The organism is Dongia sp. P2_B8, from assembly GCF_056404715.1.
The window spans coordinates 230,687-287,681 of record NZ_JBFUDM010000009.1; the positions used below are offsets into that span (position 1 = coordinate 230,687).

The window sequence follows — 56,995 nt, forward strand, 5'->3', positions numbered from 1 at the left end:
GCCAAACTCTCAGAAGCCACAGGGCTGGAAGCGCGCCTGCAGAACGATGCCAGTGCCGCCGCCATTGCGGAAAAGATGTACGGCGTCGCCAGCGGGCTCGACAATTTCGTTTATCTTTTCCTCGGCTATGGCTTGGGTGCAGGGATCGTCATTCAGGGCGAGGTCTATGCCGGGATGGCAGGCAATGCTGGCGAGATCGGCCAGCTGCCGGCCTTCGGCGGGACGGATGCGTCTGATGCGCCACGGTCGCTTGAGCAATATGTTTCAATTCTATCGCTCTGCCGCTCCCTGTCTCTCGATCCGGCCCGGGAGGATCTGTTTGAGCAGTTGCAGGCATTGAGCGACCGTGCCGACAAAGGCCTGCAACAATGGGCACGGCAGGCCGGCAGGCATCTGCGGCAGGCAATGCAGATCGCCGAGGCCCTGTTCGACCCGCAGACGATTGTGCTGGGCGGGCAGGTGCCAGCGGCCTTGCTGCGCGATATCGCGAGCCATATCGAACCGTTCCTGCCATCCGTCTCGGCGCGACGTGATCGCGAGCGACCCCGCCTAACCCTGGGTAGTGCTGATCTCTGGGCAGTGGCGCAGGGTGCCGCCATGGAACCCATCGCGCGGACGTTCGATCCGCAGTTCCGGGCGATCTTCAAATCCACGGTCTAAGGAAAATGGCCAGGAACGGGCACTGCTCCTGGCCTTCTTCTTGGAAGCACCTACTGCTTCAGCGCTTTCACCTCTTCCCACAGCTTGACGTATTTGGCATTCCGCTTGCTCTCGACGGGTTGGAAAAGGATGCCATTGTCTAGGTGCTTGACGGGATCAGTAATGCCCAAGGCCTCGACCTGCTTCGGATCGGCGATCTCGAAGGACTTCCGGTTGCTGTGCCCGTAGCCATAGGATTCGATCATGTATTTGCCGGTCTCCGGTGAGAGCCAGGCATCAAGGAAGTCATAGGCTGCTGCCTCATCGGCCTTGCCCTTGTTGAGCAGCGTGAGACCACACAGCCAGGTGAAGATGCCTTCCTTCGGTTCGGCATATTTGACGGGGATGCCTTGTTCCTTGAGGCTCTTCACCGTCTCGTTCCAGGCATAGGCGGCAACAATCTCGCCAGAGGCCAACGCCTGGTTGATTTCGGTATTGTCCTTCCACAGGAAGCGGCTATTGCGGACGATCTTTTCCAGCATCGGCCGTGTAGCTTCCAGTTCTTCGTCCGACATTTCGAAGATTTTCTTTTTGTCGTAACCCAGCAACAGCCCGACGATTTCGGCCGCGGCTTCGGTATCCGACATCGACAATTTTCCGGCATAGCGGTCGTCGGTAAAGATGCTCCAGGATTCATTGGCGGCGTAATCGGGCTCGACGAGATCGGTCCGGTAGGCGATACCGGAATTCCCCCAATCGGCCGGAATCATCACGACATCACCATTGACCACGACGCCATTGCCAACCTTCAGGGGTTCGAACACGTCGTTCCAGTTGCTGAGGCGCCCGGTGTCGATCGGTTTGGTCAAGCCAGCTTCCACAAAGTAGCCAACCGAATAGGTGCAGGGGTGCATGATGTCGGCATTGAAGCCGGAGATGACTTTCTGCCGCGCTTCGTCTTCATTGGCGAAGATCGAGAAGGCTGGCGGCGTGCTGTGCTTCGCGAGATAGGGTTTGTAGAAATCCGGCTGGTCATAGCCACTCCACTCCATCACGGTCAGCTGCTCCTCGGCGCGCGAGCTCCTCGGCATCAAGGTCATGCCGACCCCAAATGCCGCTGCCGAACGCATGACGTCGCGGCGCGATATGCGCCCTTGTGACATTCGGTCGATAAATTTGACGCGATTCATTCCCTTAGCCCCCTATCTGATTGTCTCGTTATTTGATTTTAGGGTGTTCCAGACGATCAAATTTGACGACCACCTGTGTACGGCTGTCAAACACTCTTTCCGACACGGCGCGATAAGTCACGAGAGGCTGATTGCAAACGCGATGTTAGCTGCTGCAAACATGAATCCAGGTCGTGGATTCATGAATTGCCTTGCGCTTGACAGTGCTGCGGCCAGCGTCTGACACTTGGGTTTAATGCATGGCGATCAAGACCGTGCTTTAGGGGTGGTGTCGTGACTGGGAACTTCTCGGAATGAGTGACGCTGCAAAGGGCAGTTTCGTCGCAGATGATGTGCGCGTAACGTCTAATAAAGGCAGCCCATTTCAAAGATATCCGTGGCTGCGCGGCTATCTTCTGATGTCACCAACCTTGTTGGTGATGCTGGCGATGCTGGTGGCGCCGATTGTCGCACTGGTTGTGCGCAGCTTCTGGACACAGAACGTTTTCGAGATCGATACGACCTTCACACTGCGCAATTACGCCCAGATATTTGAACTGTCGGACAAAGTTACCTACTGGGTCGGCATCCCATTTCCCTTCGCCAATCCCGTCTATGCGATCCTCCTCGTCAAATCGATCCTGATGTCGTTGGCGGTGACGGTCTTCGTGATGCTGCTCTCTTATCCGATGGCCTATTTCATGGCCTTCCGCGTGCGGCGCCACAAGTTTCTATGGCTAATCCTCATCACGGTGCCGATCTGGACCAGCTATTTGCTGCGGGTTTTTGCCTGGAAGATCATGCTGGGATTCAACGGCGTCATCAACTCGACCCTGATCAAGATCGGCCTCATCGACAAACCGCTCGAGTTCCTGCTCTACAGTCCAACGGCGGTGATGCTGACCCTGGCCCATGCCTGGGTGGCCTTCGCCATCCTGCCGATCTATGTCAGCCTGGAGAAGATTGATCGATCGCTGCTGGAGGCGGCGACCGATCTTGGCGACAAGCCATGGGAACGTTTCTGGCACATCACCTTGCCGCTCTCGGCGCCAGGATCGATCGCCACCGCACTGATGGTGTTCATTCCGACGGTGGGTGATTATGTGACGCCGATGCTGGTCGGCGGTTCTGGTGGCAGCATGATCGGCAGCAATATCCAGATCCTGTTCGGCCGCCAGAATGATGCGCCGCTGGGCTCTGCCGTCTCGGTCGTCATGATGGCGCTGATCACGGCCATCGTCTGCCTGTTCCTGTGGGCGGTCGGCTACCGCAAGATCCGCGCGCGGGAGGCGATCTGAGCATGCGCAGACATATCGACTTCCTGCCGATCTATGCTGCGCTGTTCCTGATCTTTCTCTATGCGCCCGTCCTGCTGCTGCCGCTCTTCTCATTCAACGATGCGATTTACGCCGTCTTTCCGCTGAAAGGCTTCACGCTCAAGGCCTATCAGCAGATGATCCACGATCCGTCATTGATCAATTCACTGAAGAATAGTTTGCTGGTTGCGACCGGCGTCTCCCTTGTCAGCACGGCCTTTGGCCTCCTGGCGGCAATGGGTGTCACGCGCTACAAGATGCCGGGACGCGGCCCCATCATGGGTGGCATCATGTTGCCGCTGGTGGTGCCCAGCATCATCCTTTCCGTGGCGCTGCTGGTGATCGTGCGCCAGGTCTTCGATATTCCCCTGACGCTGTGGACGGTGGGTGCCGGCCATGTGCTCCTTTGCGTACCCTTCTCGATGATGGTGCTGATGGCGCGCCTCGAAGGTTTCGACAAGAGCCTCGAAGAGGCGTCCGGTGATCTCGGCGAGAATGGCTGGATGACCTTCTGGCGCATCACCTTTCCCCTCGCTTTGCCCGGCGTCGTCTCCAGCCTGCTGATGTCCTTCACCATCTCGCTCGACGAATATGTCATGGCCTTCTTCCTGAGCGGCCTCGATCAGACCCTGCCGATCTTCCTCTACAGCCAGCTGCGTTTCCCGCAGCGCCTGCCGATGACCCTGGCGCTTGGCAGTACCATTCTGCTGGTCTCGACCATCATCGTCATCTTCTCGGAAATCCTGCGCCGTCGTGGCGTCCAGACAACCAAACCAAGCGGACTTTAATGCCATGGCTGCCGCCGATAGCATCATCTCGCTCAACAATGTCTCCAAGCTGTTCGGGCCGGTCCGCGCCGTGGACAATGTCAGCTTCGAGATCAAGCGGGGCGAATTCTTCTCGCTCCTCGGGCCATCCGGCTGCGGCAAGACCACTTTGCTGCGCATGTTGGCCGGCTTCGAGGTGCCGACATCCGGCGCTATCCTGATCGATGGCCAGGATGTCTCGACCGTGCCCCCCTATGCGCGGCCGACCAATATGGTCTTCCAGAATTACGCCATCTTTCCGCATCTCAATGTGCGCGAGAACATCGCCTATGGCCTGCGCAAGAAGGGGCTGAGCAAAACGGACCTTGCCAACGTGGTCGGCGAAGCCTTGGAACTGATCAAGATGGCGGGTTATGGCGAGCGTGCCAGTCATCAACTGTCCGGCGGCCAGCGGCAGCGCGTGGCGCTGGCCCGCGCTCTTGTGTGCAAGCCCAAGGTGCTGCTGCTTGATGAGCCCTTAGGCGCGCTCGACAAGAAGCTGCGCGAGGAGATGCAGATCGAGTTGCGGCAGATTCAGCGTTCGGTCGGCGTCACCTTTGTGTTCGTGACCCATGACCAGGAAGAGGCACTGGCGCTCTCCGACAGAATTGCCGTCATGTCGCGCGGCAAGGCGCTGCAGATCGATTCAGCGACCAGGCTTTACGAGGCGCCGACCTGCCGCGAAGTGGCGGAATTCATCGGTTCCATGAACTTCTTTCCGGGAACGTTGAAGAATGTCGGCAATGGCGTGGCCACCGTCGATGCCGGCGCACTTGGCGCACTCTCCGTGGCGATCGGTGGATCGGCACCGGCGATCGGATCATCGGTCGCCATCGCCGTGCGGCCGGAAAAGATGCGCCTTGCCTGGGCGCAACCCCTGGCGACCAGCAACGCTGTCGCCGGCAAGGTGAATGCCGAAGCCTATTTCGGCGACCGCAGCCATTATCACATCACGATCGACGGGTTGACGCAGCCGGTTGCTGTCGCACATCAGAAGATCGATCGCAGCCTCGACGATTCAAGTTCGATCGGCCGGCCCGTCTGGCTGAGCTGGCCGGACAGCGCCGGCGTCCTCCTCAGCGAATAGCCTGGCTCAGCGAATAGCCTGGCTCAGCGAATAGGGCGGCGGTCAGCCGAACTGCGCGGTGATGGCTCGGAACGCGGCCAGGATATGCGCATCCATGCCGTGATCAACCGGCAGTGGCTGTGACGATACTTTGACGATCACGGTTTCGGCCTTGCGGTCGATGAAGATCCACTGCCCGTGAATGCCCACGGCGCAGAAGGCTTCGCGCGAATCGTCGACGATGTACCATTTGCTCCGATACTTGCCGCCGACAATGAAGGTCGACATGTCGCCGCGCGCCCAGGCGCCCTTGTCGCCATTCTTCAGGATGTCATCGACCCAGATGCGCGGCACGACCGTCTTGCCGGCAACCGTGCCGTGGTGGCGCATCATCTCGCCGAATCGCGCGAGATCGCGCAGCGTGGCACTCATGCCGCCGGCCGTCCGCGCAGCACCCAGCCGGTCGACGGTGATATAGGCCGGCATTTCGGCGCCGATATGCTGCCAGATGCCCTCGCTCAACTGGTCGGAAAGCTTGCGGCCCGCAGCACGTTCCAGCAGCCAGCCCAAGAGATCGGAATTGGGCGAGACATAGTGGAAGGTCTGGCCATGATCGCCGGCCGCGCGCCGTGTCGAAGCAAGGAAGCTGCGCAGGTCGCCAGCGCTCTCCGGATCGTCCACCGGGTTCCAGCCGCTTGCCCGGCGGTAGCGCATGAAATCACCTTCGGGGTCGAGATAATCCTCGGTGAAGTCGATGGCGACAGTCATGTCCAGCACATGCCGCACGGTGGCATCGCCATAGGCCGACCCCTTGGTCTCTGGCAGGTAGTGCGAGACGAGGGCGCTGGGATCAAGTTGTCCGCGCTCGACCAGCAGCCCGGCCAAGGTACCGGTGAGGGATTTACTGACCGAAAAGATGATGTGCGGGCGAAGCGGCGTGAGGGCTGCCGCGTAATGTTCGGTCACCATGCGGCCTTGTCGCAGGACCAGGAAGCCGTCGGTGAAGGTCTCGGCGATCATGCTGCCGACGGTGCCGTTTTGTCCGGCGGCGGTGCGGTAGGTAATCTGGCTGAGATCCGCCGTTGTCGCGCTGAGTGGAATCACATGTACGGGATCATGGGCGATGATGTCGCTGGGAATGATCTCAGACACATGGCTAAAGGCCCAGCGATTGAACGGCGGCAGACGCCAATTGGCCAGGGTCACCTGATTTTCGGGCGCCGCTGGCGACCCTTGCATCAACCCGGTTTCGAAAGGCATCCCATCCATCGCAGTACCCCATTCCCCAAGACGTGACGCAATCTAGCCCCGCCGGACCATCCGCGCCAAGGGCCAGCAGTGCGATGCATAGGTGACAGCCGGTCAAGGCATGGCTGGATCGACGTCGGCAAAGCTGGACCCGCGCGCCAGATTGTCGAGAAATACCGTGGTTGCGAAGGAGGCCGGGTCGCGATAGGGGCCAAACTTGAAATATTGCGGTTGGCCAACCGCGCCACCATGCCCGACATGACCCGTGGCGCGTGCGATCTTGGTCCCATTGGCCCAGATTTCGACGATGCCATCGGCACCGCCTTTTACGCGAAAGACCAGATCGGTCCAGTGATTATAGGGTGGTGGCAGATAGGCAAAGCGTTCGATCGCGATGGCATGGGCTGGTGTCAGGGGGATCTCTGGTCCGCCTTGTTTGGCTTCGCAACGCGATGGCAGGCCGAGTGCTTTCGCGGGTGCAACGTCGTCAAGGGGCATATCGGCTTCAAAGGCCAGCAGCAATTTGCAGCCATAGGGTTTGCCGGTTGCTGGATCATGTTCCGCTGCATCGACATCCAGCGTCAGATGATAATAGCCGCCAGTGAAACGCTGTGCCACGAACGGACTGTCGTCGATTGGCGCCTTCCATTGACCGATCACCAGGCGGGTGCCGTCATCGAGCGGCGCACTCGCCCGGTCGATCCACATCGAGAAACCATAATAGAGATCGTCGCCGAATTTCGGACCAAGATCGAAGCTCTCCCAGATCTCGGCGCGTTCCTTTTCGTCTGGCGTATATTCGGCATAGCGCCCCTCGACCAGGCATGAGGTCGGCTTCGGAACCCAGGTAGCGGTGCCGAAGACCGGCTCGCGAATACGCAGCTTCAGGGATTTTTCACCAGCCCGCGCATGCTCGCGGCTGAGCGATATTTGACCTTCAGGCCGCTCGCAGGGCACGAAAGCAGACGCAAAGGCGACGGCCTCGAAGCCTTCGCGCAATGCCGGCGCATCGGCACCATCTGCCGCGGCGATCGGCCCGGCAAGCAACCCTGCCGCCAGCGCCCATCGCATAATGCCAAGACATTTTGCGACGGGCATGAGGCGGCGCCTTACACGAGTTGCAGGATGATAAGGACGAGGCCCACCATCGAGACAGTCCAGGCGCCGGTCCTGATCCAGGGCACGCCGATGAGATAAACGATGGCATGGGCAAGGCGCGCCCAGAAAAAGAGCTGTGCTCCCAAAGCGGTCATGGCATTGGCATGGCCGGTCACTTGCGCCACCAGCACCAGCGACGCGAACAGGACCAGGTTTTCCAGCATGTTGCGATGTGCCCGGGTCGCCCTGCCGGCGAGGCCGATGATATCCGGCATATTCTCCCGGTTACCGGCCAGGGCCGGCAAACCCACCTGCAGCTGCGTGGCAATGACGGCAATCAACATCTGCGCGATGCACAGGATCACGGACCAGACGAGCAAACCGAGTTCGACAGAGATTTCCCCTGGCACATTGACCTCCCATGAGACCGGCCGGCAATCGACCTTAGTCGCCGCCATCATAACTCTGGTTCAAGCGAGTGGGTAGCGCAGCAATCGTCTGTAACTCCAACTCGTTACGCCCGGGCCGACCTTTGAATCAAGGTTGGCCGGGCATCCACACGATCAGAAAAATCAGTGGACCCTGGGTCTCCCTGTTTCAAGATCGGGACCGGGGATAACGAAAAAGCTGAGTAGGTGAGGGCGTGCTGGGTAAAGAAACCCCCAGAACCATGTCTGCTAGGAGTTGGCCGTTAATGTGGGAAACAGGACTGGTTCTGCGAGTTGAGCCATTAGCCTAATTTGTGGAATCTAACCAAGACGGCGCGCGGAACTCGCCAGACGTTTTCTTTTCATGATGAAGAACAGCGCCGGTCGCCTACCGCTATTGCTGCAAAATTCCCCGAATCTCACGAGATTCATCGCTGGTACTCGAAAACATAAAGGGAATGGCGCAAGGCGCCTGCAGTACCGTCAAGATGCTGGGCTCAGGATTGGGGAGGATCGTGGCGCTGGGCCCACGGAGCGGAAGCTGCCCGGATCTTGGATCGCGCAAGGCAATCAAGAATGGTTCGGAGGCCATGCTCTTCGGTTCTTCATACGTTGAGTTGTCCCATGTCACGGTAAGTTTCTGGGAGACCTTCCCAACCAGAACTTCATCAACCAAAATGTCGAACCTAGCATAGCTAGCTAGGAAGCCAGGATCGTCAACGATCTCGTAATTGGCAATACGGCCAATCACCACGACTTCCGCATACTTGACGTCAGCAAGATCGATTGGTGCCTGCATCATGCACGCATAGGCAGGAGCACCGACCGACGTCAGGGCAATGGCCAAGGTCACCAGAAAAATTCGGAAAACTCGCATTCGGATTACTCCATAATTGGACGCCATAAATCCGATTGGCATCGTACCGGCGGCACGACTGGTGTCACCACTATCTTAGCGACTTCGGCCGATGATCCGATAGAGATCGGTTGGCAGGGAAGTGCCATCATGAGGGCCGCGCCTCACCGAACCCTAAAAAGGGCTCGACGTCAGAATTTGAACAGGCAGCGCAGCGGCATGTATTGGCCAGAATACCGTCCACGGGCGGTGGGACCCGCGGCCGATCCGCGGCGCCGACTATCCGTTTTGAGAGTGAGGCTCGAACCTTTCACGAAGATATTTTCAGCAAGAACGGTCCCGGAAATGCGTTGAATAAAAAATCAAGGGGATCCCGGGGCAGATTCCCACATCAAAGAAAAACCCCCGGACCATCTCTGATCCGGGGGCCAATCTTCTACGCTATGGACCGTCTAGCCGAGTTTGCCAACCGCGGCTGCCACGTCGCACATGCGGTTCGAGAAACCCCATTCGTTGTCGTACCAGGTCAGGATGCGCACGAAGGTGCCATCGATGACCTTGGTCTGCGACAGATCGAAGGTCGAGCTGTGTGGGTTGTGGTTGAAGTCGATCGAGACCAGCGGCTGGTCGTTGGTACCGAGGATGCCTTTGAGCGGGCCATTGGCAGCCTTGATAATCGCGGCGTTGACCTTTTCTGCGGTCGTCGCCTTCTTGGAGACGAACTTGAAATCGACCACAGACACGTTCGGCGTCGGCACACGGATGGAGGTGCCGTCAAGCTTGCCGGCGAGTTCCGGCATGACGAGACCCACAGCCTTCGCAGCACCCGTCGTGGTCGGGATCATGCTCAGCGCCGCCGCACGGCCGCGATAGAGATCCTTGTGCATGGTGTCGAGCGTCGGCTGGTCACCGGTATAGGAATGGATCGTCGTCATGAAGCCGTGCTCGATGCCCAGCGCCTTGTGCAGCACATAGGCAACCGGCGTCAGGCAGTTGGTGGTGCAGGACGCGTTGGAGATGACGGTGTGCGACTTCTTCAGCTTGGTGTGGTTGACACCATAGACGACGGTGATGTCGGCATTGGTGGCGGGTGCCGAGATCAGCACGCGCTTGGCGCCGGCCGCGAGATGCAGCTTGGCCTTTTCCTTATCCGTGAACAGGCCGGTGCATTCGGCGACCACGTCGACCTTGAGGTCTTTCCACGGCAGCTTGGCAGGGTCGCGCTCGGCGCTGACATTGATCCAGCCGCGGCCGACATCCATGGCGCCTTCCTTGGTCTTCACAGTGCCGTTGAAGGTGCCATGTACGGAATCATAGCGGAAGAGATGGGCATTGGTTTCAACCGGACCCAGATCATTGATGCCGACCACCTCGATGTCCTTGCGGCCCGATTCCATCATCGCGCGGAGGACGAGACGGCCAATGCGGCCGAACCCGTTGATCGCAACCCGAACTGCCATGTGATTACCTTTCCTGAAATTCGACGCGGATTAAATCTTAGAGCTTCGCGGTGACGGCGTCGACGATTGCCGCCGGCGTGATGCCAAAGTGATTATAGAGATCGTTGATCGGTGCCGAAGCGCCGAAGCCCTTCATGCCAATGAAAATGCCATCAGTCCCGATAAAGCGCTCCCAGCCGAAGCCGATTGCCGCCTCGATGGCGACCTTCAGGCCCGTGCCCAGAACTTCCTTCTTATAAGCGGCCGATTGCTCATTGAACAGTTCGCAGCTCGGCATCGAGACGACGGCGGTGCCGATGCCCTTTTCCTCGAGCAGCTTCTGCGCTTCGACGGCGATGGCGACTTCCGAACCGGTGGCGATGAGCGTCACCTTGCGGTCCTTCTGCGTCGGACGGATGATATAACCGCCGCGGGCGCAATGGTTGGCGTTGGCGGCGTCGGCGCGAAGATGCGGCAAGGCCTGGCGGGTGAGGGCCAGGACCGACGGGCGGTCCTTGGTCGTGAGCGCCAGAGCCCAGCATTCCGCCGTTTCCATCGTGTCGCACGGACGGAACACCAGCAGGTTCGGAATGGCACGCAAGGCGGCCAGATGTTCGACCGGCTGATGGGTCGGGCCATCTTCGCCCAGACCGATCGAATCATGCGTCATGACATAGACAACGCGCTGCTTCATCAGGGCGGAAAGGCGAATGGCCGGACGGCAGTAGTCGGTGAACACCAGGAAGGTACCGCCGAACGGGATGATGCCGCCGTGCAGAGCCATGCCGTTCATGGCGGCGGCCATGCCATGCTCGCGGATGCCGTAATAGATATAGTTGCCGCCATAATTCTCGGCCGAGACCGGCTTGGCAACCTTGGCCTTGGTGTTGTTTGAGCCCGTAAGGTCGGCGGACCCGCCGATCAGTTCCGGCACGGCCGGGACCAGCGCATCCAGCACCAGCTGCGAGGACATGCGTGTCGCAAGCTTCGGCGCGTCCTTGGCGATGGCGGATTTGAGATCGCCGACGACATCGGCGAAATTGGCCGGCAGGTCGCCGGATATCGCGTGCTCGAACTCACCCTTCAGTTTGCTGCCATCGAGGCGCTTGGTCCAAGCCTGCTGGGCGTCGCTGCCGCGGCCGCCGATCGCTTCCCAGGCGGACTTGATCTCGGCCGGGATCACGAAGGGCTCATGGCTCCAGCCGAGCTTCTCGCGGGCACCGGCGATCTCTTCCTTGCCGAGCGGCGAGCCGTGGGTGGCCGAGGTACCACCTTTCTTCGGGGCGCCGAAACCGATCACCGTCTTGCAGGCGATGAGCGAGGGCTTGGCCGATTTTTTGGCAGCGGCGATGGCGGCCGAAACGGCCTCCGGATCGTGGCCGTCAACCCGCACGGCGTTCCAGCCGCTGGCCTGGAAGCGCGTCACCTGGTCGTCGGAGCAGGAGAKGGAGACCGCGCCGTCGATCGAGATGCCGTTATCGTCAAAGAGGACGATGAGCTTGTTGAGCTTCAAATGGCCGGCGAGCGAAATCGCTTCGTGGCTGATGCCTTCCATCAGGCAGCCGTCGCCCGCAATCGCATAGGTGTAATGGTCGACCAGATCGTCGCCGAAGCGGGCATTGAGGATCCGTTCGGCGAGTGCCATGCCGACGGCGTTGGCGAGACCCTGGCCCAACGGGCCTGTGGTCGTTTCGACACCCGGCGTATGGCCGAATTCGGGATGGCCTGGCGTCTTGCTGCCCCATTGGCGGAAACGCTTCAGCTCATCGAGGGTAACACCCTCATAGCCGTTGAGGTGCAGGAGCGAATACATCAGCATCGAGCCATGGCCGGCCGATAGCACGAAACGGTCCCGGTCCGGCCAGCCGGGCTGGGCGGCGTTGAACTTCAGATGCCGCTGAAAAAGGACAGTCGCCACGTCGGCCATGCCCATCGGCATGCCGGGGTGTCCGGAATTGGCGGCCTCGACCGCATCCATCGACAGGGCGCGAATGGCATTGGCCAGATCGCGGTGGGGGATTGTGGTCTTGGCGGCAGCAGCCGAATTGGCGTCCATCATCATTCCTTGGCCAGAATTCTGTTCGGATCGGCGGGCAATTACCCGAGAATCCTCATATGGCGGCCAACCGATCCGGCCGCCGGATCGGGCCGGAACATGCCCGCGCGGGGGCCCAAGGTCAACAACGGATTCCCGCAGTATTTGCCGGAAAGTCTCCATTTCCTGGACCGGCGTGTGCAGGCTGGCGTACCGCGTCGGTTGACGCCGCTTCGATAGGTCGAGTAAACGAGAAGAAACCGGCAATCAAACCGATCCAGATGTTAGGTTCTAATTCAGGGCCGCTTACTGGAAACGGGCCAACCGGGGGCAGGGACCGACAGGATGTCCAGATTGGATACGGCAATTAGTCGCCTCGACGCGGCCATGGCGCGCTTGGATTCGGCGGTCGAGGACAGTTCCTCGCGCGGCTACAAGGATCGCGACCTGCTGCAGACCGAATTGGCGGTGCTGCGCCAAACCTATTCCTTGCTGCAATCGGAAGCGCGGCTGGTGTCCGACCGTTTGGACACCGTCATCGGCCGCATGCATTCCGTGACCGAGGGGGCTTGAGATCATGCCGACCGTCACCATTGCGCTGAATGGCCGCAATTATGACATCGCCTGTGGCGAGGGCGAGGAGGCCCGCGTCCAGGAACTCTCCGGCGAGATCCGGCGCCGCATGGAAGGCTTGGCCAAGAATTCCGGGCCGGTGGCGGAAAACCTGCTGTTTGCCTTGACCGGCCTGCTGCTCGCCGACGAGCTCGACCAGAAGAACCGCCAGATCGCCCAGCTCAAAGGGCAGCAGGAAGACCTCGTCCAGCGGCGCGAGATTGCCCTTGCTGACACCATCGAGCGCCTGGCCGTCAAGATCGAAGCTATTGCGGCGCGGCTGGAAGCAGCCTAAGTACCGTCTGGGCGGACCGCTGCAGGGTGCGCAAGCCGGGTAATCCCTGAGGCCAATTCTAACCTCTAGGGAGCTGTCCCTACCGAGACCGTGGTCTCGGATACACGGTGCCCACCTGCTTAGGCAGGCCACGGAGGATTCATACGTGCGAACGGCCCAGGTGGCACCGCCCACCTCATTACAGCCGCGCCCGTGATCGATTTGTTCGATCATCGGCGCGGCTGTTTGCTGCTCAGTCGATCAACAATTATTTAGATTTCAGTTTATGGATTCCCAGGAACTCACTGATCTTAAATCTCATTTACGGCAACAAGCCTTTGCGATGCGGGATGTCGCCTGGCGGGCGAACCCGCTTGCCGGGCAGGCGCTGAAGCAGCATCTGGCGGAGGCGCTGCCGATGCCGCCCGGGCTTGCCATCTCCGGCTACTGGCCGCTGGAGGGCGAGATCGATGTGCGCCCCGCTTTGGCCCATTATCACGCGCTGGGGCATCCGGTCGGCCTCCCCGTGGTCGTCGCCAGGGACGCCCCGCTGATTTTCCGCCGTTGGCACCCCGAGGATGAGATGGTGGAGGGTAGCTTCCGGGTCATGACCCCGCCAGTCGGGGCGCCGAACGTGGTACCGACGATCCTCCTAGTGCCGCTCCTTGCCTTCGACCCCGACGGCTATCGTTTAGGCTATGGCGGCGGCTTCTATGACCGCACACTGGCCAAGCTGCGGAGCGAGGCGCATGCTATCGCCGTCGGCGTAGCCTACGCCGCCCAGGAAGTCGCCTTCGTTCCACGCGGCTTATATGACCAGCCGCTGGACCTCATTGTGACAGAGCGCGCGGTTTTCAAGTTTGACGTTGGGAAAGAATCTTAATCATATGAATTTGCTGTTTTTGGGTGATCTGGTCGGGCGCGCTGGGCGCGATGTGGTGGTCGAGCGGCTGCCGCAATTGAGACGCGATCTCAGCGTGGATTTTGTCGTCGCCAACGTGGAGAACGCCGCTGGCGGCTTCGGCATTACCCAGAAACTCTGCGCTGATCTGTTCGCCCATGGGGTCGATTGTGCGACCACCGGCAACCATGTCTGGGACCAGAAGGAGACGGTGGGTTTCATCGGCAGCGAGCCGCGGTTGCTCCGGCCGGTAAACTTTCCTATGGGGACGCCGGGCAAGGGTGCTGGCCTGTTCCAGACCGCGCGTGGCAAGAAGGTGCTGGTCGCGAACCTGATGGGCCGCCTGTTCATGGATCCGCTCGATGATCCATTTGCCGCGGCCGAGGTGCTGCTCAAGACCTATCGCTTAGGCGGCAACGCCGATGCGATCCTGTTCGATTTCCATGCCGAGGCCACCAGCGAGAAGATGGCGTTCGGCCATTTCGTGGATGGCCGCGCCTCCTTTGTGGTCGGTACCCACACCCATGTGCCGACGGCCGATCACATGATCCTGGAGAAGGGGACGGCCTATCAGTCCGACGCCGGCATGTGCGGCGACTACGATTCCGTCATCGGCATGGAAAAGACCGCGCCGGTCCTGCGGTTCACCAAAAAGCTGCCGACCGAGCGGCTGAGCCCGGCCAACGGTGCTGGCACCCTGTGCGGCGTCTTTGTCGAAACCGACGATGCGACCGGCCTTGCCAAGCGTATCGAGCCGGTGAGGGTGGGTGGCAAGCTCTCGCAAACAATGCCCAAGACGGCGCTGGCACCCGTCGCCTGAGCGCCGAGATTACCTCATTATCAAGGCCTTAACCTTAGATTAAGGGCTTCAGGTCACTTATATGATATAAGTTTGGGCAAGCGATTCTTGCCCAGCTGCCCATTATTGTCCGCATCGCCGCCAGGATCAGTGGAGCCCGATGGTCAGCAACCTGCACACCAGCCACGACCCGTTGATCGTCCTGCTGTCCCTGCTGGTTGCCGTCGTCAGCTCATTGGTGTCGCTCGACGTTGCCGAACGTTTGCGCGAGGCGCGAGGGCGGGCCAGATGGTTATGGTTGGCAGCAGCCGGCTGCACCTTGGGTGGCGGCATCTGGTCGATGCATTTCATCGCCATGCTGGCTTTTTCACTCCACATCAATATCCGCTATGACATCGGCCTGACACTGGCGTCACTCCTTTTGGCGATCGTCTCAACCGCGATCGGTTATGCCATCGTTTCCTGGCGCCGGAGTCTCAGCTGGCCATTGCTGATCCTGGCAGGTGGTGTCACGGGGTGCGGCGTCGCGGCCATGCACTACACCGGCATGGCCGCCATGATCATTTCCGTCCAGATGCGCCACGACTGGCTCCTGGTCGCCGTCTCGGTCGCGGTCGCGGTGGTGGCAGCAACGGCGGCTTTCTGGCTCAGCCTGAAACTGGACCGGACCTGGCACAAGTTCGCAGCCTCCCTGGTGATGGGGGCTGCCATTGCCGGCATGCACTACACTGCGATGGCAGGGGTGAGCTTTACCAGCAACGTGAATGACATCCTGCCGGCCGTTGGTGACGGAACGCCGACATCGGTCATGGCCATGGCGCTGGCGGTCGCTACTTTCCTAATTCTGGCGATCGGCTTCATGGCGGCCGTCAGCGATCGCAGGTTCGATGTCCGGGCAAGACGCGAAGCTGAGCAACTGCGCCGCACCGAACGGCGTTTCGAGACGGTGGTTACCGCCAGTTCCAACATCGTGCTGTTGCTCGATGCCGATGGCCGCATCACCTACGATTCCCCGTCGACCCGGCGCATCCTGGGCTATGCGGAGGACGTGCTGCTCCATCACGTCTTGATCGATTTTGTGCCGGACAATAAGAAGCAAGAATATCAGAGTCTTATCGGCGATATCTTGCGTCAGCCGGGAGCGACGTTTGAAGTCGAGATGCCGATCCGGGCCGTGTCCGGTCATGTGACCTATATGGACATGACCGTCACCAACCTGCTGGCCGATCCGCATCTCCATGCATTGGTGGTGAAGCTCCATGACGTGACGGAAAAGAAGCGCTTCACCGAAGAACTGCGCGCCGCCAAGGAACGGGCAGAAGCGGGCAGCCGGGCGAAATCGACGTTCCTGGCTAATGTCAGCCATGAACTAAGGACGCCACTCAATTCAATTATTGGCTTTTCCGATCTGCTTCTGGCGCAGCCCAATGGCCCTTTGCTGCCGGCCTATTTCGAGTTTGCCCGGGACATCAATGCGAGCGGCAAGGAATTGCTCGAACTGATCAACCGCACGCTCGACTACTCCCGCGCGGAATCCGGCAATCTGCGGCTGGAGAGCGTACAACTCAATCCGATCGCCGAGGTGGAACTGGTTYTCAAGCTCTATCACGACCAGATCGCGGCAAAGGACATCCACGTCACCGTCGAAGCTTTCGACAGTCGGTTCAGTATCCTGGTCGACCATGACAAGCTGCGGCAGATCTTTATCAACCTGTTGTCCAATGCCCTGAAATTCACCCCTGACCATGGGCGGGTCCGGATCAGCGCTGAAATTGATGATGACCGGGCCTGCGTCATTTCCATCCAGGACAATGGCGTTGGCATGAGTGAGGAAGAGGTCGCCCAGGCAATGCAGCCCTTTGGCAAGGGTGACCGGGGGCTCAACCGCAATTTCGATGGGGCTGGCTTAGGGCTGCCGATCACCAGCGCGCTGATCGCGCTTCACGACGGACAATTGGTGATCGAAAGTGCCCGGGGCGTCGGTACGTTGATTTTGGTAAGATTCCCGCCGGACCGGGTGAAGTATGTCGGCACACAGGAGAATTCTGCAGGAGGGAATTCTGTGGGCAACAATGTCATCCCCCTCGCAGGGGTCGGTACCCGCTAGGCGCGCTTGCCGGCCACGGACATGAAGCGGTCGACTTCGCTCTGCATCTGTTCGGCACGGGCCATGAACTGACGGGCCATGTCATGGACGCGGTCGCAGGCATGGGGCTGGCCGTCGCCGGCCATGGTGAGGGCGCCGGTGACGCCTTCCAGGCCCATCTGCCGTGCAACCTGGGTGACGACTTCCGCCATCCGACGGATTTCGGCCTCGAGATTGACGCTTTGGCTACCGCTACCAGGCTCCCGGATCGTTCGGGACATGAACTGACCTTTCTTCGCCTAACTCGCCATATTTGGTCCGAATCGAGACCAATCGTTAATAGCTATACGCAGCTCTCCGTAAACGAGTCATGAATTTTACCGCGTTTCGTCGGAAATCCAGGCGAATCGGCAGATTGGGGTGTGAGGTGGTCGATCTGGGCTGTCTTGTGCCGGTCGGGCTTGGCAGGCGGGCGAATTGTGCTAAAAGGCGTCAAAATCCTGCCATATTCGCGGTCTAGCGTCGCCCCAAGGATGGCGCCCGATCCCAACATCTGGTCAGGATTTGCCGATAGTCCACACTAGGTTTTGCGTTCAGGAACGGATCGATGGCTGGCCATTCCCAATTTAAGAACATCATGTACCGGAAGGGTGCGCAGGATGCGAAGCGCGCCAAGGTCTTCACCAAGATCATCCGCGAATTGACCGTCTCGGCAAAGATGGGCTCGCCCGACCCGGCGACCAATCCGCGCCTGCGTGCGGCCATCCTGGCGGCCCGTGAGGCCAACATGCCCAAAGACACTATGGAACGCGCCATCAAGCGCGGCGCCGGTGGCGAGGACATGACGGCCTATGACGAGGTCCGCTATGAGGGCTATGGCCCTGGCGGCGTCGCCGTCATCGTCGAGGCACTGACCGACAACCGGAACCGGACCGCGACCGAGGTCCGCACGGCCTTTGCCAAGGCCGGCGGCAATCTGGGCGAAACCAATTCCGTGAGCTTCATGTTCGAGCGCAAGGGCGTCATTCGTTATCCGGCCAAGGTGGCCAGCGCGGACGCGATGTTCGAAGCCGCCCTCGATGCCGGTGCCGACAATGTCGAATCCGATGCTGAGGTCCACGAGATTACCTGTGCCACGGATGATTTTGCGACCGTGCGCGATGCGCTCGAAGCCAAGTTCAAGGAAGCCAAGGAAGCGCGCCTGCAATGGCGGCCGGTCACCACGGCTCCGGTCGACGGTGACGTCGCCGAGTCTCTGTTCAAGCTGATCGACACGCTGGAGGACAATGACGACGTCCAGACCGTCAGCGCCAATTTCGAAGTGTCGGAAGAAACCCTGGCCAAGCTGACGGCCTGACCCCGTAACGCAAAACGGGCAACAAAGGAACTGCTTGCGGCATGCGAATTCTCGGACTGGATCCCGGTCTGCAGCATACCGGCTGGGGCGTCATCGACGCCGTCGGCTCGCGGCTTTCGTTTGTGGCCGCGGGTGTCGTGAACACGCTTGCCAAATCGCCTTTGTCGGAACGCCTGGTCGAGATCCATGACGGTCTGCGAGCGGTGATCGATCTACACCAGCCGGACGAAGCGGCGGTCGAGGAGACCTTCGTCAACAAGAACCCGAGCTCGACCCTGAAATTGGGCCTCGCCCGTGGCGTCGTGCTGTTGACGCCGGCGCTCTACAAGCTGCGTGTGGCGGAATATCCGGCCAACCTGGTCAAGAAATCCGTGGTCGGCGCCGGTCATGCCGGCAAGGAACAGGTGCAGATGATGGTGGGTGTGCTGCTGCCGGCGGCACGCGACCAGAAAAGCGCCGACGCGGCCGACGCGCTGGCCGTTGCCATCTGTCATGCCCACCACATGGGCACGCTCGGCAAATGGGGTGCCCAGGATTTCCGTGAGGTTGCCCGTTGATCGGCAAGCTCACAGGTGTGGTCGATAGTGTTGCAACCGATGCCGCCATCATCGATGTGGGCGGCGTGGGCTATGTCGTTCATGCGAGCGGCAAGACCCTGGGTCGATTGGGTGCGCGCGGCTCTGCCGTCAGCCTGCTCATCGACACCCATGTGCGCGAAGACGCGATCTCGCTGTTCGGCTTTGCCGAAACGGTGGAGCGCGACTGGTTCCGGGCCCTCCTCAATGTGCAGGGCGTGGGCGCCAAGGTCGCCCTCAGCATTCTCTCTGTCCTGGCGCCTGATGAACTGGCGCGTGCCGTTGCGGCGCAGGACAAGGCTGCAGTCGCCCGCGCCAATGGCGTTGGGCCGAAACTGGCGCAGCGCGTCGTTTCCGAAATGAAGGACAAGGCAGGCGGGATCAATCTGGGCGCTGCCTTGGCTGCCGGCAGCACAGGCGATGCGCCTGTGGTCAATGGTGCCGACGGGCCGATGAACGATGCCGTCTCGGCCCTGGTCAATCTCGGTTATCGCCGTGCGGAAGCCTATGGCGCCGTCGCCAAGGTGATGCAGAAAGAGGGGGCCGCTGCTCCGCTCAACGACCTCATCCTCAAAGGCCTCAAGGAGCTTAGCCAGTGAGCTCCATCGAGCCAAAGACTGCCGAGGGTGACGCCCGCATGGTGGCGCCGCATCAGGCGCCGGAAGACCAGGGTGAGCAGAGCCTGCGGCCGCTGGCCCTCACCGAATTCATCGGCCAGCAGAAGCTGCGCGAAAACCTGGGCATCTTCATTGAAGCCGCAAAGTCGCGTGGCGAAGCCCTCGATCATGCGCTGTTCTATGGTCCGCCGGGTCTTGGCAAGACGACCTTGTCGCAGATCGTGGCGCGTGAGTTGGGTGTCGGCTTCCGGGCGACATCCGGACCTGTCATCGCGCGGGCAGGGGACCTTGCGGCCCTGCTCACCAATCTGCAGCCGCGCGACGTTCTGTTCATTGACGAGATTCACCGCCTGTCGCCGGCTGTCGAAGAGATTCTCTATCCGGCGATGGAGGATTTCCAGCTCGACCTCATCATCGGTGAAGGACCGGCGGCACGCTCGGTCAGGATTGACCTGCCGAAATTCACGCTGGTCGGTGCCACCACACGGCTCGGCATGATCACGACCCCGCTGCGCGAGCGTTTCGGCATTCCGCTGCGGCTCAATTTCTATACCCATGCCGAGTTGGAACTGATCGTCCGCCGCGGTGCGCGGGTGCTGGGCCTCGATCTTGCCGACAGCGGCGCCATGGAGATCGCGCGCCGTGCGCGCGGGACGCCGCGTGTTGCCGGCCGGTTGCTGCGCCGCGTGCGGGACTTCGCTGCCGTTGCCAAGGTCGGCCGCGTGGATGCGAAGCTTGCCGACGCGGCGCTGACCCGGCTGGAGGTCGACCAGATCGGCCTCGACGCCATGGACCGCCGCTACCTCATCTGCATCGCCGAGAATTACGATGGCGGGCCGGTGGGTGTGGAGACGATGGCAGCTGCCTTGTCCGAGCAACGCGACACGATCGAGGATGCGATCGAGCCCTATCTCATCCAGCAAGGGTTGCTGCAGCGGACACCGCGCGGTCGCATGCTGACGCTGAATGGCTTCAAACATCTTGGGCTGACGCCGAGTTCGCATGCAGCCCAGGCCGATCTCCTCGAGACTCCGATCGGCGAGGATGAGCTGTGAGCATTCTTCAGTTGCTACCCCCCTCTCTAGCTCTCCCCCTCAAGGGGGGAGAGGACTCGAACGAGCGTGTCGAAACACCTTACTTCTCTTCTCCCTCCCCCCTTGAGGGGGAGGGCCGGGGAGGGGGGTATCAGCGATGACTCTCACCGCCTTGAACGCCAACGCGTCGCCGGTGCACCATCACCCGATCCGCGTCTATTACGAAGACACGGATGCGGGCGGCATCGTCTATTACGCCAACTATTTGAAATTCGCCGAGCGCGCCCGGACCGAGATGCTGCGCGAGGCGGGATTTCACCATACGGCGATGATGATGGGCGACGGCATCATGCTGGCGGTGCGCCGTGTCACGGCGGACTATCTGCGGCCGGCAAAACTGGATGACATGCTGGATGTGACCACCAGCGTCACGGGCCTGGGTGCTGCCACCGTCGACCTCGATCAGATCATCCGGCGCAATGCCGAAGAGCTGTGCCGCGTCACTGTCACGATTGCCTGCGTAGGGCGCGACGGAAGGCCGGTGCGCCTGCCGGCCGATCTGCGCCGACTGCTTTCCCCCGATACAACCATCTTGAAGAAGAAGTGAAGAAGAGCCATGGATCCGCAAACACCACCAGCCGTACCCGTTCCGACCGTTGAGGGCGGCGCCCTTGAGGCCGGACAAGGTGCCGTACAGGCGGTTACCGCCGTGCCCGGTGCCGCGTCCCATGATCTGTCAGTCTGGACCTTGTTCCTGCAGGCCGACTGGATCGTCAAAGGCGTCATGATCTTCCTGCTCATGGCATCGATCTGGAGCTGGGCGATCATTTTCGACAAGATCATCCGCATCCGCCGTCTCCGGGAACAGGCCCGCCAGTTCGAGGAAGCATTCTGGTCCGGTGGCTCGCTGGAAGAGCTCTATGACCGGATCTCGAACCGCCCGGCCGATCCGATGTCGTCGATCTTCGTGGCCGCCATGCGCGAATGGCGCCGGTCGGCCGCCAAAGGGCTGCTCGCCTCCGAGCATCTCCGCGAAAGCCTGCAGGACCGCATCGAGCGCGTCATGAACATCACGCTCGGCCGCGAGATGGACCAGATCGAACGCTATATGGGTTACCTGGCGTCGGTCGGTTCGGCTGCCCCCTTCATCGGCCTCTTCGGCACGGTCTGGGGCATCATGAACAGCTTCGCCGCCATCGCCGGCTCGAAGAACACGACGCTGGCAGTCGTGGCGCCGGGTATCGCCGAAGCCTTGTTTGCCACGGCCCTGGGCCTTGTCGCCGCCATTCCCGCGGTGCTGGCCTATAACAAGCTTTCCGGCGACATCAACCGCTATGGCAACCGCCTGGAAGCCTTTGCCGGCGAGTTCGGCGCGATCCTGTCGCGTCAGCTCGAGGAGAAGCACTAATGGCCGTCAAGCTCGGCGCCGGGGGCCATCCGTCGCGCGGGCATTCGCGGCGCCGGAAGTTCGCGCCGATGGCCGATATCAATGTGACGCCGATGGTCGACGTCATGCTGGTGCTGCTCATCATCTTCATGGTGACGGCGCCGCTGCTGACCGTCGGTGTCGAGGTCGAGCTACCCAAGACGAGCGCCGAAGTCATGTCCAACCCGGACGAACCGCTGGTCGTGACGGTCAGGAGCGACAATGCCGTGTTCCTGCAGGAAACCCAGATCGCGATCGAGGAAGTAGGCCCGCGCCTCAAGGCCATCACCGCCAACAAGCCGGATACCATCATTTACGTTCGTGGCGATGCGACGGCAAATTGGGACGGCATCGCCCAAGTTTTGGCGGAATTGCAGGCTAATGGTTTCAATAAGGTCGGCATTGTGACCGATACCAAGGCGTCAGGCGAACCTGCGAAGAAGAAGTCCAATTAGCGTGATGAACTTTCTGACCGAAAAGCTCGGGTTCGAACCGGAACTCAATAGAGGCTTAGTTGCGTCCGTGATTTTTCACGTGGCGCTGTTCCTGTTCGCCTGGTTCGGTGTGCCGCATCTGTTTGAGGATGAAATCATCGAGCAGCCGATGGGACTGAAGGCTGCGATGATTTCCGACATTACGGCGGCACCCAAGGTCGACAAGGCTTCCGACAAGCCCGTCGAGAAACCGAAGCCGGTGCAAAAGGTCGAGCAGCCGAAAAAGGAAACCAAGCCGGCGGCCGTCAAAGAGAATCCGAAGCCAGCCGCCGCGCCTCCGCCAGAGGCGACGGAGGAAGTGGCTGTCGTCATTCCTGACAAGACCAAGCCGGCGGAAGAGAAGAAGGTCGAGGAAAAGCCGGTCGAAAAGAAGCCCGAGGAAAAGCCGAAGAAAAAGACCGAAGAGAAGAAAAAGAAGCCGACCAAGAAGGACACCAATGAGCTCGACAGCCTGCTGGCCAGCGTTCTCAATGAACAGGCCGCAGAGCCAACGCCGGAGAAGCCCAAGAAGAACGCGACCCCGGAGCCAGCCGAGCCGACTGAGGGACCGCAGACGCCGCTGCTGTCCGAGGTCGCCATGAGCGCTTCCGATGCCGACGGCATTGGTCAGCAGATCGGCAAGAATTGGCAGGTTGACGTGGGTGCGCTGCCGGATCCCTCGCAGTATATGGCGTTCCTGCGCGTCACGTTTGACGGCAGCGGAAACGTCCTGACGGTCGAGTTCCTGGATCAGAATCGCATGGGCGATCCGAAATACCGCATGGTGGCGGAATCCTGCCGCCGGGCCTTCTTTATTACCAAACAGGTCGTGTCGCCGTCGGGCAAGCCACTGCCGCCGGTCATTCGCTTCGGCTGCGATCCGCAATATGCCAATGGTGGCTAACTGGGGCGGTTAACGGCAGGCGTCAGAACAGATCTTTGTGAACCAAAGGGGCCGTCGCGTGTTTGTCAGATGTCAAATAGGCTGATTCGCGCTAGAAATTGGCAAATGAGCGCGTCGCGCGGCAAGAATCGTTTGGGACTGTTAAGTTGGCCTTGCGTCTGCAAACACGGACGCCGGCATTTATTCGAAAGACATGAGGCACAATCGATGATGCAAAGTTTAAGGCATTTTGTCCGCGGCGCCGCGATCATGCTCGTGGTAGTGGCGGCTCCGTTCGCCGCATCTGCGGAACCGACGATTATCATCAAGCCGGGTGCTGCACCTGTGCCGATGCCGATCGCCGTGCCGGACTTTGCCGGCGGGTCGCCCAACGACCAGCAGATCGGCAAGCAGATTTCCGAGATCGTGGCAGCCGACCTTGAACGCTCCGGCCTCTTCGCGCCGATCGACAAGAAGGCGTTCATCCAGGACCCGGCATCGCTGCAGCAGGGACCGCGCTATGCCGATTGGCGCCTGATCAACGCGCAGGCGCTGGTCTCTGGTGCAGCGCAAACGCAAGCCAACGGATCCATCTATGTCACGGCGCGCCTCTATGATGTGTTCGGCCAGGCCGAAATGGGCATCGATCCAGGGCAGACGACCGGCATGGGCTATACGGTGACGACGCAGAATCTGCGCCGTGCCGCGCATCTTCTGGCTGACGACATCTATAAGCGCATCACTGGCGAAGAAGGCTATTTCGACACGCGTATCGTCTATGTGTCGGAAAGCGGCCCGAAATCGAACCGTATCAAGCGCCTCGCCATCATGGACCAGGATGGCGAGAACCATAAGAATCTGACCGATGGCAAGTCGCTGGTGCTGACACCGCGCTTCTCGCCGGCAGCCCAGGACATCACCTACATGTCCTATTACGGCAACAATCCGCGCGTCTATCTGTTCAACATCGACAGCGGCCAGCAGGAAGTGCTGGGCGATTTCCCAGGCATGACCTTTGCGCCGCGCTTCTCGCCGGATGGCTCCAAGGTCATCATGAGCATGGCGCAGAATGGCAATACGGATATCTATGTGATGGATATCCGCACCCGCCGCACACAGCGTATTACCAACACGCCGGGCATCGACACGGGTGCCAGCTACGCCCCGGACGGATCGCAGATCACGTTTGAAAGCGACCGCGGCGGCACCCAGCAGATCTATATCATGGGTGCCGACGGGTCCGGCCCGCGCCGAATCAGCAAGGGGCAGGGGCGCTATGGCACCCCGGTCTGGTCCCCGCGTGGCGATCTTATTGCGTTTACCCGCATGTATCAGGGCACCTTTTACGTGGGTGTGATGCGTCCCGATGGTTCGGGCGAGCGGATGCTCTCGCAGGGCTGGCTTGTGGAAGGCCCGACCTGGGCACCGAATGGCCGTGTTTTGGCCTATTTCAAGCAGGAACCGAGTGGCAAGACACAGCTCCATAGCATCGATCTCACCGGGTACAATGAGCGTGTCATGAAAACACCACTGGACGGCTCAGATCCTGCGTGGTCGCCCTTGCTTGGGAATCAATAATGATCTATGTTCCGCCTCGATTCTAGGGTCAATTCGGCCCCGGAATACCTTGATTCAGCGCGGAATTTACGGCATCGGGCAGTTCGACGATCCACAGTCGGGGGTTGGACGGGGGAAATGCACGGGCCAAGAACGGATAAAAGAGGAAACTAAAAATGCGTCTTTCGATCTTGTCGGCCTTGGCTGCGGCCGCTCTCCTGGCAGCCTGTTCGTCGGATGTGCCGGTGAACGACGCCGGCGGCGCCGGCGCCGGTAGCCAGACGGCCACGACCGACACCGGTGTTGCCGGTGCGGCAGTTCCGGGTTCGCCCGAGGACTTCAACCAGAACGTTGGTAACACCGTTTACTTCGACCTCGACAGCTACAGCCTGAGCTCGGACGCTCAGAGCCAGCTGCAGCGTCAGGCTGCCTGGCTCCAGCAGTACCAGGCCCGGACCCTGACCGTCGAAGGTCATGCCGACGAGCGCGGCACCCGTGAGTACAACCTTGCCCTCGGCGAGCGTCGTGCGAACTCGGTTGCCAACTACCTCGTCGCCCTCGGCGTCGACAAGGCCCGCTTGAGCGTCATCTCCTACGGCAAAGAGCGTCCGCTCTGCACCGAATCGGATGAGTCCTGCTGGTCGCAGAACCGCCGTGGCGTCAGCGCCATCAACCAGTAATCTCGCTTAACCGCAGATAACTGGCGTCATCAGCGCCGGCCTGGAGAAATCCGGGCCGGCGTTTTTGTTTGCGGTCTCGAGCGTGAGCGGCAAATTCTCCGTCTTGCGCGAATTCCGCCGCAATCCCGCCCCACTTGCCGCCGAGTTTACCTCTGTTGATGTTTTTCAACCTAAAGAGGGGACTCCAATGTTACGAACCAGTGCCACCATGTGGCGCTTGACGATGGCCGGGCTAGCGATGCTCGGTCTTTCTGCCTGCGGGACTTCATCCTCCGACACGGCGCCGCCCATATCCAATTCCACGCAGGCGAGCAATCTGGCGCCGACGGGTACCGGTGGGATCGACAGCCAACCGCTGAGCCCGGACGAGATTTTCCGCACGCAGGTTGGCGACACGGTGCTGTTTGCCACGGATGCCCATGATCTGGCAGCGGAAGCGCAGACCATTCTGCAGCGTCAGGCGCAATGGCTGATCCAGAACCCGGTGCGCACGGCCACCATCCAGGGCCATGCCGATGAGCGCGGGACCCGGGAATACAACCTCGCCTTGGGGGAGCGGCGGGCCGAAAGCGTGCGCGCCTATCTTGTGGCTCTGGGGGTCGATGCCGGCCGGCTGCGGACCATCTCCTTCGGCAAGGAAAAGCCGCTCTGCGGCGAGGCCGATGAGGCCTGCTGGCAGGGGAACCGTCGTGGCACCACAGCGTTGAATCCCTGACAAATAGCTGGCCCGGGGACCATTTTTGGGACCATTTTGGCGGCATGAAGCCTGGGCAAGCGATTGCCCAGGCTTGCTTTTCACCGAGTCCCTTTGGCATTGTCTGCTCGCAATTTTGTGTCCGGGGACCGCTGGACGCGCCATAATTCCGCCCGGATTGGTGCCGAGCATGGGTATGTTCACGGCGCCGCGGGAACGAGAGCGATGAGGATGACCCGAGTGAGATTTGCCCGACACGTGAAACTTGCTGCCTTTGCCGGCATGTTGGCGTTTGCGCCACTTGCCGCCGCCCAGGCCGATGAGGTCGACGATTTGCGCGCCGAACTGCAGCAGTTGAAGCAGCAGGTCACCTATCTGGAAAACCAGATGCCCAAGGGCGGCGGAGCCGTGGCCGGTGGTGGCACGGTGGCGGCGCAGAATGAAGTGCGCTTCCAGCAATACGATCAGCAGATGAGCCAACTCACCGGCCAGATCGAGCAGCTGGAACTGAAGATCAACGACCTCGCAGACAAGTTCGATCGGGCACAGAAAGACACCGAATTCCGTTTGGGTGAGCTGGAGAAGAAGACCAGCGGCACCATGCCGATGGCCGGCGCTGACACGGGCGCCATGCCGGCGGATAGTGCTGCGACGGCCTCGACTGCGGCACCTGCTCAAGCACCAGCCGATCCGGGGGCCCCGCCGCAGCCGACACAGCCTGGCGTCCTCGGCACGCTGTCGAGCGACCAGATGCAGAACCTACCGCAGGCTCCCGCCAATGCAGCCGATCAGGCGGCAGCTGGTGCTGCGGCGTCGGTGGTGCTGCCCGGCGACACGCCGCAGCAGCAATATGAATATGCGACTGGCCTCCTGCAGCGTGGTGCCTATCCCGAAGCCGAGATCGCTCTCAAATCCTTCGTCAGCGAGCACCCCAAGGATCCGCTGGCCGGCAACGCGCAATATTGGCTGGGCGAAACCTATTACGTCCGCAGCGATTTCAAGAATGCCGCGGTCGCCTTTGCCGAGGGCTATCAGAAATATCCAAAGAGCTCGAAGGCCGCGGATAATCTGCTGAAGCTCGGCATGTCGTTGGGGCAGACCGGCCGCAATCCCGATGCCTGCACGGCCTTCCGTCAGTTGGACAAGCAGTTCCCGGACGCCTCGCAGGCGATCAAGGATCGCGCGGCGCGCGCCAAGCAGCGCTATAAGTGCTCTTAAGCTTGGGGATAGATCCCATCCATCGTTGAGCGTGATCGGCCCCGTCGATGTCGACGGGCTGATGATGGCTTGTGGGCCGTTCGAGACGCGGCCGCATCTGGCGGTTGGCGTCTCAGGTGGCCCGGACAGCTTGGCCCTGATGCTGCTGCTGGCCGAGTGGATCGCTGCCCGCGGCGGCAAGCTCACCGCGCTCACCGTCGACCATGATTTGCGCCCGGACTCTGCAGCGGAAGCGATGCGTGTCGCGCAATGGGCTGCGCAAGCGGGTATTGATCACCGCATTCTGACCTGGTCGGCGCCCAAGCCACAGACGGGCATCCAGGCTGCGGCACGCCAGGCGCGTTATGATCTCCTCACCGCATGGTGCCGCGACAATGACGTGTTGCATCTTGCCGTTGCGCATCAACAGGACGATCAGCGCGAAACCGTCGCCATGCGTCGTGCCCGCGATGCGACGGAAGATGCTGGTTCGGCAGGCATGAGCCTGATCACCGCCCGCCAAGGCGTGCGGCTGCTTCGCCCGCTGTTGCCGGTTCGGGGCGAAGTGCTGAGGGATTTTCTGCGCGCGCGCGGGCAGGCGTGGATCGACGATCCCAGCAACCGTCAGCAGCGCTTTGAGCGCATCCGCTGGCGGCAGGGTTCGGAAGGGCCGCTGCCGGACGCCGGTGACATCCTTGCCTGGGGTAACGCCCGCGCGGCGCAGGAGGCAGCGATTGCTGGCCTCTTGGTCCGATCGGTCAGCATTCACAGGGCCGGCTTTGCCCTGGTCGATCTGGCGCCGTGGCGCCAGAAAGATCCGGCGTTGCTGCGCCGGGCTCTGGGGCAATTGGTGGCGATGGTGGGCGGCCTCGACTATTTGCCCGCCAAAGCTGCCCTGAACCGGACAATCGAGGGTCTGCTTGCGGGGGCGCCGCTGCACAGCCTGGGCGGGACCTTGATCGGGATTTGGCGCGGGCAGGGGCTGATCTGCCGTGAAGCCGCCGCCATCACCGAGGAAAAGCTGGTTTCCGGGCCAGCCGCACTCATCTGGGATCGGCGTTGGGCTGTGACCGTGACGGCAGGGGCAGATCCGATCCGGATCGGGGCCCTGACAGAGGCAGGGGTGGCGGAAATCGGACAAAGCGGTCGCTTCCGGTTGAAAGATAGGGATATTCCGGCAGCGGCGCGGGCTGCACTCCCGGCGCTCAGGGATGCGACAGGTCGTCTCATCGCCGTGCCGCTGCTCGGTTTTGACCCATATGGACAGGGATCACGCGCCCATTTCTGCTTCCGACCGTATTATTCAGCGACATCAAGCGGCTTTACAGTTGCGCATGGGTGGCCGCACACTATTTAAGTACTGAAGAAGCGTCGGGTTTTTCCAACCGGGATCAGAGCTTGGACCAGTTCCAGCCCCGGCCCCAAAACCGGCCTTGAGACCTAGTGAGGGATGAAGATTGTGAATTGGGGTAAAAACCTGATGATCTGGGTGGCGATCGGCTTATTGCTGGTCGTCCTGTTCCACATGTTTGGCGACGCTTCCTCGCGCACCGCACAGACCCAGGTCGCCTATTCGGAATTCCTCGCCAAGGTGAATGACGGCCAGATTGCCGACGTCACCATTCGCGGTCCGGAGGTGAGTGGCCACTACAACGATATGCAGGCTTTCTCGACCTATGCGCCGGAAGACCCGAAGCTGGTCGAGATGCTGGCTGCCAAGGGGGTCAAGATCACCGCTGCCCCGCAGGATGATGGGATGAGCCCGCTGATGGCGCTCCTCATCAACTGGGCGCCGCTGCTGATCATCGTCGGCATCTGGATCTTCTTCATGCGCCAGATGCAGGGGCAGGGCGGCAAGGCCATGGGTTTTGGCAAGTCGCGCGCCAAGTTGCTGACCGAACGTACCGGCCGCGTCACCTTTGACGACGTCGCTGGCATTGAGGAAGCCAAAGGCGAACTCGAAGAAATCGTCGAATTCCTGAAGGACCCGCAGAAGTTCCAGCGCTTGGGCGGCAAGATCCCCAAAGGCTGCTTGCTGGTTGGCCCTCCGGGTACCGGTAAGACATTGCTCGCCCGCGCCATCGCCGGTGAAGCCAATGTGCCGTTCTTCACCATCTCGGGTTCCGACTTCGTCGAAATGTTTGTCGGCGTTGGTGCGAGCCGTGTGCGCGACATGTTCGAACAGGGCAAGAAGAACGCGCCTTGCATCATCTTCATCGACGAAATCGATGCAGTCGGTCGTCATCGTGGCGCCGGTCTTGGTGGCGGCAATGACGAGCGCGAGCAGACCTTGAACCAGATGCTGGTCGAGATGGACGGTTTTGATGCCAATGAAGGTGTCATCATCATCGCCGCGACCAACCGTCCGGACGTGCTCGACCCTGCCTTGCTGCGCCCGGGTCGTTTCGACCGTCAGATCACAGTGCCGAACCCGGACATCAATGGCCGCGACCAGATCCTGAAGGTGCATATGCGCAAGGTGCCGCTGGGTCCAGATGTGGACTCACGCGTCATCGCCCGCGGGACCCCTGGTTTCTCCGGCGCCGACCTTGCGAACCTCGTCAACGAGGCCGCTTTGATGGCCGCCCGTTTCGGCAAACGCGTCGTCACCATGGCCGATTTTGAACAGGCCAAGGACCGCGTCATGATGGGCAGCGAGCGCCGCTCCATGGTCATGACGCCGGAAGAAAAGCTGGCGACGGCCTATCACGAAGCCGGTCACGCGATCATCAATCTGGAAGTGCCGGAGGCCGATCCGCTCCACAAGGTGACAATCATCCCGCGCGGTCGTGCGCTGGGGCTCACCATGTCGCTGCCGGAAAAGGATCGCTACAGCATCTCGAAGACCTGGATGGAGAGCCGCATCGCCATCTGCTTCGGTGGCCGCATTGCCGAGCAGCTGATCTATGGCGAGGAGCATCTCAATTCCGGTGCCTCCAACGACATCCTGCAGGCAACCGAAATGGCGCGCCGCATGGTGACCGAGTTCGGCATGAGCGAAAAGCTTGGGCCGCTGCGGTATTCGGAAGGCGAGCAGGAAGTGTTCCTGGGCTACTCGATGGGCCAGCAGCGCAAGAGCATGTCCGGTGAAACGATGAAGATGATCGACCAGGAGGTCCGCCGCATCGTCGAAACCGGCGAGCAGAAGGCGCGCGAGTTGCTGACCCGCTATCTGGACGGCCTGCATACGGTTGCCAAGGCGTTGGTCGAATTCGAGACGCTGACCGGCGAGGAAGTCCGAGCCCTGCTGAATGGCGAACGCATCCGTCAGGATACGGGCCATGGCGGCAGCGCAACGGCAACCGCCAAGCCGCGTTCCTCGATCCCTACCAGTGGAGGTGCCATTGGTCATCCGGGCTTCGAGCCAAAGCCGCAGCCGGGGTCCTGATCCGGGGCGCTGGTTTTAAGATCGTATGTTCCGAAGCCCCGCTCGTTCAGCGGGGCTTCTGGTATCTGGGGGAAGTTGATGTTGGGGACCTATCTCATTCCCACTGCCTTGCTCGATGGGCCAGCCGCCAGCCGCGCGGTCGCCGCCGGTACCGCATTGCCGTTGGCTGGCGGACCGGTTGCATTTGCCGCGGCGGAACTGGTCACACGGGCCGCCGATGGTGCCGGTGTGCGCCGGCCGATGGCGTTGCAGGACGTACCAACGTCCCTCGTGTCTGCTTTCACAGCGCCATGTCAGCCTTGGGCAGGTTTTGACCTGCAACGATCCTTGATCATGGGCATCGTCAATGTGACGCCTGACAGCTTCTCGGATGGTGGCGATTATGCCGACAGCGAAGCCGCCGTCGCGCGTGGCATCGCCTTGGCTGAAGCGGGCGCCGACATTCTCGATATCGGTGGTGAATCGACCCGGCCCGGCTCGGCCCCCGTCTCGGTCGAGGAGGAGCTGCGCCGTGTCGTACCAGTGATCCGTGCCCTGGCAGAGAAAGGTCTCTGCGTCTCGGTGGATACGCGCCATGCACGGGTCATGGCGGCGGCTGTGGCGGCCGGTGCGCGCATCATCAACGACGTAACGGCGCTGACAGGCGACGCAGACAGCGAGGTCGTGGCAGCCAAGTCGGGCGCTGCCATCGTGCTGATGCATATGCTGGGCGAACCGCAGACCATGCAGGCCAACCCGGTCTATGCCGATGCGACGTTGGATCTTATCGACTATTTCGCGGCGCGCCTGGCGAAGCTCGCGTCGCTTGGTGTCGACCGCGCCCGCATTTCGCTCGATCCCGGCATCGGCTTTGGCAAGAAGGATCCGCATAATTTGCTGATCCTGGGTGAGTTGACGGCCTTTCACAGTTTCGGCTGTCCGCTGACCTTGGGTGTGTCGCGGAAGAGCTTCATCGGCCGTCTGTCGCGGGGCGAGGTGCCCAAGGGGCGGATGGCCGGATCGGTTGCCATTGCCGCCCTTGGGCTGGGCCAGGGGGTGCAGATCGTCCGTGTTCATGATGTCCCCGAAACTTTCCAGGCCAGGGCCATGATTGAAGCCCTGCGGAACGCCGGCACAGGGCCTGTTTGATATGGGCGCCGGAGGCAGTAAAGTGACGCTATTCCTGAGATCACYAAGGTTTGCCAGATCATGACCCGTAAACTGTTCGGCACCGATGGGGTGCGTGGCTTGGCCAATGCCGAGCCGATCACCGCCATGACCGCTTTGCGCCTGGCGCTGGCGGCAGGTGCCCATTTCACCCGGGGTGGCCATCGGCACCGGGTGATCATCGGCAAGGATACGCGCCTCTCCGGCTATATGTTGGAAACGGCGCTGACATCCGGCTTCCTCTCCATGGGCATGGACGTCATGCTGCTGGGGCCGCTGCCGACACCGGCCGTGGCCATGCTGACGCGCTCGATGCGTGCTGATCTTGGCGTGATGATTTCGGCTTCGCACAATCCTTATGAAGATAACGGCATCAAATTGTTCGGGCCGGACGGCTACAAACTGTCCGACGAGATCGAGGCGGAGATTGAGAGCCGCGTTCTTGGTACCGGATTCGAGCCGGCACCCGGATCGACTCCTCAGGGTTTGGCGCCATCCGCGCAACTGGGCCGCGCCAAGCGCATCGACGACGCGCAGGGCCGCTATATCGAGTTCGTGAAATCAAGCTTCCCCAAGGGGCTCAGTCTTGAGGGATTGCGCGTCGTGATCGATTGTGCCAATGGTGCGGCCTACAAGGTGGCGCCGACGGTGCTGTGGGAGTTGGGTGCCGACGTTGTGGCAATTGCCAACGAACCGGACGGCACCAACATCAACGCCGCCTGCGGGGCCGTGCATACGGAGCGACTGTGCAAGCAGGTGGTCGCCAGTGGCGCGCACCTGGGTATCGCCCTCGACGGTGATGCGGATCGTGTCATTGTCGTTGACGAGACTGGCACGGTGATTGATGGCGACCAGTTGATGGGGCTGGTGGCCGAAAGCTGGCAGAGTGCCGGCCGTCTCACCGGCGACGGCATCGCGGCCACGGTGATGTCGAATCTGGGCCTGGAGCGGCATCTGGCTTCGCTCGGCCTCAAGCTGCACCGGACATCGGTCGGTGATCGCTATGTGGTCGAAGCGATGCGGCGCTTGGGGCTCAATATTGGTGGCGAGCAATCGGGCCATATCATCCTTAGCGACTTTGCCACCACGGGTGACGGGCTTATCGCAGCCCTGCAGGTGCTGGCGGTTCTTATCAAAGCGGATCGTCCGGCCAGCATCGCCGGGCGCGTCTTTGCGCCCCTGCCGCAGCTCCTCAAAAATGTGCGCTACCAGCAGGGGGCCACGCCGCCACTTGATCAAGCGCGGGTCAAGGATGCCATCGCGGCGGGCGAGGCGGCCCTCAATGGCAGCGGCCGCCTGCTCATCCGGAAATCCGGCACCGAACCGCTGATCCGCGTCATGGCGGAAGGTGAAGATCAGAAGCTCATCGCGCGGGTGGTGGACGACATCGTCGAGGCCGTCACCGCCGCCACAAAATAGCCAACGAAGCAATCGCCACGTAAAGGAAGAAGCATGTCTAATCGGTTTTTGCACACGATGATCCGCGTCATGGACATGGACAAGTCGATCGATTTTTATACGCGCCATCTCGGCATGAAGATGCTCCGCCGCAAGGACTATCCGTCAGGCGAATTCACCCTGGCCTTTGTCGGCTATGGCGATGAGGACGATAACAGTGTGATCGAACTCACCCACAATTGGGGCCGCAAGGAGCCATATGAGATCGGCACCGCCTTTGGCCATCTCGCCATCGGCGTTGAGGATATCTATGGAACTTGCGAGAAGCTGGCCAAGGAAGGCGTCAAGATTCCACGCCCGGCCGGCCCGATGGCCCATGGCGGTTCGGTCATCGCCTTCGTCGAGGATCCCGACGGCTACAAGATCGAGCTGGTGCAGAAGTAGGCCGCTCGATCTTGCAAACAAGAAAGGGCGGCACTTTGTGGTGCCGCCCTTTTTCTTGTCAGTAAAACGCGTTTACTTGCGCTGCTTCATCGGCACATAGGGACGCTCGCCATAGCCGGTATAGAGCTGGCGCGGGCGGCCGATGCGCTGGGTGGGATCTTCGATCATTTCCTTCCACTGCGCGACCCAGCCGACGGTACGCGCCACGGCAAAGAGCACAGTGAACATCGAGGTCGGGAAGCCGATCGCCTGCAGGATGATGCCCGAATAGAAATCGACGTTCGGGTAGAGCTTGTGAGAGATGAAGTAATCATCCGAGAGCGCGATCTTCTCCAGCTCCATCGCAAGCTCGAGCACCGGGTCGTTGCGCTTGCCCAGGGCGTCCAGCACTTCGTGGCAGGATTTCCGCATCACCGAGGCGCGCGGATCATAGTTCTTGTAGACGCGGTGGCCGAAACCCATCAGGCGGGTGTTGTCCTGCTTGGATTTTACCTTGCCGATATAGTCCTTGATATTGTCCTTGTGGCCGATCTCGGCCAGCATCTTGAGGACCGCTTCGTTGGCGCCACCATGAGCCGGGCCCCACAGGCAGGCGATCCCGGCGGCAATGCAGGCGAACGGATTGGCACCCGACGAGCCCGCCATGCGGACAGTCGAGGTCGAGGCGTTCTGTTCGTGATCAGCGTGCAGAATGAAGATCTTGTCCATAGCCTTCGCCACGACAGGGTCGATCTTATATTCCTCGGCCGGGACGGCGAAGGTCATGCGCAGAAAGTTCTCGGCATAGGACAGCTCGTTCCGCGGATACACGAAGGGCTGGCCGACGGAGTACTTATAGGCCATGGCGGCGATCGTCGGCACCTTGGCGATCAGGCGGTGCGAGGCGATCATGCGCTGGCGCGGGTCATGGATGTCGGTGCTGTCGTGATAGAAGGCGGAGAGGGCGCCAACCACGCCGACCATGACCGCCATCGGATGCGCATCGCGGCGGAAGCCGGAGAAGAAGCGCGCGATCTGTTCGTGCAGCATGGTGTGATAGGTGATGTTTTTCTCGAACTCCGCCTTCTGCTTGGCGGTCGGCAGTTCGCCTTCCAGCAACAGGTAGCAGACTTCCATGAAGTCGCTGTTTTCGGCGAGGTCTTCGATCTTGTAGCCGCGATGGGTAAGAACGCCGACATCGCCATCGATATAGGTGATGGCCGACTGGGTCGAACCGGTTGAGCCATAGCCGGGGTCATAGGTGAACAGGCCCTGTTCCCCATAGAGCTTTCGGATGTCGACCACGTCGGGACCGACGGTGCCCTTGAGAATGGGAAGTTCGAAATTCTTGCCGTTGCGGCTGTCCTTCACGGCGACCGATGCATAGGCCTTGGGAGCAGCCGGCTTGATCCCGCTATCGACGGTCTTCGCGCGGGGCTTGGCTGACTTGCCCCCTGCCTTTGTGATTTTTTTTGCTTTTGCCGCCACAGTCTTCTTTGTGCTCGTCTTCCCAGCCATGTCGCTTCCCTTCGTCGTATTCAGGGGCCGGCCGGCGCGGTCGCGCCGGCGGAATGCCGCAGTGTTGCTGCAGATGCTAATGCAGATAAGGTTAACGGATGGTGACGCATCTGTCATCTAGTGTGAATAGGGCGTCGACTACGCCACCCCATGTCGTCCTGGGCCTTGATGGACAAGGAAAAATACCCGATTTAGCTCAAAAACATGTTCTTTCCTTTGACCTCCAAAGCCGCGACACTTAGCCCATGCTGAGCGTCCAAAATCTGGTTTTCGACTATCCAGGCCACCGTGCCCTCGACGATGTGTCGATCACCATCGAGCAAGGCACGATCACGGCGCTGGTCGGGCCCAATGGTGCTGGCAAATCGACGCTGATGCGTATTTGCGCGGCGCTGGAGCAGCCATTCTCCGGATCGGTGCGGCTCGACGATCTCGACGTCCATGAAGATCCGCGCGGCGCGCATCGGCGCATGGGCTTTCTGCCGGATTTTTTCGGCCTTTATGACGAATTGACTGTGGCGCAATGCCTGCATTATCGCGCTGCCTCGCAGGGTGTGCCGGCGGCACGGCGCCAGGCAGTGGTCGACATAGTCGCCGAGCGAATGGAGATTGCCGACCGCATGGCGCAAAAGGCAGGAGCACTGTCGCGCGGCTTACGGCAGCGGCTGGCGATTGCACTGGCGGTGCTGCACGAACCGCGCTTTCTGATGCTCGATGAACCGGCGGCAGGCCTCGATCCCTCCGCACGAATCGGACTTTCCGCCGTCTTGCGAAATCTGGCGCGCGACGGCATGACGATCCTCGTCTCGTCGCATATCCTTGCCGAACTTGAGGATTATTCGACCCATATCCTGATGCTGAAGCAGGGGCGGGTGGTCGACCATGCGCCACTCATCACCATGGGTGCGGTGACAGGGCGCAGGATCGAGATCCGTCTCGACTTTGCCTATGCTGTTCCAGACCTGCGGCGGCGGCTGAGTGCTGTCGTCGGCACCGATATGGTGAGTTGCGGTGTCGACGAAGCAGTGGTGATGTCAAATCCCGATCCCGGCCAGCGTGCCGACATGCTGGCGGCGGTTCTGGCGGCCGGCTTGCCGCTCGCTTCCTTCGCCCCGGAGCGGCGCAGCCTGCAGGATATCTATCTTGCCCGCATGAAGGCGGTCGCGGAGCGGCCACCGCTACGCTTGGTCGGGCCGCCCAAATGAGCCTCGACCTCAACCCGGAATTCCAAAGGAACCTCTGGCTGCATCTCGGCTGGCAGCGGATGATGGCGGCGTTCATTGTTGGCGTGACCATCGCCTATGCCATCTTCCTGGTGAGCGATTATGGCAAGGTCTCTTATGCCGCCAATCTCATATCCACGATCATCCTGGGCATGTGGGGCCCGCGTCGCGCTGCCGACGCCCTCGCAGAGGAGGTCGCTGGCGGCACCTGGGAAGGCCAGCGCATGTCGGGCCTTTCCGCTTGGGCGATGAGTTGGGGCAAGCTGGTTGGCGGCTGCAGCTTCGTCTGGTATTGCGGCGCGCTGTCCCTGACGATCTACATCTATGTGGGTGCGAAGCTTGGCTTTCCCGGCGGCCGTGCCGGTAATTTCTGGCTCGGCATCTATCTGGTGCTGATCGGTGCCTGCCTCGCTCATGCAGTTGCCTTGGCCGTGGCGCTGGTCCGGTTGCGCAAGACCGTTCAGTACCGCCGCCTAACCATCACGCTGGCGCAGACCTGTGGCCTGGTGGTCTATCTGGCGGTGAGCGGTGGCGGAACAGCGCCGGTCCTGGACGAGGATAGCTTCACCCCCGGTTTCGGCTATGTTTATGACAGCGCGTTTTCCTGGCCGTTGATCCGCGCCGTCCTCGGCACGGTCTTCGTTGTCTGGGCCATCATCGCCGTGTTCCGTCTGATGCGGGGCGAACTGCAATATCGCGCTTGGCCGTGGCTCTGGATGCTGTTTCTGGCGTTCTGCGCGGCCCTTGCTGCCGGCATCGCGCCCTGGCCGGGCGGGGGCATGATTGGCGCCGCTCTGCCAGCCTTCGTTGTCATGGTGCTGCTGACCTATCTTGCCGGTGTGGCGGATCGGCGCGACCCGATCCGCTATCGCTCCGGCCTCATCGCCCTGCGCCGGGGCGATTTTGGCCGGGCTGCTGCGGAGCTGCCCTGGTGGCTGGTGAGCTATGTCGCCACGATTGTTGCGGCCTGCATCTGCCTCGTCGCGTTGAAGGCGATGGAGCATTCGGATTGGCCGGGGAGCCTGACGGAGCTGCTGTTGCGGGTGCGGCTTTTGTCGCTCGATCACCTCACCTCGACCATTCTGCTGATGCTGCTGTTCCTGGCGCGGGATCTGATGTTCCTGCTGTGGCTCAGCTTTGGCGAATGGCGTAATCGCTCCGACATCACCTGGCTGGTCTACCTGGCGCTGATCTATTGGCCGGTCGGCATCATCCTGATTTCCGCTGGCTATTCGCAATACACCACTGTCGTTCTGCCGCTCGCTACCGACGATTTGATGCTCAATTTCGGCCCGATCGCGATACAGCTCGCGATCATGGGCGTCATGCTGCGGCAGCGCTGGATCCAGGCTACACGCGGTCGCACTGCAGCATAGGTTGCTGCGGAATCCTAAAGGGCCATGGACACCCGGACTTTATCCCTGTCATACTAGCGTCAAATAAGAAGTCGCCAGGTCAAACAGGATGAGGCTGTCTCGTGTCGCGTATGTTGGCGCGTCCCTATCTGTTGCTGTCTCCGGCAATCCTGTCGCTGTCGCTCCTCATGGTGGCGCCGGTGGTGTTTGTGCTGATCTATTCCTTCTGGCTGCGCACGGCCGAAGGGCTCGATGTGCCCGCCTTCCAGTTCGGCAATTGGATCAACTTCTTTACCGATCCCAGTAGCCCCGAGGGAAATTTCTATTTTCGAGCCTTGGGCAGCACGTTCAAGACCGCTTTCATCACCACGATCATCTGCATTCTGCTGGGCTATCCCACGGCCTATTTCCTGGCCCGTGCCGAGATCAAGAACCGCGGCCTGCTGCTCTTCCTGATGTTCCTGCCGTTCTGGGTTTCCTACATCATCCGCACCATGTCGTGGATCAATGTGCTGGGAAAGTACGGCTTCATCAATGCCGTGCTGGAAGGCATTGGGATCATCGATGAGCCGATGAAGCTGCTCTACAACGATTTCTCGGTGATCATGGGGTTGGTCTATTTCATGCTGCCCTACATGATCATCAACGTCTATGTCAGCCTGGATGGGATCGACCGCAATCTGGAATCGGCGGCAAGAGTACTCGGCTGCACGCCGTGGCAGAGTTTCAGGGAGGTGACGCTGCCTTTGTCTTTGCCGGGCCTCGGCGCTGGTTCCCTGCTTTGTTTCGTTCTGGCAGCCGGCTCCTATGTGACGCCGCGCCTGCTGGGTGGAACAGACACGCTGTTCTTTCCGGATCTCATCTATGAAGCAATCATTTCGCAGCTCGACTGGCCCTTTGGCGCGGTCCTTTCCATCGTCATGCTGCTGGCGTTGGGACTGGTGATCGCCGTCTACAACCGCTTCATGAATCTTTCCGACGTCTATCGGAGCTTTGCGCGATGACGGCCGCTGCCCCCCGAACGATTCCGGGCTTGAAGCGCGAAAGTGCCTTCGGCTGGGCCTTGCTGCGGCTCTGCGCGATCGCCGTCTATATCTTCATGTTTGCGCCGATCGTGGTCGTAATCCTGCTCGCCTTCAATTCCTCGCGCAGCGGCGCCTTTCCGATGGAAGGTTTCAGCCTGCAATGGTTTGCGAAGCTCTTTGCCAACGAGTCGATTGTCGAAGCCTTCAAAACCTCCCTCATTCTCGCGGCGACCTCATCGGCATTGGCGACTGTCATCGGCGTGATGGCCGCCCTGGCGCTGGTGCGCTACAGCTTTCGCGGCAAGGAAGGAATCCAGACGTTCCTGTCATTGCCACTGCTGATGCCGGAAGTCGTGATGGGTGTGGCGCTTCTCATGTTCCTGAAATTCCTCAGCATGCCGCGGAGCTTTGCTGTCCTGCTGCTGGGGCACACGGTCCTGTCCTTGCCCTATGTCGTGCTGCTGGTGCAGGCGCGGCTGGTCGGCCTGCGGGCAAGCTACGAGGAAGCTGCCTGGACCCTGGGCGCCAATCGCATCCAGACCTTCTTTGAGGTGACGTTGCCGTTGATATCTCCAGCGATCGTAGGTGGTTTCCTGTTCGCGGCAACACTCAGCTTCGACAACATCACGGCGACCCTGTTCTGGAAGAAACCCGGTATCGAAACAGTGCCGACCAAGATCTTTGCCATGCTGCGGACGTCCGTGAGCCCTGAGATCAATGCGCTGGGTGCCGTCATGATCGTTATCACCATCTTGCTGCCGCTCGTTGGCGGTTACATGGTGCGCCGTTTTGCCAAGGCCAAATAGGTTGCTTGCGACAAGTGGGTGTCAATCATTCGGAGGGAGCTGCAATGAGAAAACTGCCAGGTCAAAAGGATTACGAACGGCTTTATGGCGCGTTCATGTCGGGCGACATCAGCCGCCGGCAACTGATCAAGATACTCGGTGCCACCGCGGCGTCGGTGGGTGTCGTCAGCATCGCCGGATGCGGTGAGAAGAAACCGGAATCGGTGCGCTTCGACGGCTGGGGCGGCATCGTCTCGGAGGCCTTCCATAATAACGCCTTCCCGCAATACACCGAAAAGACGGGCATCAAGGTGGTCGAAGGTGAGTTCGGCGATACGGACGAATTCATCTCGCTGGTCAAGGCGGCGCAGCCGGGCGAATACAACGTCTTCCTGGTGAGCGGCGTCTACGACTACTATCGCTTCGTGAAATTGGGGTTGGCCGACTTCGTCAACGAAAAGAACATCCCCAATCTGGAAAAGCTCCTGCCAGCGACGTTGGCCGCGTTCCGCAATGAGAGTGACGGCAAGCTCGCAGCCGTGCCGTTCGACTACGGTACGACTGGCATTGCCTATAACCGCAAGTTCATCTCCGATGACGAGGCCAAGGTCGGCGCCAAGATTCTGTGGGACGAGAAGTACAAGGGCAAGATCGGCCTTTACGATGGCTTCCAGACCCGCGCTTGGATGTCGAGCCTCTATACCGGGCAGGATCCGCAGGCTGCCAAGGATACGGCGGCGATGTGGGATGCGACGCGAAAGCAGCGTGATCTGGTTCTGAAATATTGGGGCTCGGGCCAGGAATTCATCGATCTCATGTCGAAGGAAGAGATCGTGCTTTCCGACGGTTGGTCGGGGCGTGTCGCCTTCCTTCAGCAGAACGGGCATGACATCGGCTTCATCGACACGGCGCAGGCGGGCTTTGCCTGGATCGAAGGTCTGATGGTCCTCAAGGGCAGCCCGATGGAAGCAGCCGAACAGCTGATCAACTTCTGCATCGAGCCGGCGGTCGCCATCGCGATTGCCGAAGGACAGAACTATCCGCCGTCGCTCGATCCCACCAAGGTGGAATTGACCGACAAGGTGAAGAAGCTGCCCGGCTTCGATCCGACCGGCAAGTTCGACAATTATGTCTGGGAAAAGGCGGCCTATTGGTTCGACAACCAGGACGCCTACAAGCAGGAATGGGACCGCATCTCAAAGGGTGCGTGACCATTCGTGACGCCCGGCTGCCCTGGGACGGTGGCGGCCGGGCGTCCATTCCTTTCGTTGTCCGATGGGGCTGATCGAAGATGAGCTCAGTTGAACTCAAGGCGGTTGAAAAGCATTTTGCCGGCGGCGTGGTCGCTGTCGATGCGATCGATCTTGACGTGCCGGATGGCACCTTCGTGACTCTGCTGGGGCCATCGGGGTGCGGCAAGACCACCACCTTGCGCATGGTGGCGGGGCTTGAGCATCCGACCGGGGGCGAAATCCGCATCAAAGGCGTGCGCGTCAACGAAACGCCGATCCACAAACGCAATCTGGGTATGGTGTTTCAGAACTATGCCTTGTTCCCCCACAAATCGATCTTCGACAATGTGGCTTTCGGGCTGAAATATCGCGGTGTGGAGAAGGCGGACATTGCCGTGCGCGTGCGCCGGGCGCTCGATATTGTCCGTCTGCCCGGGGTGGAGCAGCGTTTTCCGACGCAATTGTCCGGTGGCCAGCAGCAGCGCATCGCCTTGGCGCGGGCACTGGTGATCGAGCCGGACGTGCTTCTGCTCGATGAGCCGCTCTCGGCGCTCGATGCCAATCTGCGCGAAGAGATGCGCAGCGAGATCAAGGCCATCCAGCGTCGCATCGGTGTCACGGCTATCTTTGTGACCCATGACCAGGGCGAGGCGCTTGCCATGTCGGATCTGGTCGTGGTCATGAACAAGGGCAAGATCGAACAGCGCGGTGCGCCGGCCGAGGTCTATGAACATCCGCGCTCGGAATTCGTCGCCAATTTCCTCGGCAACGCCAACTTCCTGCCGGCGACAATTGTCGCGGTGGAAGGTGGCGGGATCAGTGTGGCGCTGGCGGACGGGGCGCGTCTCGTCGTGGCTGACGCAGCGCGCGCTGTTCAGGCCGGCGAGAAGGTCAATGTCGTCGTGCGGGCAGAGAAGATCGCGCTGGATGGGTCGGGTGCCGCAAACGCTTCAATTCTCAAAGGAACGATCAGCGTCGTCGATTACCTCGGCTCCACCGCCCGCTATGACGTGACGCTGACGGGCGGCGAAAAATTGACGACCCTTGCCACCATCCGCGACGGCGCCAAGCGGGTGGGCGACGAGGTCAGTCTCGCCATCGCCGCGGAACACTGCCGCATTCTTTAAATCAGCTGTTCTTGTTTTATTGCGTTATGCGGGAAAATCTTGTACTGGATACATCGAAAGATTGTACCAGACAGGTGGATAGAATGGGCTACGACATCGTTTCTTTGATTCCTGCATTCTGCGCGGCCTTCCTCGGGCAAAGTGATTTTGAGGATGGTGGGATGGCCCTGCGCGACAAGATCAATGTTCCGGTCATGAACTATTCGGTCCAGTCATTGGAAGAAGTCGATCGCTATCTCGAAGCGGTCCACGAGGTACAAGACCAGATTCCGGACCAGACCTATACCAATACAGTGCTGGCGACGGGCTGTTATGTTGGCGAGGTGATCCGACGCAATGGCAAGAAAGAATATCGTTGGGTCAACTATGCGGATCATTTCCCTAAGACCCCATCACTTATGGCCTTTTTTCCAGAAGACCTTGGCACAGGTGCGGTCTTAGTCACTGCGGACGGCAAGGAAATGCTCGCCCCATTCAATAAGGTCATTAAGTTCATTGAGGATGGGTCAGCGGACAGCGTGTACTTCTTCGCCACCGGCTATACGGTGAACAGTGATTGACCTAACCCGGTGATGTGATGCAATTCTGCCGCTGCGGTGATCACGGAGTGGCGGTTTCATGTCCCAATTCGATTACGACCTCTTTGTTATTGGCGCCGGGTCCGGCGGTGTACGCGCGGCCCGGATCACGTCTGGGTACGGCGCCAAGGTGGCGATTGCCGAAGAGAGCCGGGTGGGTGGCACCTGCGTCATCCGTGGCTGCGTACCAAAGAAGCTGCTTTCCTATGCGGCCCATTTCCATGAAGATTTCGAGGATGCCAGGAACTATGGCTGGACCGTGGGCGAAGCCACCTTCGACTGGCCGACGCTGATCGCCAACAAGGACAAGGAGATCGACCGGCTCAACGGCATCTATAAGAAGCTGCTGGCCGGCTCGAAGGTTGAGCTGCTGGAAACGCGGGCCGTCCTGATCGATCCGCACACGGTGGAGCTAGCCGGCAAGCGCGTCACGGCCAAGAACATTCTCATTGCCGTCGGTGGTTGGCCGGAACGGCCGAACATTCCAGGCATCGAGCACTCGATCACATCGAATGAGGCGTTTCACCTCGCGACTCTGCCGCGCGATATCGTAGTAGTGGGTGGCGGCTATATTGCGGTCGAGTTCGCCGGCATCTTCAACGGCCTCGGCGCCAAGGTGACGCAGCTTTATCGCGGCGAGCAGATCCTGCGCGGCTTTGATGAGGATGTCCGCAACTTCCTTAACGCCGAAATGGCGAAGAAGGGGATCGACATCCGCACCAAGGCCGACGTCGCCAAAATCGACAAGGTCGGCGAGCGGTTGAAGGTGACCTTGCAGGATGGCACGGTACTGGAATGTGGTGCCATCATGTATGCGACCGGCCGCAGGCCCAAGACGGGCGGCATGGGGCTGGCCGAAATCGGCGTCAGGCTGAAGGCAGGTGGCGCGGTCGCGGTTGATGCCACCTCGCAGACCAATATCGCGAACATCCACGCCATCGGCGATTGCACGGACAGGGTCAATCTGACACCGGTCGCCATCCGCGAGGGCCATGCCTATGCCGATTCAATCTTCGGCGGCAAGAACTGGCAGGTTGATCATCGCACCATCGCCTCGGCTGTTTTCAGCCATCCGCCGGTTGGCGTGGTCGGGCTCTCCGAAGCCAACGCGCGGCAGGAGGGCAGGGAACTCGACATCTACAAAGCGGATTTCAAGCCGCTGAAGCACACGATCTCCGGCCGCGATGAACGGACGTTGATGAAATTGGTGGTCGACCGCCCGTCGCAGGTAGTCCTTGGCGCCCACATGGTTGGCATGGACGCGCCGGAGATCATCCAGGCGATTGCCATCGCGGTGAAGATGGGAGCCACCAAGCAGCAATTCGATGCGGCGGTTGCGGTTCATCCGACGGCGGCGGAAGAATTTGTGACGCTGCGCACACCGGTTTGACACAGGGCCATGGAACTTTGCGGCAGCTCGTGGCATTGAACGAATGTCGTCAGCACGAAGACTCTGGAGAAGATAGATGCGCAAGCAAGTTTGCCTGGCCCTCGCGGTGATCGCCTCTGTGGCGGCCGCCACTGCTACACCGGCTGCGGCTCGTGACACGCGCTATGAGCTGAAGATTGCCGATGTCATGGCCGATCCGCGCTATGCAGAGAACGTCCCTGCCGGCATCAAATTCTATTTCGCGGGTCAGGCGGCACCAGCCGGACAGAATCTTGGCGAGTTCGTCACCAATCGGAAAACGAATTCCTTCGGCAAGCAGGATGAGGAAGCCTGTACCTGGGCCATGATCTCGGCCCTGAAGGAGCTTGCCGAGCGTGCCCAGACCGAAGGCGGCAACGCCGTCATGAATATCGTCAGCTATTACAAGAAGAAGCCGTTCTCGAGCGAGGCGCTCTACGAATGCCATGCCGGGGCCATCGTCGCCGGCGTGGCATTGAAGGGGACGGTGGTGAAGGTTGCGCCCTGACCACGATAGTCAGGGCGTGACGATCGAACTGAAATCATCGATCTGGATGTAGCCGTCGGGCACTGGCTCGGCCCCGGCTGATTCCATCAGGCTAGCCCGCCGGCGGCGCTGCTTGCGCGCCCGCGTCGTCGCATCGTTCAAGGGGTCGACGTCGCGAAGTGATTTCTTGCCACCGGCGCCCCAGGTAAAGGTGAGGCCGGTCAGGCGCTCGATTTCGGTCACGGGCACCTGATACAAATAGGTCTCGAACGGTGCTTCGGCTGCCTCGGCAAGACCGTACTTCGCGATCACAGCGCTTTGATCCATGAGGAAGGCTGCGGCGAACAATCCTTTGCCATCACCTGTTGCTGCAACCGCGACCTTCCAGAACCGCACAGGATATTGGATGTCGGGCAGCGGTTTATAGACCGGGTCATCCTCACGCAGGATCGGTCCGGTAAAGACCTGGGCCTTGAATTCCTTGCGCTCGATCGACTCCTCGAGCAAATGCTGCTCCAGCCCTTGCCACCATTCCCGGGTTCGATTGAACTTATCGTGCTGGGGCGTGCAATTCGTCCAATGACAGGTGTCGGCAGCGGAGATCATTGCCCCCTGCCGGCTGGCGCCGAATTCGAGATCTTCGTAGCGGGTGAGGTGCCCGCGGTCAAAACGGTTGCCTTCATAATAGAAATCCGTGATCTGATGTTTCGCTAGGATGCGCGGATCGGTCCGCCAATTGTCCTTTGGCCGCCCGAGCTTGAAGCGATTGTCGAAGTCGATGTTCGCCGCGCTATAGATCGCAAAGCGCCGCTCGGCATGCATGACCACGCTGTAATTGTGATAGTTGAGGACATGCTTGTTGTCCTTGGTCGGCTTGAGCAAGGGTGCCGCTTCAGCTTGCAGGGCGGCATTCATGGTCGGTTGCTGGACGTGCAGGCTGTTGCCCAGGAAATTGTCGTGGAAGCCCTTGCGGTCGCTGTAATCGCTGTTGAACGGTGCCGGCTGTACAGGTGGCTTGGCCTTTTTCTGCGCTGCCTCGAAGGCGCTGGCCATGATGGCGGATTCCGATGCGGCGCCACTTGACGCAATCGAAACCTGATTGTCGGCGTCGATGTTCAATGTGACCCGGATCTGGCGGAACGCTGGAGATGAGGACATGGGGCTTTGCTCCTCTGAGGGATCTGAAGGAATAGCCAATGGCGATGGCGCCATGGGGAGGGCAGGTACGCGCGACTGTGCTGCGGTCGCCTCGAATATGGGGCGCAGGAGTGGTTCGTTTGGCAGAGCCTGCCTGAGTGTCTCAACGATACGCGAGACGCGGATGCCTTCGTTGGCAATCCATTTGATCTGACTTTCATCGTCGCTGTTGGGGTCGAAATCCCGGCCGTCGATCGTCTGCGTATGTCCGTTACGCTCCGCAGGGATGCCGCTATGATGCAGCGCCACCACATACCAATCATTGTTGAAGACGGCAGATCCTGAAGATCCGGCGAGTGTGTCGCTCGAATACCAGATGGCATCCGGCGTGCGCTTGATGAAGCGGTTCTCGCGGACGCAAAGCTGTTTGCGTTCTCCGTTTGGGTGCTGAATGATTGTCAACCATTCGCCTTCCACCACCTTGCCGGTTGTCTCAAGCAAGGGTAGGTAGCTGAAGTCTGTCAGGGGCGTGCCCTGCCCGCGTGATACGGGCTCGACATGGACGATGGAGAAATCGAGTTTCTCGGACGTGAAATAGAGCTTGGCGGGCGTCAGGCCGAAAACCGATGGCCTCCGTGCCACACCCTCAAGGTCCATCTCAAAATCGAATTGAGCGACGGAATACTGCGCCACCTCCTTATTCGGCAGGACATGGTTGTTCGTGATCAGAACATTGGGCGCGATGAGAAAACCGGTGCCGAACCCCAACTGGCGCGTCGGCGACTGGTTGATGACGATCCGGCAAATCGACTTGGCAGCCCGCGAGCCACGCGCCAGATAATTGACGTCCTGCAGCTCGTTACCGTTGATGATCCGTTCGAAGACCTGTGACGCTTCCCGCTCACCCAGACTGTCCTGCAGGAAATCGCGCCGTTGCGCGAGGTTGTCCGGCGAGGCGATGTCCTTGGGGGCCTTGTCGGCCAAGCTCGCGGCCAGATATTTCATGTCGACGCCGCCGGCGCGGTCGCGCGCTTTTTCAATCCGGTCGTTGAGGCGGTCGTTCAGAATTCCCATCAGGCCCACCTTTGAGGTGACCCGCCGGAAAAAGGCGGCGCTGGAAGCCAATGAACGAAAGCAATTTAAACGAGTATTGACGTATTGACCATAGACGAATACGTGAATTTTTTGGGTCGGTTCATAGGAGGCCGCCAGCGCCATGATAGGGGCAATTTTATTTTATCTATATCAATGGCTTGCGTCGTTTTCCTGCATTATTTGCATGAAGGGGGCATAAGTCATATATACAGTTCGGCACTTATCCACCGTTTGGCATGACCCAAGAGCGCGTAGCGTAGAGGCAGAAGATGAGCACGAAATGGTCGCCGGAGAGCTGGCGCGAAAAGCCGATCTCCCAGGTTCCGCAATATCCCGATGCCGCCAAGCTGGCCTCGGTCGAGGAGCGCCTGCGCGCCTATCCGCCGCTCGTTTTTGCCGGCGAGGCCCGCCGCCTCACCGAAGCGCTGGGTGCCGTGGCGGAAGGCAAGGCTTTCCTGCTTCAGGGTGGTGACTGCGCAGAGAGCTTTGCGGAATTTTCAGCCAACAATATCCGTGACACGTTCCGCGTCCTGCTGCAGATGGCGGTGGTGCTGACCTATGGCGCCGCCATGCCGATCGTGAAGATCGGCCGCATGGCCGGCCAGTTCGCCAAGCCCCGTTCGGCGCCGACCGAGGTGATCGACGGCGTCGAGCTGCCGAGCTATCGCGGCGACAACATCAACGGCATCGAATTCACGCCGGCAGCCCGCATTCCGGATCCGGAACGTTTGCTGCAGGCTTATAACCAGTCGGCGGCGACGCTCAACCTGCTGCGCGCCTTCGCCCAGGGCGGTTTTGCGGACCTCCACAAGGTGCATCGCTGGAACCTCGATTTCGTGGCTGATAGCCCCTTGGGCCATCGCTACAAGGAACTGGCCGACCGCCTTTCCGAGACGCTCGATTTCATGGCGGCCTGTGGCCTGACTTCCGACACCGTTCCGCAGATCCGCGAGACGGAGTTCTTCACCAGCCATGAAGCCCTGCTGCTCAATTTCGAGCAGACGCTGACCCGTACCGACAGCCTCACCGGCAAGTGGTATGGCTGCTCGGCACATATGTTGTGGATCGGCGACCGTACGCGTCAGCCGGACGGGGCCCATGTCGAGTTCATGCGTGGCATCCAGAACCCGATCGGCCTCAAATGCGGCCCCTCGATGGACCCCGATGAATTGCTGCGATTGATTGACATTCTCAACCCGCAAAACATCCCCGGCCGCCTCACGCTCATCGCCCGCATGGCCCATGACAAGGTCGAAGCCAAGCTGCCGCCGCTGGTGCGTGCCGTGAAGCGCCATGGCGGCAAGGTGGTCTGGTCCTGCGACCCGATGCATGGCAACACGATCAAATCCTCGACCGGCTACAAGACCCGGCCGTTCGACCGCATCCTGGGTGAAGTGCGCGGCTTCTTCGACGTGCACCGGGCAGAGGGAACGCATGCCGGCGGCGTGCATTTCGAAATGACCGGCCAGGACGTGACCGAATGCATCGGTGGCGCCAAGGCCGTGACCGAGGAAGCCTTGGCCGACCGTTATCACACCCATTGCGATCCGCGTCTCAACGCTACGCAGGCGTTGGAACTCGCCTTCCTCATTGCCGAGCAATTGAAAGCGGAGCGCGCCGGTGGACAACGCATCGCCGAAGCCTCGTAACGACAGCGGGAAGGATGCAGGACCAGTCAGCGGTCCTGCGTCTGACCAGGTTGCCGACTGGTCGGATCAGTATTTCCTGAAGACCAAAGCAACCGTTGCCAAGTTCGGCGACGTCAAGGTCACCTATGCGATTTTCATGCGCCGCCCGGTGATTTCGGCGCCGCGCCTGGCGGTCGAGTGGCTGCAACATGTCGCTGTCGAGCGCGGCACCGAATTCCAGATCGACCTCCAATATGACGAGGGCAGGTGGGTCGGTGCGGGCGAGCCGATCATGTATGTGACCGGGTCCTTCGTGCATCTCGCCGATCTCGAAACCTTGCTGCTGATGAAGCTGGGGCCTGCCTGTGTGGCGGCTTTCAATGCCTTCACCATGTGCGCCGATCTGCCCAATGTCGCGTTCCTCGCCATGGATGCGCGGCACTGTGCCGGCTTGGAAATGGCCGAAATGATGGCCTATGCCGCTTCGGTCGGTTCCGCCAGGGCTGGGCGCAAGGTCAAGGCGACCGGCTTCATTGGCAACGCCACGCAAGCCACGGCCCATTATTTCGGTCGCGAGAAGGCGCTGGGCACCATGCCGCATGCGCTCATCGGTTATGCCGGGTCGACGCTTCGCGCTGCCGAAATGTTCCACGAGACGTTTCCCGATGAGCCGATGACCGTGCTGGTCGATTATTTCGGCCGCGAAGTAACCGATGCGCTGACCGTGGCACGGCGCTTTGCCGCCATGGCATCGCAAGGGCAATTGTCGGTGCGCATCGACACGCCGGGCAGCCGCTTCATTGAAGGGCTCGATCCGCCAGCTTCCTATGCGGTGATGGATCGCCATGTGCCCAAGGTCATCCGTGGCTATCGCTCCGAGAGCGAGCTCCGCCATCTGGTGGGCGCCGGCGTTTCGGCGGCAGCGATCTGGCATCTGCGCGATGCGCTGAACCGCGAAGGCTTCCACAAGGTGAGGATCGTGGCCTCGTCTGGTTTCGATCCGGCGAAATGCAAGGTGATGGCGGAAGCCCAGGCGCCCATCGACGTGGTAGGCACCGGCTCGTTCCTGCCGCAGCGCTGGACCGAAACCTACGCCACAGCCGACATCATCGAATATAACGGCGTCAAGCGCGTGAAGGTCGGCCGCGAATTCCTGTTCCGGAAATAGTGCTTACTTGGGTGCCTGGTTGAACGGCACCTCGGACCAGACATAGCCGTTCTCGTTGCTATGCTGCTTCACGCCGAATTCCAGGATCCAGGTCTTACCGGTCTTGGTATCGAGCAGCATGTTGACCTTGGTCCGGCCCTTGGTGAGGTCCCGGTCCGGCTGGTCGAGGACCATCAGGATATAGCGGTTGCCGGCCGGCTCGATCACCGGGGTGGGTGTCAGGATGTCGGCCGCACTCTGGGCTGCTGCCGGTAGCGGCGAGCCGACGAGGGCGGCCATTGCCAGCAAAACCCCGAAAGAAATTCGCATCGATCTACTCCCTGTCTCCCGTTCGTGACTGATTCTAACACATTTGCCGATGCAAGTTCCGCGCCCGAACCACGGCATGCCGGCCCGGTTGCATGCCGGCCTTGTGCGGTGCGCAATTGACTTCATCCTCTTGGTAGTTAATTTCGCCTGATGACAGACAAAATCAAAATTGCCCTGGCGCAGATCAACCCCAAACTCGGCGACGTTGCCGGTAATGTGGCGCGCATTCGCAAGGCCCGTGCAGAGGCAGCAGCAGGCGGTGCCGATCTGGTGCTGGCGCCGGAACTGGTCGTTTCCGGCTATCCGCCGGAAGACCTGGTGCTGAAACCAGCCTTCCAGGACGCGTGCCGGCAGGGTGTCGAGGCTTTGGCCAAAGACACGGCCGATGGTGGCCCGGCGATCATCGTCGGTTCGCCCTGGATGGAGGAGGGCAAGCTCCATAACGGCGCCTTCCTGCTGGGTGATGGCAAGATTCTCGCCAAGCGCTTCAAATATGATCTGCCGAATTACGGCGTCTTCGACGAGAAGCGCGTCTTCGTGCCGGGGCCCTTGCCGGATCCAGTAGATTATAACGGCATGCGCCTTGGCCTGATGATCTGCGAGGATCTCTGGTTCCCCACGACCGCGGCACATCTCAAGAAGGGTGGGGCCGATCTGTTCTTGGTGCCCAATGGCAGCCCCTATGAGCATGACAAGATCGACCAGCGCCTGGAAATTGCTGGTGAGCGCTTGGGCGAAACGGATCTGCCGGTCGTCTATGTCAACCAGGTAGGTGGGCAGGACGAACTGGTTTTCGACGGCGATTCCTTCGTGCTGGACCGCGGCGGCGAGATCAAGGTGCGCCTGCCGGCCTTTGAGGAAAAGGTGGCCATCACCGAATGGCAGCGCGGCAATAAAGGTTGGCTGTGCCTGCCGGCCGATATCGCGCCGACACTCGACCCGTTGGAATCGATCTACCGGGCGATGGTCCTGGGCCTCAAGGATTATGTCCAGAAGAACGGCTTTCCGGGCATCCTGCTGGGCCTCTCGGGCGGTATCGATTCCGCTTTGTCGGTGGCGGTGGCGGTGGATGCCTTGGGTGCCGACCGGGTGCGCGCCGTCATGATGCCGTCCCCCTATACCAGCCAGGACAGCCTCGACGACGCTGCTGCCTGCGCGAAACTGCTTGGCATCCGCTACGACACCGTCTCGATCGAGCCGGCGATGAAGGCCTTCGGCGAGATGTTGTCCGGCATTTTTGCCGGCAAATCGGCCGACACGACCGAGGAAAACATTCAGAGCCGCGCCCGTGGCCTCACCCTGATGGCGATGTCGAACAAGCTTGGCCACATGCTGCTGACGACGGGCAATAAGTCTGAAATGTCGGTGGGTTACGCGACCCTTTATGGCGACATGTGCGGCGGCTATTCGGTCCTCAAGGACATCTACAAGGTGACGGTTTTCGCCCTTTCCCGCTGGCGCAACCAGAATCGCCCGAATGGTGCCCTGGGGCCATTAGGCCCGGTCATGCCGGAGCGGGTCATTACCAAGCCGCCATCGGCCGAATTGAAGCCGGACCAGACCGACCAGGACACTTTGCCGCCCTACGATGTGCTGGATGGGATCCTGCAATGCCTGGTGGAGCAGGAGATGGCCGTGGACCAGATCGTCGCCAAAGGCTATGACAGGGCCACGGTCCTGCGGGTCTGGCGAATGCTGGATCTGGCCGAATACAAGCGCCGCCAGGCCCCTCCGGGGGTCAAAATCACGCGGCGCGCTTTCGGCAAGGACCGGCGTTATCCGATCACCAACGGCTTCCGGCCCCAATAAGGCAAAAGCCCGGGGATAGGCAAAACTGATGGAAATCGAGTGTTCTGATGTCGGTTCGTGTTCGCTTCGCACCCAGTCCCACGGGCCGGTTGCATGTCGGCAATATCTATATTGCCCTGAATAATTGGCTGTTCGCGCGCCAGCGCAACGGCAGCTTCCTCCTGCGCCTTGACGATACCGATACCGAACGTTCGACGCCTGAGTTCGCGGCGGGGATCGAAGCCGATCTTACTTGGCTCGGCCTGACCTGGGACACGTTCGCCCGCCAGGTGGACCGAATTGCCGCCTATGACGCCGCGGCAGCAAAGCTGAAGGCCAGCGGCCGGCTTTATCCTTGCTATGAAAGCGCCGAAGAATTGGCGCTCAAACGCAAGATCCACCGTGTCTATGATCGCGCCGCGCTGAAATTGACGGATAGCGACCGTGCCAAGCTGGAAGCCGAAGGCAAACGCCCGCATTGGCGCTTCAAGCTGGAACATCGCCAGGTCCAGTGGGCTGATCTCGTGCGCGGGAACGAGCATATCGACACGTCCAGCCAGTCGGATCCGGTGCTGATCCGCGAGAGCGGCAGCTATCTCTACACATTTACATCGGTCGTCGATGATATCGACCTTGCGATGACGCACATCATCCGCGGTGCCGACCATGTCACCAATACGGGGACACAGATCCAGATCTTCGAGGCGCTAGGCGCGACCGCGCCGGGCTTCGCGCATTTGCCTTTGCTGGTCGACGCAACAGGTGAGGGGCTTTCCAAGCGCCTTGGCTCACTTTCCATTTCCGATTTGCGCGAGCAGGGCCTGGAACCGATGGCGCTCAACACCTATCTGGCCCATATCGGCACCGGCGTGCCCTTGGTCGTGAAGCCGCATCTTGAGGATCTGGTGAGGTCGCACGATCTCTCGAAGTTCGGTAAATCGAGCCCGCGCTTCGATCCGGCAGAGTTGCTGCATTTGAATGCGCGCCTGCTGCACCTTTTGCCCTTTGAAGAAGCCAAGGCGCATCTTGCAGGCGTTGGCTTGACCGACGTCGATGCCGCCTTGTGGGACGTGGCACGCGCCAATGTCGAAAAAATTGAGGAGATTGGGGAATGGCAACGCATCTGCCGGGGCAGTATCGCGCCGCACATCGTCGATCCCGCTTTTGCGGCAACGGCTGTCGATGTTCTGCCGCCTGAGCCCTGGGACGAGGGCAGTTGGAAAACATGGACCGAAGCAGTGAAGGTCGCTACTGGGCGCAAGGGCAAGGATTTGTTCATGCCGTTGCGCCAGGCCTTGACCGGATTGGAGCACGGGCCGGAAATGCGCCTGCTGCTGCCGCTGATCGGTCGCGAGAAAAGCCTGCGCCGCTTGCGTGGCGAAAACGCCTGATCGCGCGCGCAGTTGAGGGAAAAGTGAAATGACGATCCATCTTTACAATACACTGCGACGCGAGAAGCAGCTCTTCGAACCGATCGACCCCGATAATGTCCGCATGTATGTCTGCGGCCCGACGGTGTCCGACTACGCCCATATCGGCAATGCGCGGCCGGTTGTCTGCTTCGACGTGCTCTTTCGATTGCTGCGCCATGTCTACGGTGCGGACCACGTGACTTATGTCCGCAACATCACGGACATTGATGACAAGATCATGGCCGCCGCCGAAAAGAACGGCGAAAGCATCGAAAGTGTCACGACGCGCACGACCGGCTGGTATCACCAGGACATGGCCGCCGTTGGTGCCATGCCGCCCAGCCGTGAGCCGCGGGCGACGGAGTTCGTGCCGCAGATGGTGGCGCTCATCGAGCAACTGATCGGCAAAGGCAATGCCTATGCGGCGGAAGGTCATGTGCTGTTCAACGTGCCGTCGATGCCGGATTACGGCGGACTGTCCGGCCGCAGCCTCGATGACATGATCGCCGGCGCCCGGGTCGAAGTGGCTCCCTATAAAAAGCATCCGGCCGATTTCGTGCTGTGGAAACCGTCAGAGGCCAACCAGCCGGGCTGGCCCAGCCCCTGGGGCCGTGGGCGCCCCGGTTGGCATATCGAATGCTCGGCCATGTCCGGTGAACTGCTGGGCGAGGTGTTCGATATCCATGCCGGCGGTATCGACCTCATCTTCCCCCATCATGAGAACGAGATCGCCCAGAGCCGCTGCGCTCATGGCTCGGATGTGATGGCCAAGTTCTGGCTGCACAATGGCTTTGTGCAGGTGAACGGCCAGAAGATGTCGAAGTCGCTCGGCAACTTCTTTACCGTTCATGAGCTTCTGGATGAGGGCTTGCGCGGCGAGGCGATCCGGCTGGCTTTGTTGTCGGCGCATTACCGGCAGCCGATCGATATCACCCGGGACGGGATCCAGGAAGCCAAGATCCAGCTCGACCGCTTCTACGGCGCGTTGGCCAAGGCTGGCGAGATCGAGGTTGAGCCGCAACCGACCGACCGGATCCTCGCGGCACTGGCGGACGATCTCAATACACCGCTGGCGGTCAGCGAGATGCATGAACTGGTCACAGAGCTTAACAAGGCAACGACACCAGCCAAGAAGGCTGCGGCAAAAGCAGCCGTGCTTGGGGCCGCTCAGCTGCTGGGCATTTTGTGGCAGGACCCGATAGTCTGGCTGCAGCAGGATGATGGCGGAAAAGGCCGCAGTGCGGCCGAAATCGAGGGGCTGATTGCCGATCGTATCGCGGCCCGCAAGGGCAAGGATTTCGCCGAGGCAGATCGCATCCGCGACATGCTGGCCGGCGAAGGTATCATGCTTGAAGACAGCCCTTCCGGAACGACCTGGAAGCGGAGCTGACACCATCTTGTATCGAGCTTGTGCCGGGGTGGTTCATAATTGTTAAGAGCTGCCCCGGCCACTCTCGATCTTGCTGTTTGTCGTCTTCAGGAGGAAGATAGTTCTGGGGACGACGTTACGCCGGGCGTAAACGCGGCATAGCAGGCGCAGCCGATGACATATCGGCGCCTCGTGTCGGAAGAGTTTTTGAAGATCTGCTCAGTCCGTACAGCAGCGATCTATCGCTACTGGGGTGCCAAGAAGTGCGGCCGAAAACTGCCGTGCCGTTCCAATATCGACCCTGCCGAAATGAAGCCATGGTTGCCGGGATTGGTGCTGGTCGATATCGCCGATCAACCGCCGCCGCGGCGCATCACCTATCGCGTGGTTGGTACGGCGGTCTGCGAGCATCGCGGCTTCGATCCGACCGGCAGGCCGGTGCAGGAAGGCCTCTACGGCAATGCCCGTGACGAGGTGCTGGAGAATTATCGCATCGCCATCGACGAGAAGTCGATCGTCTTCGACTTCGATGCAACGCCATCGCGTTCCGGCTATGCGCGCGAAATTGGCACGCTTTTCCTGCCGCTCTCCAGCGATAATGAGACGGTCGACAAGATCCTAATCTACCAGGACATCGAACAGATCAAGCCGACCTATCGGCTCTAGCGCCATTCGGTCAGTGTCGCTCGGCCAAGGCCAACCGGATGGCGAGGCCGACGAAAACCAGTGCTGACAAACGATTGAGCCAGCGACCGATGCCAGCCGACCCGCGCAGCAATCCTGCGGCGGTGGCCGTCGAGACGGTCACGATGCAATTGACCGTCGTGCCGCTGATGTTGAAGAGGGTTCCCAGGAATAGGATCTGCAGCCAGACCGGGCCGGCCGTCGGGTCGACGAATTGCGGCAGGAAGGCCAGGATAAACAGCGCCACCTTTGGGTTGAGGACATTGGTGAGGACGCCTTCCCAGAACAGGCGCCAGAGGGAAACCGGGGGCAGGGTCTTAGCGGCACCAGCGCTGGTGCTGTGCGACATCAGCGCCTTCCAGGCAAGATAGAGCAGATAGGCAGCCCCCACCGCCTTCACGGTGACGAAGGCCGCTTCCGAATGGGCGAGGATCGCCGAGACGCCGAAGGCCGCCAGGCAAGTATGGACGACGCTGCCGCCGGCGATGCCAAAGCTCGCCGCAATGCCGGCTGCTCGCCCCTGTGTTGCGGTCCGGGCGATGACATAGGTCATGTCGGCGCCGGGTGTCAGGTTGAGCGCCAGGGCAGCGATAAAGAACGGCCAAAGCGTGGCTAGATCCGGCATTTCTCTCTCATTCCAATGGGTTGGTAATTTTCTGTCGGTGGCGCTGCTTGACGGCCAGAGTTTCATATGATGAATACCCGGTCAACGGACGACAAACGGTTGGAAAAGCCTACAAAATCATGGCGCCACAAAGATGACTGACGACAAGCGCGTATATCTTTTCGACAGCACGCTGCGCGATGGCGCGCAGACGCAGGGCGTCGATTTCAGCGTCAATGACAAGCTGGCGATTGCCCACGCCCTCGACCGGATCGGCGTCGACTATGTCGAAGGCGGCTGGCCTGGCGCCAATCCGACCGACGATGCGTTCTTTGGCGCGCCGCCTAGCTTCAAGCGCGCGAAGTTCGTGGCCTTCGGCATGACCCGTCGGCCCGGCCGCTCGGCATCCAACGATCCGGGGCTGACGGCGCTGCTCAATGCCAAGACGGCCGCCGTCTGCATGGTCGGCAAGAGCTGGGATTTTCATGTCGATGTGGCGCTCGGCATCAGCCGGACCGAAAATGTCGACATGATCGTCGAGAGCATCGAGCATGCCAAGGGCCGCTGCAGTGAGGTGATGTTCGACGCCGAGCATTTCTTCGATGGCTACAAGGCCAATCCGCAATATGCGCTGGAGTGTGCCGTTGCTGCCTATAAAGCTGGCGCGCGCTGGGTGGTGCTGTGCGACACCAATGGTGGGACATTGCCCCATGAGGTCGAGCGGATCGTCGGTGCGGTGACGGAGAAGGTGCCGGGCATCAATCTCGGTATTCACTGCCACAATGATACCGAGAACGCGGTTGCGAATTCCCTGGCTGCCATTCGCGCTGGTGTGCGGCAGGTGCAGGGCACGCTGAATGGGCTGGGTGAGCGCTGCGGCAACGCGAACCTCATCTCGCTCGTTCCGTCCTTGATGCTGAAATCGGATTTCAAGGTCGGGTTGACGGAACAGGATCTGAAACAGCTGACGCATGTCTCGCGCCTGCTGGATGAGCGCCTCAACCGGGCGCCCAACCGCAGTGCCGCCTATGTCGGCGAAAGCGCCTTTGCGCACAAGGGCGGGCTGCATGTCTCGGCGGTCGAGAAGGATCCGCGCACCTATGAGCATATCGAGCCGCATCTCGTCGGCAACCGCCGCCATATCGTGGTCTCGGACCAGTCGGGCCGCGCCAATATCCTGGCGCGCTTCCGCGAGATCGGCCTCGATGTCGATGCCGATGACGGCAAGGTTGGCGCTCTCGTCGAGACGGTGAAGCTGCGCGAATATGATGGCTATGCCTATGACGGGGCCGAAGCTTCATTCGAATTGCTGGCGCGGCGCGCCTTGGGATCGGTGCCCACTTTTTTCAAGCTGGCGCGCTTCCGCGTGATGGACGAGCGGCGCTGGAATGTGCGTGGTGATCTGGAGACGGAATCCGAAGCGACCGTCACACTTGATATCGA

At 60.7% G+C, this 56,995-nt stretch carries 54 protein-coding genes and 1 other RNA gene (2 of these 55 cut by a window edge); 43 read left to right on the top strand and 12 right to left on the bottom strand.

Features of this window, described 5'->3' with window-relative positions; genetic code table 11:
• Positions 1-660: the 3' portion of an ROK family protein gene (locus AC1DWZ_RS22035; RefSeq protein WP_477171104.1), read on the top strand. 588 nt of this gene lie to the left of the window's left edge; the window shows 660 of its 1,248 coding nt (coding positions 589-1,248); its start codon lies off the left edge, out of view; the stop codon is at positions 658-660.
• Positions 661-710: 50 nt separating this feature from the next.
• On the opposite strand, the gene AC1DWZ_RS22040 is transcribed toward AC1DWZ_RS22035, so the two are convergent.
• On the bottom strand, positions 711-1,829 hold the full coding sequence (locus AC1DWZ_RS22040) for an ABC transporter substrate-binding protein (protein WP_477171105.1): 1,119 nt from the start codon (positions 1,827-1,829) through the stop codon (positions 711-713).
• A 293-nt stretch (positions 1,830-2,122) separates the two neighbouring features.
• Between AC1DWZ_RS22040 and AC1DWZ_RS22045 the strand changes: the two genes are divergently transcribed.
• The 3 genes from AC1DWZ_RS22045 to AC1DWZ_RS22055 are packed head-to-tail and all read left to right on the top strand — an operon-like array spanning position 2,123 to position 5,017.
• Positions 2,123-3,106, top strand: a complete 984-nt coding sequence (locus tag AC1DWZ_RS22045; RefSeq protein ID WP_477171106.1) for an ABC transporter permease — start codon at positions 2,123-2,125, stop codon at positions 3,104-3,106.
• A gap of 2 nt (positions 3,107-3,108) precedes the next feature.
• Entirely contained in the window at positions 3,109-3,912 is an 804-nt protein-coding gene (locus tag AC1DWZ_RS22050) for an ABC transporter permease (RefSeq protein WP_477171107.1), read from the top strand.
• A 4-nt stretch (positions 3,913-3,916) separates the two neighbouring features.
• A complete protein-coding gene (locus tag AC1DWZ_RS22055; RefSeq protein ID WP_477171108.1) occupies positions 3,917-5,017 on the top strand; it encodes an ABC transporter ATP-binding protein in 1,101 nt (366 codons plus the stop codon).
• Between the two features lie 42 nt (positions 5,018-5,059).
• On the opposite strand, the gene AC1DWZ_RS22060 is transcribed toward AC1DWZ_RS22055, so the two are convergent.
• From AC1DWZ_RS22060 to tkt, 6 genes are all read right to left on the bottom strand, one after another.
• The gene (locus AC1DWZ_RS22060) at positions 5,060-6,265 is read right to left on the bottom strand and encodes a serine hydrolase domain-containing protein (protein WP_477171109.1); all 1,206 of its coding nucleotides are present in this window, start codon (positions 6,263-6,265) and stop codon (positions 5,060-5,062) included.
• Positions 6,266-6,358: 93 nt separating this feature from the next.
• Positions 6,359-7,342 carry a heparin lyase I family protein gene (locus AC1DWZ_RS22065; RefSeq protein WP_477171110.1) on the bottom strand — a complete coding sequence of 328 codons (984 nt, stop codon included), beginning with the start codon at positions 7,340-7,342 and terminating at the stop codon, positions 6,359-6,361.
• 11 nt (positions 7,343-7,353) lie between these two features.
• A complete protein-coding gene (locus AC1DWZ_RS22070; RefSeq protein ID WP_477171111.1) occupies positions 7,354-7,803 on the bottom strand; it encodes an MAPEG family protein in 450 nt (149 codons plus the stop codon).
• Positions 7,804-8,164: 361 nt separating this feature from the next.
• On the bottom strand, positions 8,165-8,647 hold the full coding sequence (locus AC1DWZ_RS22075; protein ID WP_477171112.1) for a hypothetical protein: 483 nt from the start codon (positions 8,645-8,647) through the stop codon (positions 8,165-8,167).
• A gap of 431 nt (positions 8,648-9,078) precedes the next feature.
• Positions 9,079-10,086: a type I glyceraldehyde-3-phosphate dehydrogenase gene (gap, locus tag AC1DWZ_RS22080; protein ID WP_477171113.1), complete on the bottom strand. Its 1,008-nt coding sequence runs from the start codon at positions 10,084-10,086 to the stop codon at positions 9,079-9,081.
• 37 nt (positions 10,087-10,123) lie between these two features.
• Positions 10,124-12,121, bottom strand: a complete 1,998-nt coding sequence (gene tkt, locus AC1DWZ_RS22085) for a transketolase (RefSeq protein ID WP_477171114.1) — start codon at positions 12,119-12,121, stop codon at positions 10,124-10,126.
• Positions 12,122-12,445: 324 nt separating this feature from the next.
• Between tkt and AC1DWZ_RS22090 the strand changes: the two genes are divergently transcribed.
• From AC1DWZ_RS22090 to AC1DWZ_RS22115, 6 genes are all read left to right on the top strand, one after another.
• A complete protein-coding gene (locus AC1DWZ_RS22090) occupies positions 12,446-12,673 on the top strand; it encodes a hypothetical protein (RefSeq protein ID WP_477171115.1) in 228 nt (75 codons plus the stop codon).
• Between the two features lie 4 nt (positions 12,674-12,677).
• Positions 12,678-13,007, top strand: a complete 330-nt coding sequence (locus AC1DWZ_RS22095; RefSeq protein ID WP_477171116.1) for a cell division protein ZapA — start codon at positions 12,678-12,680, stop codon at positions 13,005-13,007.
• A 13-nt stretch (positions 13,008-13,020) separates the two neighbouring features.
• Positions 13,021-13,178, top strand: a non-coding RNA gene (gene ssrS, locus AC1DWZ_RS22100) — 6S RNA.
• A gap of 94 nt (positions 13,179-13,272) precedes the next feature.
• A complete protein-coding gene (locus AC1DWZ_RS22105) occupies positions 13,273-13,869 on the top strand; it encodes a 5-formyltetrahydrofolate cyclo-ligase (protein WP_477171117.1) in 597 nt (198 codons plus the stop codon).
• Positions 13,870-13,873: 4 nt separating this feature from the next.
• Positions 13,874-14,707: a TIGR00282 family metallophosphoesterase gene (locus tag AC1DWZ_RS22110; protein WP_477171118.1), complete on the top strand. Its 834-nt coding sequence runs from the start codon at positions 13,874-13,876 to the stop codon at positions 14,705-14,707.
• A 139-nt stretch (positions 14,708-14,846) separates the two neighbouring features.
• Positions 14,847-16,793, top strand: a complete 1,947-nt coding sequence (locus AC1DWZ_RS22115) for an MHYT domain-containing protein (protein ID WP_477171119.1) — start codon at positions 14,847-14,849, stop codon at positions 16,791-16,793.
• Here AC1DWZ_RS22115 and AC1DWZ_RS22120 read toward each other — a convergent pair.
• Positions 16,790-17,053: a hypothetical protein gene (locus AC1DWZ_RS22120; protein ID WP_477171120.1), complete on the bottom strand. Its 264-nt coding sequence runs from the start codon at positions 17,051-17,053 to the stop codon at positions 16,790-16,792. The two genes, AC1DWZ_RS22115 and AC1DWZ_RS22120, sit on opposite strands and share 4 nt — an antisense overlap.
• Before the next feature lie 326 nt (positions 17,054-17,379).
• Here AC1DWZ_RS22120 and AC1DWZ_RS22125 point away from each other — a divergent pair, with 326 nt between their 5' ends.
• The 17 genes from AC1DWZ_RS22125 (at position 17,380) to gloA (ending at position 33,641) form a co-directional block, all read left to right on the top strand.
• Complete coding sequence (locus tag AC1DWZ_RS22125; protein WP_477171121.1) at positions 17,380-18,129, top strand: YebC/PmpR family DNA-binding transcriptional regulator; 750 nt, start codon at positions 17,380-17,382, stop codon at positions 18,127-18,129.
• Between the two features lie 41 nt (positions 18,130-18,170).
• Complete coding sequence (ruvC, locus tag AC1DWZ_RS22130) at positions 18,171-18,686, top strand: crossover junction endodeoxyribonuclease RuvC (protein WP_477171122.1); 516 nt, start codon at positions 18,171-18,173, stop codon at positions 18,684-18,686.
• Positions 18,683-19,303 carry a Holliday junction branch migration protein RuvA gene (gene ruvA / locus AC1DWZ_RS22135; protein ID WP_477171123.1) on the top strand — a complete coding sequence of 207 codons (621 nt, stop codon included), beginning with the start codon at positions 18,683-18,685 and terminating at the stop codon, positions 19,301-19,303. Before ruvC ends, ruvA begins: the two co-directional genes overlap by 4 nt.
• A gap of 38 nt (positions 19,304-19,341) precedes the next feature.
• On the top strand, positions 19,342-20,376 hold the full coding sequence (gene ruvB / locus AC1DWZ_RS22140) for a Holliday junction branch migration DNA helicase RuvB (protein WP_477171245.1): 1,035 nt from the start codon (positions 19,342-19,344) through the stop codon (positions 20,374-20,376).
• A gap of 136 nt (positions 20,377-20,512) precedes the next feature.
• Positions 20,513-20,962: a tol-pal system-associated acyl-CoA thioesterase gene (gene ybgC, locus AC1DWZ_RS22145; RefSeq protein WP_477171124.1), complete on the top strand. Its 450-nt coding sequence runs from the start codon at positions 20,513-20,515 to the stop codon at positions 20,960-20,962.
• A gap of 9 nt (positions 20,963-20,971) precedes the next feature.
• Positions 20,972-21,763 carry a protein TolQ gene (gene tolQ, locus AC1DWZ_RS22150; protein ID WP_477171125.1) on the top strand — a complete coding sequence of 264 codons (792 nt, stop codon included), beginning with the start codon at positions 20,972-20,974 and terminating at the stop codon, positions 21,761-21,763.
• Positions 21,763-22,236, top strand: a complete 474-nt coding sequence (locus tag AC1DWZ_RS22155) for an ExbD/TolR family protein (RefSeq protein WP_477171126.1) — start codon at positions 21,763-21,765, stop codon at positions 22,234-22,236. The genes tolQ and AC1DWZ_RS22155 overlap by 1 nt, the downstream gene beginning before the upstream one ends.
• Position 22,237: 1 nt before the next feature.
• On the top strand, positions 22,238-23,158 hold the full coding sequence (locus AC1DWZ_RS22160) for a hypothetical protein (protein WP_477171127.1): 921 nt from the start codon (positions 22,238-22,240) through the stop codon (positions 23,156-23,158).
• Positions 23,159-23,365: 207 nt separating this feature from the next.
• On the top strand, positions 23,366-24,715 hold the full coding sequence (gene tolB / locus AC1DWZ_RS22165) for a Tol-Pal system beta propeller repeat protein TolB (protein ID WP_477171128.1): 1,350 nt from the start codon (positions 23,366-23,368) through the stop codon (positions 24,713-24,715).
• A 155-nt stretch (positions 24,716-24,870) separates the two neighbouring features.
• Positions 24,871-25,374 (top strand): peptidoglycan-associated lipoprotein Pal, encoded by a 504-nt coding sequence (pal, locus tag AC1DWZ_RS22170; RefSeq protein WP_477171129.1) that lies wholly within the window; start codon positions 24,871-24,873, stop codon positions 25,372-25,374.
• 187 nt (positions 25,375-25,561) lie between these two features.
• Positions 25,562-26,089 carry a peptidoglycan-associated lipoprotein Pal gene (pal, locus tag AC1DWZ_RS22175; protein ID WP_477171130.1) on the top strand — a complete coding sequence of 176 codons (528 nt, stop codon included), beginning with the start codon at positions 25,562-25,564 and terminating at the stop codon, positions 26,087-26,089.
• A 219-nt stretch (positions 26,090-26,308) separates the two neighbouring features.
• Complete coding sequence (gene ybgF, locus AC1DWZ_RS22180) at positions 26,309-27,286, top strand: tol-pal system protein YbgF (RefSeq protein ID WP_477171131.1); 978 nt, start codon at positions 26,309-26,311, stop codon at positions 27,284-27,286.
• Positions 27,287-27,317: 31 nt separating this feature from the next.
• Positions 27,318-28,622, top strand: a complete 1,305-nt coding sequence (gene tilS, locus AC1DWZ_RS22185; RefSeq protein WP_477171246.1) for a tRNA lysidine(34) synthetase TilS — start codon at positions 27,318-27,320, stop codon at positions 28,620-28,622.
• Between the two features lie 93 nt (positions 28,623-28,715).
• Complete coding sequence (gene ftsH / locus AC1DWZ_RS22190) at positions 28,716-30,653, top strand: ATP-dependent zinc metalloprotease FtsH (protein ID WP_477171132.1); 1,938 nt, start codon at positions 28,716-28,718, stop codon at positions 30,651-30,653.
• A 78-nt stretch (positions 30,654-30,731) separates the two neighbouring features.
• On the top strand, positions 30,732-31,781 hold the full coding sequence (folP, locus tag AC1DWZ_RS22195; protein ID WP_477171133.1) for a dihydropteroate synthase: 1,050 nt from the start codon (positions 30,732-30,734) through the stop codon (positions 31,779-31,781).
• A 60-nt stretch (positions 31,782-31,841) separates the two neighbouring features.
• A complete protein-coding gene (gene glmM, locus AC1DWZ_RS22200) occupies positions 31,842-33,218 on the top strand; it encodes a phosphoglucosamine mutase (RefSeq protein WP_477171134.1) in 1,377 nt (458 codons plus the stop codon).
• 33 nt (positions 33,219-33,251) lie between these two features.
• Positions 33,252-33,641: a lactoylglutathione lyase gene (gene gloA / locus AC1DWZ_RS22205; RefSeq protein WP_477171135.1), complete on the top strand. Its 390-nt coding sequence runs from the start codon at positions 33,252-33,254 to the stop codon at positions 33,639-33,641.
• Between the two features lie 72 nt (positions 33,642-33,713).
• Here gloA and gltA read toward each other — a convergent pair whose 3' ends face one another.
• Positions 33,714-35,138 carry a citrate synthase gene (gltA, locus tag AC1DWZ_RS22210; RefSeq protein WP_477171136.1) on the bottom strand — a complete coding sequence of 475 codons (1,425 nt, stop codon included), beginning with the start codon at positions 35,136-35,138 and terminating at the stop codon, positions 33,714-33,716.
• Positions 35,139-35,383: 245 nt separating this feature from the next.
• Between gltA and AC1DWZ_RS22215 the strand changes: the two genes are divergently transcribed.
• The 9 genes from AC1DWZ_RS22215 (at position 35,384) to AC1DWZ_RS22255 (ending at position 44,379) form a co-directional block, all read left to right on the top strand.
• Complete coding sequence (locus tag AC1DWZ_RS22215) at positions 35,384-36,343, top strand: ABC transporter ATP-binding protein (protein ID WP_477171137.1); 960 nt, start codon at positions 35,384-35,386, stop codon at positions 36,341-36,343.
• Entirely contained in the window at positions 36,340-37,737 is a 1,398-nt protein-coding gene (locus AC1DWZ_RS22220; protein WP_477171138.1) for a hypothetical protein, read from the top strand. Before AC1DWZ_RS22215 ends, AC1DWZ_RS22220 begins: the two co-directional genes overlap by 4 nt.
• A gap of 110 nt (positions 37,738-37,847) precedes the next feature.
• Positions 37,848-38,720 carry an ABC transporter permease gene (locus tag AC1DWZ_RS22225; RefSeq protein ID WP_477171247.1) on the top strand — a complete coding sequence of 291 codons (873 nt, stop codon included), beginning with the start codon at positions 37,848-37,850 and terminating at the stop codon, positions 38,718-38,720.
• Entirely contained in the window at positions 38,717-39,547 is an 831-nt protein-coding gene (locus AC1DWZ_RS22230; protein WP_477171139.1) for an ABC transporter permease, read from the top strand. Before AC1DWZ_RS22225 ends, AC1DWZ_RS22230 begins: the two co-directional genes overlap by 4 nt.
• Positions 39,548-39,591: 44 nt before the next feature.
• Positions 39,592-40,737: an extracellular solute-binding protein gene (locus AC1DWZ_RS22235; protein WP_477171140.1), complete on the top strand. Its 1,146-nt coding sequence runs from the start codon at positions 39,592-39,594 to the stop codon at positions 40,735-40,737.
• Between the two features lie 80 nt (positions 40,738-40,817).
• The gene (locus tag AC1DWZ_RS22240; RefSeq protein ID WP_477171141.1) at positions 40,818-41,885 is read left to right on the top strand and encodes an ABC transporter ATP-binding protein; all 1,068 of its coding nucleotides are present in this window, start codon (positions 40,818-40,820) and stop codon (positions 41,883-41,885) included.
• Between the two features lie 83 nt (positions 41,886-41,968).
• Positions 41,969-42,445, top strand: coding sequence for a hypothetical protein (locus AC1DWZ_RS22245; protein WP_477171142.1), 477 nt, complete (start codon positions 41,969-41,971; stop codon positions 42,443-42,445).
• A 58-nt stretch (positions 42,446-42,503) separates the two neighbouring features.
• Complete coding sequence (gor, locus tag AC1DWZ_RS22250; RefSeq protein WP_477171143.1) at positions 42,504-43,853, top strand: glutathione-disulfide reductase; 1,350 nt, start codon at positions 42,504-42,506, stop codon at positions 43,851-43,853.
• Positions 43,854-43,929: 76 nt separating this feature from the next.
• Positions 43,930-44,379 carry a hypothetical protein gene (locus AC1DWZ_RS22255; RefSeq protein WP_477171144.1) on the top strand — a complete coding sequence of 150 codons (450 nt, stop codon included), beginning with the start codon at positions 43,930-43,932 and terminating at the stop codon, positions 44,377-44,379.
• A 9-nt stretch (positions 44,380-44,388) separates the two neighbouring features.
• Here AC1DWZ_RS22255 and AC1DWZ_RS22260 read toward each other — a convergent pair whose 3' ends face one another.
• Positions 44,389-46,569 carry a DNA/RNA non-specific endonuclease gene (locus tag AC1DWZ_RS22260; protein ID WP_477171145.1) on the bottom strand — a complete coding sequence of 727 codons (2,181 nt, stop codon included), beginning with the start codon at positions 46,567-46,569 and terminating at the stop codon, positions 44,389-44,391.
• A 290-nt stretch (positions 46,570-46,859) separates the two neighbouring features.
• Between AC1DWZ_RS22260 and AC1DWZ_RS22265 the strand changes: the two genes are divergently transcribed.
• Positions 46,860-48,239 (top strand): class II 3-deoxy-7-phosphoheptulonate synthase, encoded by a 1,380-nt coding sequence (locus tag AC1DWZ_RS22265; RefSeq protein WP_477171146.1) that lies wholly within the window; start codon positions 46,860-46,862, stop codon positions 48,237-48,239.
• Complete coding sequence (locus AC1DWZ_RS22270; protein ID WP_477171147.1) at positions 48,211-49,386, top strand: nicotinate phosphoribosyltransferase; 1,176 nt, start codon at positions 48,211-48,213, stop codon at positions 49,384-49,386. Before AC1DWZ_RS22265 ends, AC1DWZ_RS22270 begins: the two co-directional genes overlap by 29 nt.
• A 3-nt stretch (positions 49,387-49,389) precedes the next feature.
• Here the strand turns inward: AC1DWZ_RS22270 and AC1DWZ_RS22275 are convergent, their stop codons facing one another.
• Positions 49,390-49,695, bottom strand: coding sequence for a hypothetical protein (locus AC1DWZ_RS22275; RefSeq protein ID WP_477171148.1), 306 nt, complete (start codon positions 49,693-49,695; stop codon positions 49,390-49,392).
• A gap of 150 nt (positions 49,696-49,845) precedes the next feature.
• On the opposite strand from AC1DWZ_RS22275, the gene AC1DWZ_RS22280 reads away from it, so the two are divergent.
• The 4 genes from AC1DWZ_RS22280 to AC1DWZ_RS22295 all read left to right on the top strand — a co-directional run bounded on the left by AC1DWZ_RS22280 (position 49,846) and on the right by AC1DWZ_RS22295 (position 54,930).
• Positions 49,846-51,504 (top strand): NAD+ synthase, encoded by a 1,659-nt coding sequence (locus AC1DWZ_RS22280; protein WP_477171149.1) that lies wholly within the window; start codon positions 49,846-49,848, stop codon positions 51,502-51,504.
• Between the two features lie 44 nt (positions 51,505-51,548).
• Positions 51,549-52,874 carry a glutamate--tRNA ligase gene (locus tag AC1DWZ_RS22285; RefSeq protein ID WP_477171248.1) on the top strand — a complete coding sequence of 442 codons (1,326 nt, stop codon included), beginning with the start codon at positions 51,549-51,551 and terminating at the stop codon, positions 52,872-52,874.
• Between the two features lie 28 nt (positions 52,875-52,902).
• Positions 52,903-54,285: a cysteine--tRNA ligase gene (gene cysS / locus AC1DWZ_RS22290; protein WP_477171150.1), complete on the top strand. Its 1,383-nt coding sequence runs from the start codon at positions 52,903-52,905 to the stop codon at positions 54,283-54,285.
• Between the two features lie 153 nt (positions 54,286-54,438).
• Positions 54,439-54,930, top strand: a complete 492-nt coding sequence (locus AC1DWZ_RS22295; RefSeq protein WP_477171151.1) for a PAS domain-containing protein — start codon at positions 54,439-54,441, stop codon at positions 54,928-54,930.
• Positions 54,931-54,940: 10 nt separating this feature from the next.
• On the opposite strand, the gene AC1DWZ_RS22300 is transcribed toward AC1DWZ_RS22295, so the two are convergent.
• The gene (locus AC1DWZ_RS22300) at positions 54,941-55,573 is read right to left on the bottom strand and encodes a LysE family translocator (RefSeq protein ID WP_477171152.1); all 633 of its coding nucleotides are present in this window, start codon (positions 55,571-55,573) and stop codon (positions 54,941-54,943) included.
• A 133-nt stretch (positions 55,574-55,706) separates the two neighbouring features.
• On the opposite strand from AC1DWZ_RS22300, the gene cimA reads away from it, so the two are divergent.
• A protein-coding gene (gene cimA / locus AC1DWZ_RS22305; protein WP_477171153.1) for a citramalate synthase crosses the window boundary here: on the top strand, positions 55,707-56,995 show its 5' portion. 304 nt of this gene lie beyond the right edge of the window; only the first 1,289 of its 1,593 coding nucleotides appear in the window; it begins with the start codon at positions 55,707-55,709; its stop codon lies off the right edge, out of view.

Coding starts and splice junctions, on each gene's coding strand:
- AC1DWZ_RS22040 (WP_477171105.1), bottom strand. CDS start 1,829: ATGAATCGCGTCAAATTTATCGACCGAATGTCACAAGGGCGCATATCG.
- AC1DWZ_RS22045 (WP_477171106.1), top strand. CDS start 2,123: ATGAGTGACGCTGCAAAGGGCAGTTTCGTCGCAGATGATGTGCGCGTA.
- AC1DWZ_RS22050 (WP_477171107.1), top strand. CDS start 3,109: ATGCGCAGACATATCGACTTCCTGCCGATCTATGCTGCGCTGTTCCTG.
- AC1DWZ_RS22055 (WP_477171108.1), top strand. CDS start 3,917: ATGGCTGCCGCCGATAGCATCATCTCGCTCAACAATGTCTCCAAGCTG.
- AC1DWZ_RS22060 (WP_477171109.1), bottom strand. CDS start 6,265: ATGGATGGGATGCCTTTCGAAACCGGGTTGATGCAAGGGTCGCCAGCG.
- AC1DWZ_RS22065 (WP_477171110.1), bottom strand. CDS start 7,342: ATGCCCGTCGCAAAATGTCTTGGCATTATGCGATGGGCGCTGGCGGCA.
- AC1DWZ_RS22070 (WP_477171111.1), bottom strand. CDS start 7,803: ATGATGGCGGCGACTAAGGTCGATTGCCGGCCGGTCTCATGGGAGGTC.
- AC1DWZ_RS22075 (WP_477171112.1), bottom strand. CDS start 8,647: ATGCGAGTTTTCCGAATTTTTCTGGTGACCTTGGCCATTGCCCTGACG.
- gap (WP_477171113.1), bottom strand. CDS start 10,086: ATGGCAGTTCGGGTTGCGATCAACGGGTTCGGCCGCATTGGCCGTCTC.
- AC1DWZ_RS22090 (WP_477171115.1), top strand. CDS start 12,446: ATGTCCAGATTGGATACGGCAATTAGTCGCCTCGACGCGGCCATGGCG.
- AC1DWZ_RS22095 (WP_477171116.1), top strand. CDS start 12,678: ATGCCGACCGTCACCATTGCGCTGAATGGCCGCAATTATGACATCGCC.
- AC1DWZ_RS22105 (WP_477171117.1), top strand. CDS start 13,273: ATGGATTCCCAGGAACTCACTGATCTTAAATCTCATTTACGGCAACAA.
- AC1DWZ_RS22110 (WP_477171118.1), top strand. CDS start 13,874: ATGAATTTGCTGTTTTTGGGTGATCTGGTCGGGCGCGCTGGGCGCGAT.
- AC1DWZ_RS22120 (WP_477171120.1), bottom strand. CDS start 17,053: ATGTCCCGAACGATCCGGGAGCCTGGTAGCGGTAGCCAAAGCGTCAAT.
- AC1DWZ_RS22125 (WP_477171121.1), top strand. CDS start 17,380: ATGGCTGGCCATTCCCAATTTAAGAACATCATGTACCGGAAGGGTGCG.
- ruvC (WP_477171122.1), top strand. CDS start 18,171: ATGCGAATTCTCGGACTGGATCCCGGTCTGCAGCATACCGGCTGGGGC.
- ruvB (WP_477171245.1), top strand. CDS start 19,342: ATGGTGGCGCCGCATCAGGCGCCGGAAGACCAGGGTGAGCAGAGCCTG.
- ybgC (WP_477171124.1), top strand. CDS start 20,513: ATGACTCTCACCGCCTTGAACGCCAACGCGTCGCCGGTGCACCATCAC.
- tolQ (WP_477171125.1), top strand. CDS start 20,972: ATGGATCCGCAAACACCACCAGCCGTACCCGTTCCGACCGTTGAGGGC.
- AC1DWZ_RS22155 (WP_477171126.1), top strand. CDS start 21,763: ATGGCCGTCAAGCTCGGCGCCGGGGGCCATCCGTCGCGCGGGCATTCG.
- tolB (WP_477171128.1), top strand. CDS start 23,366: ATGATGCAAAGTTTAAGGCATTTTGTCCGCGGCGCCGCGATCATGCTC.
- pal (WP_477171129.1), top strand. CDS start 24,871: ATGCGTCTTTCGATCTTGTCGGCCTTGGCTGCGGCCGCTCTCCTGGCA.
- pal (WP_477171130.1), top strand. CDS start 25,562: ATGTTACGAACCAGTGCCACCATGTGGCGCTTGACGATGGCCGGGCTA.
- ftsH (WP_477171132.1), top strand. CDS start 28,716: ATGAAGATTGTGAATTGGGGTAAAAACCTGATGATCTGGGTGGCGATC.
- folP (WP_477171133.1), top strand. CDS start 30,732: ATGTTGGGGACCTATCTCATTCCCACTGCCTTGCTCGATGGGCCAGCC.
- glmM (WP_477171134.1), top strand. CDS start 31,842: ATGACCCGTAAACTGTTCGGCACCGATGGGGTGCGTGGCTTGGCCAAT.
- gloA (WP_477171135.1), top strand. CDS start 33,252: ATGTCTAATCGGTTTTTGCACACGATGATCCGCGTCATGGACATGGAC.
- gltA (WP_477171136.1), bottom strand. CDS start 35,138: ATGGCTGGGAAGACGAGCACAAAGAAGACTGTGGCGGCAAAAGCAAAA.
- AC1DWZ_RS22215 (WP_477171137.1), top strand. CDS start 35,384: ATGCTGAGCGTCCAAAATCTGGTTTTCGACTATCCAGGCCACCGTGCC.
- AC1DWZ_RS22220 (WP_477171138.1), top strand. CDS start 36,340: ATGAGCCTCGACCTCAACCCGGAATTCCAAAGGAACCTCTGGCTGCAT.
- AC1DWZ_RS22225 (WP_477171247.1), top strand. CDS start 37,848: ATGTTGGCGCGTCCCTATCTGTTGCTGTCTCCGGCAATCCTGTCGCTG.
- AC1DWZ_RS22230 (WP_477171139.1), top strand. CDS start 38,717: ATGACGGCCGCTGCCCCCCGAACGATTCCGGGCTTGAAGCGCGAAAGT.
- AC1DWZ_RS22235 (WP_477171140.1), top strand. CDS start 39,592: ATGAGAAAACTGCCAGGTCAAAAGGATTACGAACGGCTTTATGGCGCG.
- AC1DWZ_RS22240 (WP_477171141.1), top strand. CDS start 40,818: ATGAGCTCAGTTGAACTCAAGGCGGTTGAAAAGCATTTTGCCGGCGGC.
- AC1DWZ_RS22245 (WP_477171142.1), top strand. CDS start 41,969: ATGGGCTACGACATCGTTTCTTTGATTCCTGCATTCTGCGCGGCCTTC.
- gor (WP_477171143.1), top strand. CDS start 42,504: ATGTCCCAATTCGATTACGACCTCTTTGTTATTGGCGCCGGGTCCGGC.
- AC1DWZ_RS22255 (WP_477171144.1), top strand. CDS start 43,930: ATGCGCAAGCAAGTTTGCCTGGCCCTCGCGGTGATCGCCTCTGTGGCG.
- AC1DWZ_RS22260 (WP_477171145.1), bottom strand. CDS start 46,569: ATGGGAATTCTGAACGACCGCCTCAACGACCGGATTGAAAAAGCGCGC.
- AC1DWZ_RS22265 (WP_477171146.1), top strand. CDS start 46,860: ATGAGCACGAAATGGTCGCCGGAGAGCTGGCGCGAAAAGCCGATCTCC.
- AC1DWZ_RS22275 (WP_477171148.1), bottom strand. CDS start 49,695: ATGCGAATTTCTTTCGGGGTTTTGCTGGCAATGGCCGCCCTCGTCGGC.
- AC1DWZ_RS22280 (WP_477171149.1), top strand. CDS start 49,846: ATGACAGACAAAATCAAAATTGCCCTGGCGCAGATCAACCCCAAACTC.
- cysS (WP_477171150.1), top strand. CDS start 52,903: ATGACGATCCATCTTTACAATACACTGCGACGCGAGAAGCAGCTCTTC.
- AC1DWZ_RS22295 (WP_477171151.1), top strand. CDS start 54,439: ATGACATATCGGCGCCTCGTGTCGGAAGAGTTTTTGAAGATCTGCTCA.
- AC1DWZ_RS22300 (WP_477171152.1), bottom strand. CDS start 55,573: ATGCCGGATCTAGCCACGCTTTGGCCGTTCTTTATCGCTGCCCTGGCG.